This is a genomic window from Williamsia sterculiae (genome assembly GCF_900156495.1).
Classification (GTDB): domain Bacteria; phylum Actinomycetota; class Actinomycetes; order Mycobacteriales; family Mycobacteriaceae; genus Williamsia_B; species Williamsia_B sterculiae.
On sequence record NZ_FTNT01000012.1, the window covers coordinates 1 to 57671 of the forward strand.

Annotated in this window: 54 protein-coding genes, 1 tRNA gene and 1 pseudogene (1 of these 56 running past the window's edge); 17 read left to right on the forward strand and 39 right to left on the reverse strand. The window is 67.0% G+C overall.

Translation table 11 applies throughout. The annotated features are described in order from the left end of the window. Positions 1 to 420, reverse strand: a 420-nt coding sequence (locus BW971_RS17330; protein WP_159441880.1) for an MlaD family protein, incomplete at its 3' end; no start/stop codon positions are given. Between the two features lie 260 nt (positions 421 to 680). Then, entirely contained in the window at positions 681 to 2159 is a 1479-nt protein-coding gene (gene rpsA / locus BW971_RS17335; protein ID WP_076482214.1) for a 30S ribosomal protein S1, read from the reverse strand. A gap of 185 nt (positions 2160 to 2344) precedes the next feature. Here rpsA and BW971_RS17340 point away from each other — a divergent pair, with 185 nt between their 5' ends. Continuing rightward, complete coding sequence (locus tag BW971_RS17340; RefSeq protein ID WP_076482217.1) at positions 2345 to 3169, forward strand: class I SAM-dependent methyltransferase; 825 nt, start codon at positions 2345 to 2347, stop codon at positions 3167 to 3169. A 24-nt stretch (positions 3170 to 3193) separates the two neighbouring features. Here BW971_RS17340 and BW971_RS17345 read toward each other — a convergent pair whose 3' ends face one another. Genes BW971_RS17345 through BW971_RS17360 form a run of 4 tightly spaced genes read right to left on the reverse strand, consistent with a single transcriptional unit; the run spans position 3194 to position 6609 of the window. Beyond that, on the reverse strand, positions 3194 to 3904 hold the full coding sequence (locus tag BW971_RS17345) for a dienelactone hydrolase family protein (protein ID WP_076482220.1): 711 nt from the start codon (positions 3902 to 3904) through the stop codon (positions 3194 to 3196). A 40-nt stretch (positions 3905 to 3944) separates the two neighbouring features. After that, complete coding sequence (locus BW971_RS17350; protein ID WP_076482473.1) at positions 3945 to 4697, reverse strand: amino acid ABC transporter ATP-binding protein; 753 nt, start codon at positions 4695 to 4697, stop codon at positions 3945 to 3947. Positions 4698 to 4702: 5 nt separating this feature from the next. Further along, a complete protein-coding gene (locus tag BW971_RS17355) occupies positions 4703 to 5686 on the reverse strand; it encodes an amino acid ABC transporter permease (RefSeq protein ID WP_076482472.1) in 984 nt (327 codons plus the stop codon). Next, positions 5683 to 6609 (reverse strand): ABC transporter substrate-binding protein, encoded by a 927-nt coding sequence (locus BW971_RS17360; RefSeq protein ID WP_076482223.1) that lies wholly within the window; start codon positions 6607 to 6609, stop codon positions 5683 to 5685. The genes BW971_RS17355 and BW971_RS17360 overlap by 4 nt, the downstream gene beginning before the upstream one ends. A 223-nt stretch (positions 6610 to 6832) precedes the next feature. On the opposite strand from BW971_RS17360, the gene BW971_RS17365 reads away from it, so the two are divergent. After that, entirely contained in the window at positions 6833 to 7357 is a 525-nt protein-coding gene (locus BW971_RS17365; protein WP_076482226.1) for a 2'-5' RNA ligase family protein, read from the forward strand. A gap of 36 nt (positions 7358 to 7393) precedes the next feature. Here BW971_RS17365 and BW971_RS17370 read toward each other — a convergent pair whose 3' ends face one another. The 8 genes from BW971_RS17370 to BW971_RS17405 all read right to left on the reverse strand — a co-directional run bounded on the left by BW971_RS17370 (position 7394) and on the right by BW971_RS17405 (position 16848). Further along, the gene (locus BW971_RS17370) at positions 7394 to 7690 is read right to left on the reverse strand and encodes a hypothetical protein (RefSeq protein ID WP_076482229.1); all 297 of its coding nucleotides are present in this window, start codon (positions 7688 to 7690) and stop codon (positions 7394 to 7396) included. Between the two features lie 110 nt (positions 7691 to 7800). Then, entirely contained in the window at positions 7801 to 10464 is a 2664-nt protein-coding gene (gene polA / locus BW971_RS17375) for a DNA polymerase I (protein WP_083710256.1), read from the reverse strand. A gap of 144 nt (positions 10465 to 10608) precedes the next feature. Next, positions 10609 to 11304, reverse strand: a complete 696-nt coding sequence (locus BW971_RS17380; protein ID WP_076482474.1) for an ABC transporter ATP-binding protein — start codon at positions 11302 to 11304, stop codon at positions 10609 to 10611. A gap of 82 nt (positions 11305 to 11386) precedes the next feature. After that, on the reverse strand, positions 11387 to 12430 hold the full coding sequence (locus BW971_RS17385) for an ABC transporter ATP-binding protein (protein ID WP_083710260.1): 1044 nt from the start codon (positions 12428 to 12430) through the stop codon (positions 11387 to 11389). After that, the gene (locus BW971_RS17390; protein ID WP_076482234.1) at positions 12430 to 13668 is read right to left on the reverse strand and encodes a branched-chain amino acid ABC transporter permease; all 1239 of its coding nucleotides are present in this window, start codon (positions 13666 to 13668) and stop codon (positions 12430 to 12432) included. Before BW971_RS17390 ends, BW971_RS17385 begins: the two co-directional genes overlap by 1 nt. Further along, entirely contained in the window at positions 13665 to 14708 is a 1044-nt protein-coding gene (locus BW971_RS17395; protein WP_076482236.1) for a branched-chain amino acid ABC transporter permease, read from the reverse strand. Before BW971_RS17395 ends, BW971_RS17390 begins: the two co-directional genes overlap by 4 nt. Positions 14709 to 14795: 87 nt before the next feature. Then, the gene (locus BW971_RS17400) at positions 14796 to 16034 is read right to left on the reverse strand and encodes a branched-chain amino acid ABC transporter substrate-binding protein (RefSeq protein ID WP_076482238.1); all 1239 of its coding nucleotides are present in this window, start codon (positions 16032 to 16034) and stop codon (positions 14796 to 14798) included. A gap of 166 nt (positions 16035 to 16200) precedes the next feature. Further along, positions 16201 to 16848, reverse strand: a complete 648-nt coding sequence (locus BW971_RS17405) for an ANTAR domain-containing response regulator (protein WP_083710262.1) — start codon at positions 16846 to 16848, stop codon at positions 16201 to 16203. A gap of 117 nt (positions 16849 to 16965) precedes the next feature. Here BW971_RS17405 and BW971_RS17410 point away from each other — a divergent pair. The 3 genes from BW971_RS17410 to BW971_RS17420 all read left to right on the forward strand — a co-directional run bounded on the left by BW971_RS17410 (position 16966) and on the right by BW971_RS17420 (position 18761). Next, positions 16966 to 17042 (forward strand) — tRNA-Leu (locus BW971_RS17410). Between the two features lie 214 nt (positions 17043 to 17256). Then, positions 17257 to 18105 carry an SDR family NAD(P)-dependent oxidoreductase gene (locus tag BW971_RS17415; protein WP_076482241.1) on the forward strand — a complete coding sequence of 283 codons (849 nt, stop codon included), beginning with the start codon at positions 17257 to 17259 and terminating at the stop codon, positions 18103 to 18105. Between the two features lie 20 nt (positions 18106 to 18125). Further along, positions 18126 to 18761: a TetR/AcrR family transcriptional regulator gene (locus BW971_RS17420; protein ID WP_076482243.1), complete on the forward strand. Its 636-nt coding sequence runs from the start codon at positions 18126 to 18128 to the stop codon at positions 18759 to 18761. Between the two features lie 117 nt (positions 18762 to 18878). Here the strand turns inward: BW971_RS17420 and BW971_RS17425 are convergent, their stop codons facing one another. Beyond that, a complete protein-coding gene (locus BW971_RS17425; RefSeq protein WP_143690443.1) occupies positions 18879 to 19466 on the reverse strand; it encodes a TetR/AcrR family transcriptional regulator in 588 nt (195 codons plus the stop codon). Positions 19467 to 19679: 213 nt separating this feature from the next. Here BW971_RS17425 and BW971_RS17430 point away from each other — a divergent pair, with 213 nt between their 5' ends. From BW971_RS17430 to BW971_RS17455, 6 genes are all read left to right on the forward strand, one after another. After that, on the forward strand, positions 19680 to 20351 hold the full coding sequence (locus BW971_RS17430; protein ID WP_076482248.1) for an HAD family hydrolase: 672 nt from the start codon (positions 19680 to 19682) through the stop codon (positions 20349 to 20351). Between the two features lie 64 nt (positions 20352 to 20415). Beyond that, positions 20416 to 21648, forward strand: a complete 1233-nt coding sequence (locus BW971_RS17435) for a sedoheptulose 7-phosphate cyclase (protein WP_076482251.1) — start codon at positions 20416 to 20418, stop codon at positions 21646 to 21648. Then, positions 21645 to 22499 (forward strand): O-methyltransferase, encoded by an 855-nt coding sequence (locus BW971_RS17440; protein WP_076482253.1) that lies wholly within the window; start codon positions 21645 to 21647, stop codon positions 22497 to 22499. Before BW971_RS17435 ends, BW971_RS17440 begins: the two co-directional genes overlap by 4 nt. Continuing rightward, positions 22496 to 23815, forward strand: a complete 1320-nt coding sequence (locus BW971_RS17445) for an ATP-grasp domain-containing protein (protein ID WP_076482256.1) — start codon at positions 22496 to 22498, stop codon at positions 23813 to 23815. Before BW971_RS17440 ends, BW971_RS17445 begins: the two co-directional genes overlap by 4 nt. Before the next feature lie 7 nt (positions 23816 to 23822). Continuing rightward, positions 23823 to 24839, forward strand: coding sequence for a D-alanine--D-alanine ligase family protein (locus BW971_RS17450; RefSeq protein ID WP_076482258.1), 1017 nt, complete (start codon positions 23823 to 23825; stop codon positions 24837 to 24839). A gap of 26 nt (positions 24840 to 24865) precedes the next feature. Next, positions 24866 to 25639: a TauD/TfdA dioxygenase family protein gene (locus BW971_RS17455; protein ID WP_076482261.1), complete on the forward strand. Its 774-nt coding sequence runs from the start codon at positions 24866 to 24868 to the stop codon at positions 25637 to 25639. Positions 25640 to 25663: 24 nt separating this feature from the next. On the opposite strand, the gene BW971_RS17460 is transcribed toward BW971_RS17455, so the two are convergent. Together BW971_RS17460 and BW971_RS21545 are read right to left on the reverse strand one after the other, a co-directional pair. Beyond that, on the reverse strand, positions 25664 to 25957 hold the full coding sequence (locus tag BW971_RS17460) for a WhiB family transcriptional regulator (protein WP_076482264.1): 294 nt from the start codon (positions 25955 to 25957) through the stop codon (positions 25664 to 25666). Between the two features lie 93 nt (positions 25958 to 26050). After that, positions 26051 to 26221 carry a hypothetical protein gene (locus BW971_RS21545; RefSeq protein WP_159441881.1) on the reverse strand — a complete coding sequence of 57 codons (171 nt, stop codon included), beginning with the start codon at positions 26219 to 26221 and terminating at the stop codon, positions 26051 to 26053. Between the two features lie 259 nt (positions 26222 to 26480). Here BW971_RS21545 and BW971_RS17465 point away from each other — a divergent pair, with 259 nt between their 5' ends. The 3 genes from BW971_RS17465 to BW971_RS17475 all read left to right on the forward strand — a co-directional run bounded on the left by BW971_RS17465 (position 26481) and on the right by BW971_RS17475 (position 29800). Beyond that, the gene (locus BW971_RS17465) at positions 26481 to 27662 is read left to right on the forward strand and encodes a zinc-dependent alcohol dehydrogenase (RefSeq protein ID WP_076482266.1); all 1182 of its coding nucleotides are present in this window, start codon (positions 26481 to 26483) and stop codon (positions 27660 to 27662) included. A 70-nt stretch (positions 27663 to 27732) separates the two neighbouring features. Beyond that, positions 27733 to 29319: a phytoene desaturase family protein gene (locus BW971_RS17470; RefSeq protein ID WP_076482268.1), complete on the forward strand. Its 1587-nt coding sequence runs from the start codon at positions 27733 to 27735 to the stop codon at positions 29317 to 29319. A gap of 31 nt (positions 29320 to 29350) precedes the next feature. Then, positions 29351 to 29800, forward strand: a complete 450-nt coding sequence (locus BW971_RS17475; protein ID WP_076482270.1) for an SRPBCC family protein — start codon at positions 29351 to 29353, stop codon at positions 29798 to 29800. A gap of 14 nt (positions 29801 to 29814) precedes the next feature. Here the strand turns inward: BW971_RS17475 and BW971_RS17480 are convergent, their stop codons facing one another. The 3 genes from BW971_RS17480 to BW971_RS17490 all read right to left on the reverse strand — a co-directional run bounded on the left by BW971_RS17480 (position 29815) and on the right by BW971_RS17490 (position 33353). Then, a complete protein-coding gene (locus BW971_RS17480; RefSeq protein WP_076482273.1) occupies positions 29815 to 30984 on the reverse strand; it encodes a DUF8129 domain-containing protein in 1170 nt (389 codons plus the stop codon). 142 nt (positions 30985 to 31126) lie between these two features. Then, entirely contained in the window at positions 31127 to 32308 is a 1182-nt protein-coding gene (locus BW971_RS17485; RefSeq protein ID WP_076482275.1) for an NAD-dependent formate dehydrogenase, read from the reverse strand. A gap of 145 nt (positions 32309 to 32453) precedes the next feature. Further along, positions 32454 to 33353, reverse strand: coding sequence for a LysR family transcriptional regulator (locus BW971_RS17490; RefSeq protein ID WP_076482278.1), 900 nt, complete (start codon positions 33351 to 33353; stop codon positions 32454 to 32456). Positions 33354 to 33679: 326 nt separating this feature from the next. Here BW971_RS17490 and BW971_RS17495 point away from each other — a divergent pair, with 326 nt between their 5' ends. Next, the gene (locus BW971_RS17495; RefSeq protein ID WP_076482280.1) at positions 33680 to 34591 is read left to right on the forward strand and encodes a hypothetical protein; all 912 of its coding nucleotides are present in this window, start codon (positions 33680 to 33682) and stop codon (positions 34589 to 34591) included. Here BW971_RS17495 and BW971_RS17500 read toward each other — a convergent pair. Further along, the gene (locus BW971_RS17500) at positions 34578 to 35081 is read right to left on the reverse strand and encodes a YsnF/AvaK domain-containing protein (RefSeq protein WP_076482282.1); all 504 of its coding nucleotides are present in this window, start codon (positions 35079 to 35081) and stop codon (positions 34578 to 34580) included. The genes BW971_RS17495 and BW971_RS17500 overlap by 14 nt on opposite strands. A 203-nt stretch (positions 35082 to 35284) precedes the next feature. On the opposite strand from BW971_RS17500, the gene BW971_RS17505 reads away from it, so the two are divergent. Both BW971_RS17505 and BW971_RS17510 read left to right on the forward strand, forming a co-directional pair. Beyond that, positions 35285 to 35989: a hypothetical protein gene (locus BW971_RS17505; protein ID WP_076482284.1), complete on the forward strand. Its 705-nt coding sequence runs from the start codon at positions 35285 to 35287 to the stop codon at positions 35987 to 35989. A 90-nt stretch (positions 35990 to 36079) separates the two neighbouring features. Continuing rightward, the gene (locus BW971_RS17510; RefSeq protein WP_076482286.1) at positions 36080 to 37948 is read left to right on the forward strand and encodes a glycoside hydrolase family 15 protein; all 1869 of its coding nucleotides are present in this window, start codon (positions 36080 to 36082) and stop codon (positions 37946 to 37948) included. Positions 37949 to 37960: 12 nt separating this feature from the next. Here the strand turns inward: BW971_RS17510 and BW971_RS17515 are convergent, their stop codons facing one another. The 18 genes and pseudogenes from BW971_RS17515 to BW971_RS17600 all read right to left on the reverse strand — a co-directional run. Continuing rightward, positions 37961 to 38323 carry a VOC family protein gene (locus BW971_RS17515; RefSeq protein WP_076482288.1) on the reverse strand — a complete coding sequence of 121 codons (363 nt, stop codon included), beginning with the start codon at positions 38321 to 38323 and terminating at the stop codon, positions 37961 to 37963. 290 nt (positions 38324 to 38613) lie between these two features. Continuing rightward, positions 38614 to 39141 (reverse strand): hypothetical protein, encoded by a 528-nt coding sequence (locus BW971_RS17520; protein WP_076482477.1) that lies wholly within the window; start codon positions 39139 to 39141, stop codon positions 38614 to 38616. A 41-nt stretch (positions 39142 to 39182) separates the two neighbouring features. Further along, positions 39183 to 40055 carry an acyl-CoA thioesterase gene (locus BW971_RS17525; protein ID WP_076482290.1) on the reverse strand — a complete coding sequence of 291 codons (873 nt, stop codon included), beginning with the start codon at positions 40053 to 40055 and terminating at the stop codon, positions 39183 to 39185. Positions 40056 to 40078: 23 nt separating this feature from the next. After that, a complete protein-coding gene (gene pyk / locus BW971_RS17530; RefSeq protein WP_076482291.1) occupies positions 40079 to 41500 on the reverse strand; it encodes a pyruvate kinase in 1422 nt (473 codons plus the stop codon). A gap of 100 nt (positions 41501 to 41600) precedes the next feature. Further along, complete coding sequence (locus tag BW971_RS17535) at positions 41601 to 43103, reverse strand: glutamate synthase subunit beta (RefSeq protein WP_076482293.1); 1503 nt, start codon at positions 43101 to 43103, stop codon at positions 41601 to 41603. Further along, complete coding sequence (gene gltB / locus BW971_RS17540; protein WP_076482295.1) at positions 43096 to 47664, reverse strand: glutamate synthase large subunit; 4569 nt, start codon at positions 47662 to 47664, stop codon at positions 43096 to 43098. Before gltB ends, BW971_RS17535 begins: the two co-directional genes overlap by 8 nt. A gap of 406 nt (positions 47665 to 48070) precedes the next feature. Beyond that, a pseudogene (lgt, locus tag BW971_RS17545) lies at positions 48071 to 48965 on the reverse strand (prolipoprotein diacylglyceryl transferase); the annotation flags it as partial. A gap of 22 nt (positions 48966 to 48987) precedes the next feature. Further along, positions 48988 to 49791 (reverse strand): tryptophan synthase subunit alpha, encoded by an 804-nt coding sequence (trpA, locus tag BW971_RS17550; protein WP_143690450.1) that lies wholly within the window; start codon positions 49789 to 49791, stop codon positions 48988 to 48990. Further along, positions 49788 to 51116, reverse strand: coding sequence for a tryptophan synthase subunit beta (gene trpB, locus BW971_RS17555; protein ID WP_143690444.1), 1329 nt, complete (start codon positions 51114 to 51116; stop codon positions 49788 to 49790). Before trpB ends, trpA begins: the two co-directional genes overlap by 4 nt. Before the next feature lie 31 nt (positions 51117 to 51147). Continuing rightward, positions 51148 to 51966 (reverse strand): indole-3-glycerol phosphate synthase TrpC, encoded by an 819-nt coding sequence (gene trpC, locus BW971_RS17560; RefSeq protein ID WP_076482302.1) that lies wholly within the window; start codon positions 51964 to 51966, stop codon positions 51148 to 51150. A gap of 143 nt (positions 51967 to 52109) precedes the next feature. Then, positions 52110 to 52886 carry a TIGR02234 family membrane protein gene (locus BW971_RS17565; protein WP_076482305.1) on the reverse strand — a complete coding sequence of 259 codons (777 nt, stop codon included), beginning with the start codon at positions 52884 to 52886 and terminating at the stop codon, positions 52110 to 52112. Further along, complete coding sequence (locus tag BW971_RS17570) at positions 52883 to 54454, reverse strand: anthranilate synthase component I (protein ID WP_076482307.1); 1572 nt, start codon at positions 54452 to 54454, stop codon at positions 52883 to 52885. Before BW971_RS17570 ends, BW971_RS17565 begins: the two co-directional genes overlap by 4 nt. 5 nt (positions 54455 to 54459) lie before the next feature. Next, positions 54460 to 54642 (reverse strand): tautomerase family protein, encoded by a 183-nt coding sequence (locus tag BW971_RS17575; protein WP_076482309.1) that lies wholly within the window; start codon positions 54640 to 54642, stop codon positions 54460 to 54462. Next, positions 54633 to 55043, reverse strand: coding sequence for a phosphoribosyl-AMP cyclohydrolase (gene hisI, locus BW971_RS17580; RefSeq protein WP_076482311.1), 411 nt, complete (start codon positions 55041 to 55043; stop codon positions 54633 to 54635). Before hisI ends, BW971_RS17575 begins: the two co-directional genes overlap by 10 nt. A 40-nt stretch (positions 55044 to 55083) precedes the next feature. After that, positions 55084 to 55857: an imidazole glycerol phosphate synthase subunit HisF gene (gene hisF, locus BW971_RS17585; protein WP_076482313.1), complete on the reverse strand. Its 774-nt coding sequence runs from the start codon at positions 55855 to 55857 to the stop codon at positions 55084 to 55086. Continuing rightward, positions 55854 to 56693: an inositol monophosphatase family protein gene (locus BW971_RS17590; protein ID WP_076482315.1), complete on the reverse strand. Its 840-nt coding sequence runs from the start codon at positions 56691 to 56693 to the stop codon at positions 55854 to 55856. The genes hisF and BW971_RS17590 overlap by 4 nt, the downstream gene beginning before the upstream one ends. Next, complete coding sequence (gene priA, locus BW971_RS17595; RefSeq protein ID WP_076482317.1) at positions 56690 to 57433, reverse strand: bifunctional 1-(5-phosphoribosyl)-5-((5-phosphoribosylamino)methylideneamino)imidazole-4-carboxamide isomerase/phosphoribosylanthranilate isomerase PriA; 744 nt, start codon at positions 57431 to 57433, stop codon at positions 56690 to 56692. Before priA ends, BW971_RS17590 begins: the two co-directional genes overlap by 4 nt. Next, a protein-coding gene (locus tag BW971_RS17600) for a hypothetical protein (RefSeq protein ID WP_076482319.1) crosses the window boundary here: on the reverse strand, positions 57433 to 57671 show its 3' portion. The gene runs 43 nt beyond the window's last position; only the last 239 of its 282 coding nucleotides appear in the window; the start codon falls outside the window, past its right edge — the gene reads right to left on this strand; it ends in the stop codon at positions 57433 to 57435. Before BW971_RS17600 ends, priA begins: the two co-directional genes overlap by 1 nt.

Genomic DNA, 57671 nt, shown 5'->3' on the forward strand with positions numbered 1-57671 from the left:
GTCCAGGGGTGGCGGGATGGCGACGTCGGTGATGACCGAACCCTCGTGCAGGAAGGGGCCGGCCGCTGATGTCGGCCGCAGGTCGACGAACTGTTCACCGACCGCGGATCGGTCCGCGACCACGGCGGTGGATGCGGCGGGTACCCGCGCGGCCCCGGTTTTCAGACGCAGGTCGACATCCACGCCCGCGTTGGTCAGCCGCAACGCACTGACCCGGCCCACGGCCACGCCCTGGTAGGTCACCTCGGCGTCGGTGAAGATGCCACCGGAGTCCGGGAACACCGCCCGCACCGTGTATTCGCCGATACCGACAGCCGATCCCAGGCGCGCATAGTGGATCCCGGTGTAGGTGAGGGTGACCAGCGCGAGGACGGCCAGCACGATCAACTGACGGATCTGCAGTCGGCTGATCATGTTCATCCGGGTGCATACCTCGTCTCGTCGCCCCGACCCCTCGCGCCTCCGCGAGGCGCTCATCCGTGAAAGCCGGTTCTGCTACGACATTTTCACGATCCGCGGCAATCACCAAAGCAGCGAGACGTATCCGCCATCGCGCGGCGTATGGTCTTGACCACGTCGATCGCGCGGAATGATGCAGATCACTTCGGCACGACCATCGGTCGATACGACAACGGGCCCCTCCTCGGTGAGGAAGGGCCCGTTGTGGGTCGTCGGGAGAATCAGGCGTTGCCCGAGAGCTTCTCCCGCAGGGCGGCGAGCTGCTCGTCGCTGGCCAGCGAACCACCGCTCGACGCGGGTGCGCCGCCGCCGGACGAAGCGGGCTGGCGACCTGCCTCGGCCGATTCGGACGAGTAGTCGCTCGGCGCGTTGGCGGCCTCGACGGCTGCCGCGGCGAACTTCTCCATCTGGGCACCGTGCATCTTGTGGCGACGCTCGGCCTCGGCGTACCGGGCCTCCCACGCCTCACGCTGCTTCTCGAAACCCTCGAGCCATTCGTTGGTGTCGGGATCGAAGCCCTCGGGGAAGATGTAGTTCCCCGCCTCGTCGTAACTGTCGGCCATGCCGTACTTGGAGGGGTCGAACTCCTCGGTGTAGTCCTCGTTGGCCTGCTTGAGGCTCAACGAGATACGCCGGCGCTCGAGGTCGATGTCGATGACCTTGACCAGCGCGTCGTCGTTGACGGCGACGACCTGATCCGGCACCTCGACGTGACGCTCGGCCAGCTCCGAGATGTGCACCAGGCCCTCGATACCCTCCTCGACGCGGACGAACGCGCCGAACGGGACGAGCTTGGTGACCTTGCCCGGGACGATCTGACCGATCGCGTGTGTCCGGGCGAACTGACGCCACGGGTCTTCCTGGGTCGCCTTCAGCGACAGCGAGACGCGCTCACGGTCCAGGTCGACGTCGAGCACCTCGACGGTGACCTCGTCACCCACGGCGACGACCTCGGACGGGTGGTCGATGTGCTTCCAGGACAGTTCGGACACGTGCACCAGACCGTCGACGCCGCCGAGATCGACGAACGCACCGAAGTTGACGATCGAGGAGACGACGCCCTTGCGGACCTGCCCCTTCTGTAACTGGTGGAGGAATTCGCTACGGACCTCGGACTGGGTCTGCTCGAGCCAGGCGCGACGCGACAGCACCACGTTGTTGCGGTTCTTGTCGAGCTCGATGATCTTGGCCTCGATCTCCTTGCCGATGTACGGCTGCAGATCGCGGACACGGCGCATCTCCACCAGCGACGCCGGGAGGAAGCCACGCAGACCGATGTCCAGGATAAGCCCGCCCTTGACGACCTCGATGACGGTGCCCTTGACGGCCTCGTCCTTCTCCTTGAGCTCCTCGATGGTGCCCCAGGCGCGCTCGTACTGGGCGCGCTTCTTCGACAGGATCAGTCGACCCTCTTTGTCCTCCTTGGTGAGGACGAGTGCTTCCACCTCATCGCCGACGTTGACGACCTCGTTGGGGTCGACATCGTGCTTGATGGACAGTTCACGGGAGGGGATGACGCCCTCCGTCTTGTAACCGATGTCGAGAAGGACCTCGTCACGATCGACCTTGACGATGGTTCCCTCGACGATGTCACCATCGTTGAAGTATTTGATCGTGGAGTCGATGGCGGCGAGAAAATCCTCAGCCGTGCCGATATCGTTGACGGCAACTTGCGGCGAGGTGATGGTCGTGGACGGCATATGGTGAGTGGCTCCGGACAGGTGTGTAGTAGGTACAGGATCGAACTGGGTGGCATCAGGATGTATCGGTCGTTCGCGATGCGGGCGTCGATACAGACATGCACGGTTCGCACGCGCCTGAGCACGCGCGCTGTCGACGTTACGCCAGGCGCCCAGTGCTGGGCAAATGACCCCGCGGGTCCCCCATGAGCCGACCGGTCAGCGGGTTCCGACCCGATTCTCCCACCAGCGAGACGGCCAATCGCCGGTGGTGGGATGCCGAGACCTCGCAGTATCACCGCGAGCACGGTGCGTTCCTGGGCACCGACACCGTCGGCGGCGAGTTCGTCTGGTGTCCGGAGGGGCTACACGAGGGTGACGCCCACCTGCTCGGTGACGTCTCGGGCCGTGACGTGCTGGAGGTCGGGTGCGGATCCGCTCCGTGCAGTCGGTGGCTGGTGTCGGCCGGGGCGCGGGCGGTGGGGCTCGACCTGTCCCGGCAGATGCTCGGTCGCGGACTCGCGGCGATGACCTCCGACCTCACCCGCACGCCACTGGTGCAGGCGGGCGCCGAACACCTCCCGTTCGCCGACCACAGTTTCGACGTGGTGTGTTCGGCGTTCGGCGCGATCCCGTTCGTCGCGGACTCGGCACGCGTGATGCGTGAGGTCGCCCGGGTGTTGCGGCCCGGGGGCCGCTGGGTCTTCGCGGTCAACCATCCGATGCGCTGGGCGTTCCCGGACGACCCCGGTCCGCCGGGGCTCACCGTCTCCATCCCCTACTTCGATCGCAGCCCGTACGTCGAGGTCGACGACACCGGCGAGGTCACCTACGTGGAGCACCACCGCACCATCGGCGATCGGGTCCGCGAGATCCGTGCCGCAGGGTTGTTGCTCGACGACATCGTGGAGCCGGAGTGGCCGGAGTGGCTGGAACAGGAGTGGGGCCAGTGGAGCCCACTGCGCGGTCAGTACTTCCCCGGAACGGCGATCTTCTGCTGCTCCCTCCCCGGCGATGACCGGGTCCGGTGATCCTCACCGCGTGACATGGGTCGGTCAGTCGGTCGGCGCGTGTTCCCGCAGGAAGCGGACCGCGGTACTCCACGCACGCGGGGCCACCTCCGCGTCGTAACGCCCCGGCTCCGCGTCGTTCATGAAGGCATGCCCGGCGTCCCAATCGATCCGGTCGACCTCCGCATCGGATTCGTCGGTGATGCGGCCCCACTCGGCGTCGACAGCGGCCGGCGGGTACGCGCGATCCTCGGAGGCGAACATGCCGAGGACGGCTGCGGTCAAGTCCGAGTACGAGACCTTCTCCGGTGGCAACCCGTAGAACGGGACGGCCGCGAACACCCGCTCACCCTCCTGTGCGGCCAGCGCAAGCACGAAGCCGCCGCCCATGCAGAACCCGACCACGCCGACCCGGTCACCGATCACCCGGTCGTCGACCAGCAACCGATCGACCGCGCCCGCCAGGGTGCGGACCGCGTCGGCGAACGGCAGTGCCGACATCATCCGCTTGGCCTCCGCCGGGTCGTGCGCCACCTCGCCCCCGTAGAGATCCGGTGCCAGGGCGACGAATCCGTCGTCGGCGAACCGTCGCGTGATGTCGGCGATGTGCGGGGTCAGTCCCCACCACTCCTGGATGACGAGGAGGCCCGGCCCCCGCGCGTCGGGTCGGTCACCGTCGGGTCCCACCAGATAACCGTGTGCGGTGGCACCGTTGTCGAGGTCGAAGGTGATGTTCTGCTCTCCCGGTGTGCTCACCGGGTCGACGGTACCGACCCGCGGTCGTGACCCGTCCGGGTCACAGCAGCTTGGACAGGAACGATTGGGTCCGCTCGTGCTGTGGTGAGTTCAGCACCTCGCGGGGATCACCCTTCTCCACCACCTTGCCCGCGTCCATGAAGACGAGTTGGTCGGCGACCTCCCTGGCGAAACCCATCTCGTGGGTGACCACCACCATGGTCATCCCGTCCTTGGCCAGGTTGCGCATCACCGCGAGCACGTCGCCGACGAGCTCCGGGTCGAGTGCCGAGGTGGGCTCGTCGAACAGCATCAGCTTGGGGTCCATGGCCAGTGCCCGGGCGATGGCCACCCGCTGCTGCTGTCCCCCGGAGAGCTGCGCCGGGTAGGCCGAGGCCTTGTCCGCCAGCCCCACCTGGTCCAGCAGATCCTTCCCCCGTTCGACCGCCCGTGCGCGCACAACACCTTTGACCTGGATCGGCGCCTCGATGATGTTGTCCAGCGCGGTGCGATGCGGGAACAGGTTGAAGTGTTGGAACACCATCCCGATGTCGCGACGCTGAGCCGCGGCGTCCTTGGCGCTGAGTTCGTAGAGCTTGCCGCCCTTCTCGCGATACCCGATCAGGTCGTCGTCGACGTAGAGCCGACCCGCGGTCACCGACTCGAGATGGTTGACACAGCGCAGGAAGGTCGATTTCCCGGATCCCGACGGCCCGATCAGACACGTCACCTCCCCCCGTTCGACCTCGAGGCTGATGCCCTTGAGCACCTGCAGCGCACCGAAGCTCTTGCAGACCCGGTCGGCGAGCACCATCGGGCTCATCGTCCGTCCTCCCCTGGCAACGCCGTCCCCGGTGCGACGTCTCCGGCCGCACCTGCCTTCTCGGCGTCGGCCAACGCCTGTAGTTGTTTACCGGTCAGCGTGCGGGAACTGCCCCGCGCGTAATACCTCTCGAGGTAGAACTGGCCCACCATCAGCACACTGGTGACCGCGAGATACCAGGTGGATGCGACCATCAGCAGGGGGATGGGTTGGAAATTGACCCCGGCGATATCTCGGGCACGGCCGTAGACCTCCAGGCTGAACGGCACCGCGGTCACCAGGGTGGTGGTCTTGAGCATGGAGATCAGCTCGTTGCCGGTCGGCGGGATGATCACCCGCATGGCCTGCGGCAACACCGTCCGTCGCATGGTCTGACCCCACGACATGCCCAACGCCACCGAGGCCTCGGTCTGCCCTTCGCCCACCGAGGTGAAGCCGGCACGCACGATCTCGGCCATGTATGCCGATTCGTTGAGGGCCAGACCGATCGCGGCGAAGGCGAAGGCCGCGTCCAGGGTCTGGATGTCGAAGTGGGCGAACTGCACGGTGAACGGGATACCCAGGTCGATCTTCTTGTAGATCGAGGGGAACAACCCCCAGAACACCAGCTGGACGTAGACCGGGGTACCGCGGAAGACCCACAGGTAGACCCAGGAGACCGAGCGCAACACCGGGTTCGGCGACATGCGCATCACGGCCAACGCAACGCCCAGGATCACCCCGACGACCATGGCGATGACGGTCAGGGCCAGCGTGTACCCCACACCGGTGAGGATGCGCGTGTCGAACAGGTAGCGGCCGTATGTGTCCCAGCCGTAGGCCTTGTTGGTGGCCGCTCCGTAGAGGAACAGGACCACGAGGACCGCCACGATGATCGCGGCGACGATCTGCCCGGGCCGCCGGACCGGAACCGCCTTGATCGGTTCCGGGTCGGCGGCGGGGTCGTGCGGAGTGGAGGTGACGGCGTTCGGCACCGTCAGCTCGTGGCGCCGTTGATCTGCGACGTCTTGATGAGTCCGTCCTGGACCCCCCACGTCTGGGCGATCGATTGCAGCGCACCGTTGTCGATGAGTTTCTGCACGGCCTTCTGCAACACCGGGCCGAGTGCCGACCCCTTGGTCACCGGGTAACCGTAGGGAGCGGAGTCGAAGACCGCACCGGCCTTCTCGATCTTGCCGCCCGCCTGCTTGATCGCGTACGCGGTGACCGGGGAGTCCGCCGACATGGCGTCCACCTGGCCGAGGACCAACGCGTTGGTCGCCGCGTCCTGGTCGTCGTATTTGCGGATGTCGATCGCCGGCTTACCGGCATCGGTGCAGGCCTTGCTCTTGGCGGGCAGTTCGTCGGTGTCCTGGACGGTGGTGGTCTGCACGGCCACCTTCTTGCCGCAGGCGTTGTTCGGATCGACGGTCTTCCCGGCGGGCTCGGCCCACTGCGAACCGGCGTTGAAGTAAGTGACCATGTCCACCTGCTTCTCGCGTTCCTTGTTGTCGGTGAACGACGACATGCCCATGTCGTAGGTGTTGGCCTGTACGGCCGGGATGATCTTGGCGAAATCCGCTTCCTTGTACTGCGGGGTGACCCCCAGCAGCTGCCCGATCTTGTTCACCACGTCGACGTCGAAGCCGATGATCTTGCCACTGGGGTCCTTGAACTCGTTGGGCGAGTAAGGAACATTGACGCCCACCACGAGCTGGCCGGACGACTTGACCTTGTCTGGCAGCTGCGCTGCCAATGCGTTGTCCTTCGTCACCGCGACACTGCTCGCGGCGGTCGACGGCGCCCCGCTGCTGCCCTCACTGTTGGTGCAACCGGAGACGGTCGCCGTCAGTACACCCAGTACCGCGACGGCACCCACACCGCTGAAACATCGCGCCAGAATCCTCAACCCACTGCCCCACATCTCTCGTCGGAAGATCGCGCCGATGACCCTTGCCGGTCACGGTGCGCTGCAACGAACCTAGGCCAGAAGCCGACGACACGTTCGCTACGTAACGGGAGATTAACCCCGGCGCGCGGTGGGCGCGGCGGGAAAACGACAAACCACAGCGTCGTGTCGTCGCCATCATCGCCCGCTCGTCCAGCCCGAACCCGCGCCGCAACCCGGTCTCTGAGACAGTGGACCGGTGGCGCATTCGGTGGAGTTCCTACTCGACGCGGACACCGATGCCGCCGTCCGCGAGCTGTGGGATACGTTGAGCGCACACGGTCTCCCGAGCCAGAACCGGGTGCGGTCGGCGAGCAACCGGCCGCACATCACCGCAGTGGCCGCACCGCGCATCCCCGCGTCGGTGGACGCAGACCTGGGCGCGGTGGCAGCGGAGCTGCCGGTGGCGGTCCTTCTCGGAGCGCCGCTGGTGTTCGGCGGGCGCACATCGACCCTCGCCCTCGGGGTGGTGGTGAACGCCGATCTGTTGGGACTACACCGACATGTGGTCGACGTGGTCGATCGACATCACGAAGACTCAGCCGTCTTCGATCATTGCCGACCGGGCCAATGGACGCCTCACGTGACAGTGGCGCGCCGAGTCCACGACGACGACGTCGGCGCGGCCATCGCCGTCATCAACCGCGCCCGGCCACAACCACGGGCTGCCGTGGCGACCCTGCGGCGATGGGATCCGGACACCCGCACCGAGCACTCGCTCTGAGTCCCCCTGGGCCTCCGTGACGGGCGCGGGCGTTGATCACATGGTCCGGCTACGAGAGTGGAAGCCCAGACCCTCGTCCTGCGCTCCGAGCCAGGCCTGTTCATCGGACTTGCTGTCGGGTACATAGACCACGTCGGGCCGTGCGGGGGGCGGGCGGAGCTGCTCCGGCGGCGACGTCTCGAGATCATGGACGTCGATCTCCAGACGCTCGAGGTCGTTGGTCAGTCGTCGGACCGCGGGCGCCTCGCCGTACTGCACCCGCAGCGCGGTGATGCAGACCCGAAGCTGGTTGATCGACTGATGTAGATCCTTGGATCCCGTGGTTGCAGCCATCGGCGCATACCTCCTTCGTGTGACCTGAGCCACACTACTGTCCGATACCGCACCCGGCACGTATTCGGGTCGGCGCGTGTCGACCACCCGTCCGCGACGCGGCGGCGGCCTCAGTGCGCAGCGTCGTCCCAGGACCGACCGAATCCGACGGATACGTCGAGTGGGACCGACAACGTGATCGCGTTACCCATCTCGGTACGCACCAGATCCTCGAGAACGTCATGCTCCCCCGGCGCCACCTCGAGCACGAGTTCGTCGTGGACCTGCAGCAGGATCCTCGACGCGAGACCCTGCTCGGTGATACGCCGATCGACGTTGATCATCGCGACCTTGATGATGTCGGCCGCGGTGCCCTGAATCGGGGCGTTGAGCGCCATCCGCTCTGCCGATTGTCGGCGTTGCCAGTTGTCGCTGTTGAGGTCCGGAAGGTATCGACGCCTGCCGAACAGGGTCGCGGTGTATTCGTCGCGCCGGGCCTGCACCACCACGTCGTGCAGGTAGTCGCGCACCCCACCGAAGCGCGCGAAGTACGCCTCCATCTGTTCCACCGCCTCGTCGCGTCCGATACCGAGCTGCGCGGCCAGGCCGAACGCGCTCAACCCATACGCCAAGCCGTACGACATCGCCTTGACCCGGTGTCGCATCTCGGTGGTGACCGCGTCGATGGGTACGCCGAAGGCACGCGACCCGACGAAGTTGTGCAGGTCCTCGCCGGTGTTGAACGCCTCGATCAGACCCGCGTCCTCGGACAGATGGGCCATGATCCGCATCTCGATCTGGCTGTAGTCGGCTGTCATCAGCGACTCGAACCCGTCGCCGACGACGAATTCGGTGCGGATCTGTCGCCCGGCTTCGGTGCGAACCGGGATGTTCTGCAGGTTGGGTTCGGTGGACGACAACCGTCCGGTGGCGGCGATGGTCTGGTTGAAGGTGGTGTGCACCCGGCCGTCGTCGGCGACCGACTTCAGCAATCCGTCGACGGTCACCTTCAGGCGGGTCGCGTCTCGGTGTTCGAGGAGGTGGGCCAGGAAAGGATGTTGGGTCTTCTCGAACAGACCCTGCAGGGCGTCGGCGTCGGTGGTGTACCCGGTCTTGGTCCGTTTGGTCTTCGGCATCTCCAGCTTGTCGAACAGCACCGTCTGCAGCTGTTTGGGTGAACCGAGATTGATCTGTTCGCCGATCACCTCATACGCGGCATCGGCGGCGGTGCGGATCCGGTCGGCGAAGGTCGCACCGAGCTCGTCCAGATGCGCGGTGTCGACGGCGATACCCGCGGCCTCGAGATCCGCCAGTACCACCAGCAGCGGGACCTCGATCTCGGTCAGCAGCGGCAGCGAGTCGATCCGGGTGAGTTCCTCGTCGAGGGCGGTCGCGAGCTCCTCGACGGCGGTGGCCGCGACCATCGCGGTGTCGGCGCGTCGCTGCTCGCCCGCGTCGTCGTCGAGCAACGAGAGTTGAGCGTCGGCGGGTTCGTCGTCGGCCTTGAGCTCGCGTCGCAGATAACGCAGGGCGAGGTCATCGAGTGCGAACGATCGCTGCCCGGGGCGGACCAGGTATGCGGCCAGCGACGTGTCGCTGGTGAGCCCGGCCAGCGTCCACCCTCGTCCGCGCAGGGCGTGGATCGCCCACTTGGCCTCGTGCATCGCCTTGGGCGACGCGGGGTCGGCCAACCACTCACCGACGGCCCATTCGTCATCGGGCTCGAGCAGCGCGGTGTCGAGGTAGGCCACGGCACCGTCCGCGGCGGCGACCGCAATGCCGTCGGTGTCGGACCCGAACACCTGCTGGGGACCGCACACCGCGACCCCGGCACGGGGCTGACCGATCACGTGATCGGTCAGCCACTGACGCACCGTGCCGGCGGCGAGGATCTCCCCTTGCACGTCGAAACCCGACTCGGCCTCCGGTTCGGCGGACGAGAGGGTGGTGAACAGGCGGTCGCGGAGGACGCGGAACTCCAGATCGTCGAACAGTGTGTGGATCTGCTCGCGATCCCAGGCTTTGAGTTTGAGGTCGTCGGGGACCGCGGGCAGCGTCATGTCACGGACCAGCTCGGTGAGCCGACGGTTCATCTGGACATGTGCGAGGTTCTCCCGCAGCGCCGCCCCGACCTTTCCCTTGACCTCGTCGACGTGATCGACCAGTCCGGACAGCGACCCGTATTCGCGGATCCACTTGGCCGCGGTCTTCTCGCCGACTCCCGGGATGCCGGGCAGGTTGTCGCTGGGGTCTCCGCGAAGCGCCGCGTAGTCGGGGTACTGCGCGGGTGTGAGCCCGTACTTCTTCTCCACCTCGTCGGGGGTGAAGCGGGTCAGGTCGGACACGCCCTTGCGCGGGTAGAGCACGGTGACGTCCGGACCGACGAGTTGCAACGAGTCCCGGTCACCGGTGACCACCAGCACCCTGTACCCCTCCGCCTCGGCCTGGGTGGTGAGGGTGGCGATGATGTCGTCGGCCTCATATCCCTCGATGGCCATCACCGGAATCCCCAGGGCGCCGAGCACCTCGCGGGTCAGTTCCACCTGACCGTTGAACTCGTCCGGCGACTTGGACCGCTGCGCCTTGTACTCCGGGTACATGTCCGCGCGGAAGGTCTTGCGTGACACGTCGAACGCCGCGGCCACGTGGGTGGGTTGCTCGTCGCGCAGCAGGTTGATGAGCATGGAGGTGAACCCGTAGACCGCGTTGGTGGTCTGGCCGGTCGCGGTCTTGAAGTTCTCGGCGGGCAACGCGAAGAACGCGCGGTAGGCCAACGAGTGCCCGTCGAGCAACATCAGGGTGGGCTGGGTCGACTTCTGCTGAGTTGACTTTTTCCGCGCATCTGCCACGTGTCGCAGTGTAGTTGTCGGTCCCGACAGCCCCGCCCGACCCGGGTCAGACCGAACCGGGTCGGCACGGGCGCCGAACCGGCCACCCGATCACGCCACCCCGAGGTAGGCCTCCCGGACGGCGTCGTCGGCCAGCAGTTCCTTGCCGGGCCCCTCGCGCGTGATGGTCCCGGTCTCCAGAACGTATCCGCGATCGGAGCGACTGAGGGCCTGCTGCGCGTTCTGCTCGACCAGCAGGATGGTGGTGCCCTGTTCGTTGATGGTCGCGATGATCCGGAAGATCTGCTGGATGACCATGGGCGCCAACCCCATCGACGGTTCGTCCAACAACAGCAGTTTGGGTCGGGCCATCAACGCGCGGCCGATGGCGAGCATCTGCTGTTCCCCACCGGACATGGTGCCGCCGAGCTGGGATCGTCGCTCGGCGAGGCGCGGGAACAGCTCGTAGACGTAGTCGACGGTCGTCTTCTGTTCCGCTCGGCTGCCGAACTTACGGCCGTAGCAGCCCATGTCCAGGTTCTCGGCGACGGTCATCCCCGGGAACACCCGGCGCCCCTCGGGCACCTGCACGATGCCCTCGATCACGCGTTTCGCGGCGGGCATGCGGGTGATGTCCTGACCGAGGAACTCGATGGACCCACTCGTCAGTTGTTTGAGTCCGGAGATACCGCGCATCGTGGTCGACTTTCCCGCGCCGTTGGCGCCCAGCAGCGTGACCAGTTCGCCCGCGTCGACGGTCAGCGAGATGCCGTGTAGGGCCTCGATCCTGCCGTAATGGATCACCATGTCGCGGATCTGCAACACCGGCGTACCCGACGCCGGGGTGGCGTCCGCACTCCCGGTTCTCACGTCGCGTCTCTTGCCGAAACTAGGCGATCTCATCGTCGGGCACCCCCAGGTAGGCGTTGATCACGGCCGGGTTCTCGCGAACCTCGGAAGGGGTCCCCTCGGCGATCTTGCGGCCGAATTCCAACACCACGATGCGCTCGGTCACCCCCATCACCAGTCGCATGTCGTGTTCGATGAGCAGCACCGTGTACCCGTCGTCGCGGATCTTCTGGATCAGGCCCATCAGCGCGGTCTTCTCGCTGGGGTTGAAGCCCGCGGCGGGCTCGTCGAGACACAGCAGCTTCGGTTCGGTGGCCAGCGCTCGGGCGATCTCCAGTCGCCGCTGGTCGCCGTAGGCGAGATTCTTGGCCTGCTCGGCCGCCCGTGCCCCGATCCCGACGAACTCGAGCAGCGCCATACCCCGGTCGACGGCGTCGCGTTCCTCGCGGTAGTGCCGACGCGAGCGCAGGGCAGCGCCGAACACCGATGTCTTGTGCCGCGCGTCGGTGCCGACCACCACGTTCTCCAGTGCGGTCATCTCTCCGAACAACCGGACGTTCTGGAACGTTCTGGCGATGCCGCGTCGGGTGATCTCGTGCCGCTTCACCCGGCCCAGCGGCTTGTTGTCGAAGGTGACCGATCCCGCACTGGGGCTGTACACCCCGGTGATGGCGTTGAAGCAGGTGGTCTTGCCGGCACCGTTGGGTCCGATCAGACCGAAGATCTCGCCACGCTTGATGTCGAACGTGACGTCGTCGAGGGCTTTGAGCCCACCGAACTGAACGGTCAGTCCCCGCACCTCGAGCAGCGCGCCGCCCACCTGGGTGTTGATGTCGCGTTGCGGTGCGACCGCCTCGGCGACCACCTCGGGATCGGCCAGTCTCGGGTCCACGTCGGTCACGTCGACCACCGCGGTCACCTTGGCGTTCTCGGCTCCGGCACCGTCCAGCGCGGACAGGTCGGCGTCTGGTCCGGTCGCGGCCGGAGCGGTCGGCGACGAGGTCTCGGCGCTGGATTCGCCCGCGGTCGACTCACTGACCGCACCATCGGAACCGGTGTCGTCGGGTGTCCCGTGCTTGCCCATCACGCCTCCCTCGACCCCAGTGTGCCCCCTGCCGCCGCGGGGCGTTTGACCGCGGAATAGACCTGCCTGCCATAGGTCAACAGCTTCTGTCGCGCCGGGAACAGTCCCTGTGGGCGGAAGACCATCAAGGCCACCAACGCGATGCCGAAGAACAGGTACTTGAAGTCGCCGAGCGACTGGCCACCGACCTGGATGCCCTGCACGCGCGCCGGTAGGTAGACCACGATGAACGCCCCGACGATGACCCCGAGCTTGTTGCCCTGACCGCCGAGGACCACCGCGCAGAGGAAGAGCATCGAATTGATGACGGTGAAACCCTTGGGGTCCACGTACTGCACCTGCCCCGCGTACAGCGCACCGGACAGCCCGCCGATCCCCGCGCCGATGACGAATGCCCAGAGTTTGAACTTGAACGTGGGCACACCCATGATCTCCGCGACATCCTCGTCCTCGCGGATCGCGATCCAGGACCGGCCGACGCGGGATCGTTCCAGGTTGCCGACGAACAGCAGGGCCAGGATGACCAGCACCATGCCCAACCAGAACCACCAGACGCCGTAGTTGAAGGTGCCTCGGTTGTTCCCGTTGGAGAACACACCTTCGGGATGGGTCGTGGACTTCAACAACTCCGGGAACGCGATGTTGGACAAGCCGGCGGCGCCCCCGGTGACGTCGGTGAGGTTGTCGGCCAGCAGCCGGACGATCTCACCGAAACCCAACGTCACGATGGCCAGGTAGTCACCGCGCAACCGCAGGGTCGGGGTGCCGAGGATGACACCGGTGAACCCCGTCAGCACGATGGCCAGCGGCACGCAGGCCACCCAGGCCCAGCTGCTGGAGAAGAACCCGTGGTCCTCCGATCCCCAGATCGGACTCGACGGGCTGGTGAGCATGGCGACCACATACGCCCCGACGGCGTAGAAACCGACGTACCCGAGGTCGAGCAGACCCGCCTGACCGACCACCACGTTCAGGCCGATCGCGATCAGCGCGATCATCGAGAACTGGGCCATCATGGCGCCGAAATCGACTGCGGTGGTGGTGATGAACGGCGGCTTGACCACGGGCAACAGGGCGATGATGACTATCGCGGGGATCCCCACCGCCCACTGCGCCGGGCGACTCAGACCGGCCCACCACCCGCGGACCCGGTCGCCGAGCCCGCGGCGCTCCCGGCCCCCAGGCCTCGTGTCGGGACCGGTGTCGCCGGCCGGAACGGCCTTCTCGGCGGCGCTCATACTCTTGCCCTTCCCAGACTCTCGCCGAGTATGCCGGTGGGGCGGAACATCAGCACCAGCACCAGCAACGCGAAGGCGACGACGTCCTTCCACTGGTTGCCCAGCACGATCGACCCGTAGTTCTCCATGACCCCGAGCAGGAGCCCACCGAGAAGCGCACCGCGGACGTTGCCGATGCCACCCAGAACGGCCGCCGAGAATGCCTTGATCCCGAGGATGAAGCCGCCGTTGTAGACGATCCCGTTGGGCACCCGCAAGGTGTAGAGGATGGCCGCGGCACCGGCGAGCAGACCACCCAGGAGGAACGTCAGCAGGATGACCCGTTCACGCGATACACCCATCAGTGTCGCCGCATCGGGGTCCTGCGCGACGGCGCGGATACCGCGGCCGAACTTGGTGCGGTTGATGAGGATCTCGGTGGCGGCGGCGAGCACCAGCGCCGACACCACGATGGTGACGGTGACATTGGTGACCGTCGCACTGAAGATGTCGAACTCGGGTTTCGGCTCCACCAGCTTGATGGCCGGTTGTGCCGTCGAGCCACCGAGCGTCGGATCCCCGCCGAACTTGGGCAACACGTAATGCACGAATTCCTGTAGTACAAAGGACATCCCGATGGCGGTGATCAGGAAGGCGAGGGGTTTGGCCTTGCGGCGCCGCAGCGGCCGGTACGCCACTCGTTCCAGTCCGATGGCCGCTGCTCCCGCCACCACCATGCCGATCAGACCGGCGATCAGCAGGTAGACGATGGTCAGCAGGGTGCCCTGGTCGTACGCGTCGGCCTGCGGCGAGAAACCGAGGAACAGCAGCCCGATGTACTGGCCGAACATGCCGAACATGAAGACCTCGGAGTGGGCGAAGTTGATCAGCTTCAGCACCCCGTAGACCAGGGTGTAGCCGACGGCGACGAGCGCATAGATGGCCCCGTAGGTCAGGCCTTCCACGGTCAGAGTCCAGAAGTTGTCGACGAGCGATCCGACGTCGAAGTTGATGGTGGCCGCCAGATCGGTGGTGCTCTGGGCCAGCAGATGGACGGTCATTCGAGAGCCTCTCGGGCGTTCAGGGTGCTCCACGCACAAACGATGCGCCCGGGGCATCGCTGCTCGCCGGGCGCATCGTCGGGGGGGTTACTTGACGTCGTACATCCAGATCAGTGAGGTGGTGAGCTCACCGGTGCCGGTCCACTTGTAGGTACGGGCAAGACCCTGACCGTCGTAGGTCTTGATGTAGTCGAGCAGCGCCGGACGCGTGGTCTTGCCGCTGTCGATGCCCTTGACCATGATCGTCGCGAGGTCGTAGGCCTCCACCGAGTAGACACCGGGCGCCTGCTTGAACTGGGCCTCGTAGTCCTTGGTGAACTGCTCGGGCGCGGGACCACACGGGCAGGAGAGGTACGCACCCTTGGCCGCGCTACCGGCCTGCGACACGAATTGCGGGTCGTTCACACCGTCACCGGAGACGAATTTGGCGGTGACCCCACCGTCTTTCAGTTGCTGTGCCAGCGGTGCGGCCTCGGCGTAGTACCCGGCGTAGAAGACCGCATCGGGCTTGGCGCTGTTCACCTTCGCGACGACGGCGGAGAAGTCGCGCTCCTTGGTCTTGACGTCACCCGCGCAACTCGAGTCGTTGGCCGACCCGAGCCCGGTGGTGATGGCCTTGGCCAATCCGGCCGCGTACTCGGAGTCGTCCTTGATGACACAGATTTTCTTGTAACCGAGCTTGCCGGTCATGTACTTGGCGACGGCCGGACCCTGCACGTCGTCGTTGGCCAGACCGCGGAAGAAGGTCTTCCATCCGTTCGTGGTCAACGCGGGGTTGGTGGCCGAGGCGGTGGTGGAGACCAGGCCCGCCTGGTTGAACACCGCGCCGGTCGCCTTGGTCTCGCCGGAGAACGCGGGACCGATCAGGCCGATGATCGACGGGTCGTTGGCGATCTGCGGTGCGACCTGGGTCGCCTTCTGCGGATCACCCTCGGTGTCGAAGGTCTTCAGTGTCACCTGGCAACCGGGGTTGGCCTTGTTGTGTTGGTTCACCGCGAGCTCGGCGCCGTAGCGGATGTTCAGGCCGAGGGCGGCGTTGTCACCGGTCAGCGCACCGGCCATGGCGATCGACGTCGGCTTGCAGGTCGCCTTGCCGTCACCCGCAGGGTTTGCGGCGTCGCTCGTCGATCCCTTGGGGACCTCGTTACCCGAGGTGTCGATCTGGGCCAGCGCATCGATCTTCAGACTCGACGACCCGCCGCCACCGCTCGACCCCGATGACTCGGCCGATCCCCCTCCGGAGGACGACTTGTCCGAACAGGCGGACACCGCCAGCACGGATGCCATCGCCACTGCGAGAGCTCCCGTCGCGACACGACGCTGCATTTCAACCTCCGATACGGCCCAACGCCTATTCGACGTCGCCCCAACTGAACAGATGCTGAGAAAAGATAGCCCGGTTCAGCCGGGTACGCGTTGCCAATCGGAAGATTCGCCCACGTGGGCGGACGCAACGTAGCGAGAATTTAACTTTCGCACGAGCTGTGGGTGCTCAGGCAGGCGTGTCCAGGGTCTCGATGATGACCTCGGCCACCGCTTTCATGGTGGTACGGCGGTCCATGGCCGCCCGTTGGATCCACTTGAACGCCTCCGGCTCGGAGAGCGATTGGCTCGCCATCAGAAGCCCTTTGGCCCGCTCGACCAGCTTGCGCGTCTCCAACCGATCGGTGAGTCCCGCGATGTCGCGCTCGAGGACGGCGATCTCGTTGTATCGACTCACCGCGACCTCGATGGCGGGAACCAGATCCGCCTTGGTGAACGGTTTGACCAGATAAGCCATCGCACCCGCGTCACGCGCCTTCTCCACGAAGTCGCGCTGGCTGAACGCGGTCAGCATCACCACCGCCGCGAGGCGGCGTTCGGCGATCTCGCCCGCCGCGTCGATCCCGTCACGAACCGGCATCTTGATGTCCATGATCACCAGATCCGGCTTCAACTCCTCGGTGAGCGACACCGCGACCTCACCGTTGGGCGCCTCCCCGACGACGTCGTAACCCTCCTCCCGGAGCATCTCGATGAGATCCATCCGGATCAGGGAGTCGTCCTCGGCGACCAGTACGCGGTGCGGGATCAGCTCTTCGTCCGTGGTCGTAGCTTGTGCAGACACCAGATCACCTCCGCGTCGAGTGGACGGGGCCATCAGGCTCGCGGCCCCGGTGGGGTGCAGAGTACCGGTTGGCCCGGCGGGTCGCCGATCTACTAGAGTGGTCCCCTGCACTACCCGGGCCGCCCGTTCGCGGAGGTCAGGAGTGGAATTGCCCTCGTAGCCCAATTGGCAGAGGCAACGGATTCAAAACCCGTCCAGTGTGAGTTCGAGTCTCACCGAGGGCACCACACAACCGCATGATCGACCGCGGTCCCGTGCACGGCGGCGCAGCTCGTCAGATCACCACCTCGTCGTCGCTATAGCTCAGGACGATTGCGCGTCACATCGGCCTCGGGTTGCTTGTCCGACAACATTGACTGATTATCAATCAAGTCCTACCGTGGGCACCGATCAGGTGCCGGTGTCACGCGGCGCGGATGCACCCTTCGGGAGGTCACGAGTATGGGATCCACGCATCAACTAGATGGTCGGCGTGTTCTGATCACCGGAGCGTCGAGTGGCATCGGGCGCTCTCTCGCGAAGCGCCTTGCCGCAGAAGGCGCCCAGCTCGCCATCGCAGCTCGCCGCACCGAGTTGCTCGACGATGTGGCGCGAGAGATCGCCCGTCGTGGTCATCCGAGACCGGTCGTGCTCACAGCCGACCTCTCCCGACCCGGAGTTGCGGCAACCCTCGCCACACGGACGCTCGCTGAGCTGTCGGGTGTGGACATCCTCATCAACAATGCGGGCGTCAGCGTGACCGGCACAGTGAGCACCCTCGGCGACGGCTCAGCGGCCCGCGCGGTCATCGAGACCAATCTGTGGTCGCCGATGGCACTCGGAGCCGCTCTGTCGCCGACGATGGTGGAGCAAGGGCACGGAACGATCGTCAACGTCACCTCGACGATCCAGTCGATCCCGCTGCCGCTGTTGGCGTATTACGCGGCGTCGAAATCGGCACTGGCACAAGCAACCACATCACTGCGGGGTGAGCTCGCGGGAACCGGAGTCCAGGTACTGGAAGTCATCCCGGGAGGCACCGACACCGCGCTGCGCGACATCGATGAATTGCCGTGGAAGGGCAAACCGCCCGCCACCATCCCGCCCGTCTCCGCCGACAGGGTCGCCGCGGCGATCGTGCGTGCGATCAAGCGCGCGAAAACCCGACTCGCTTACCCCTCATACGTCCTCTTGCCGACCGAGCTACCCGCGATCGGACGTCTGATGGCCGGCATCGGTGGCCGACGAGTCGATCTGGCGTCGACTACCCGGCAGCTGCCAGAAGACCGCGCAGGTGACGGTACTGACTGATCGTCAACTACCGTGCCGGCATGGCTTCCACTTCCTCCGACACGGAGCGTCGTCGCATGCTCATCGAGACTGCTCGCGCGCTGTTCGGCACTCGGAGCTACGAATCGGTCACCACCACCGAGATCGCACGGGAGGCCGGGGTCGCATACGGCCTGATCGCCCACCACTTCGGCAACAAGCGGGGTCTCTATCTGGCCGTCATGAGCCAGATCCGCGAAGAACTCGCGTACGAACAGAACACACCGCCAACCGGTGGAGGCCTGGAAGACGAGTTACTGGGCGCTCTGCGCCGACACGTCAGGTACATCGAGGCCCACGAGACAGGGTTCCGTGCGCTCATGAGGGGTGACCTGGGTTCGGACCGGGACATGCAGCTCCTGTTCGACGAGCTCCGTTGGAGCGGCGCACGACGGATCCTCGACCGCATCGGGAGCACCGGCGAGCCATCTCCGCTTCTTCGCGCCGCGATGCGGTCCTGGGTTGCCCAGTTCGACGAGCTCATTCTGGACCGTATCCAGACCGGCGCCGTCTCAGTCGACCACGTGGCAACACTCGCTGCCGCATCGCTGATCGCGCAGCTGCGGACGGTCATCGACATCGACCCCGCCACGGACTTCGATCCAGGAGTCACGGTCATCCTGCGTTCTGCCCGTTGACAGCATCCGCCGGCACGGTCTCCAAGTCCTGGCGTGACCCGCTCTCGCGGTTCAGACCTCACCGCAGTACGACGAGCACGACACGATGAGACCCGGTTCTCGCCGACTCCGTCTGCCTCAGACACCGTCCAGCACGATGTCCACCGCGGCCGCGATCACCTCGTCGCTGGGCAGCTCGTCCCACATGAGCGTTGCGCAGACCACAACTCCCGACAGCATCGATACCGCAGCGTCGAACGATGGTCCCTGCGCCACCGTGGCCAACATGCTGCGCAATGGTCGTTCGCCCTCGGTCACGAGGCGTTCACGGATCCGACGGATCTCGTCGACGGTCACCCCCCACTGCGCGAGCACGATGAGGATGCGGTCGAGCTTGTAGTCCGACACCGCTCTGCGGAACGCCGTCAGTTCGGCTATGAGATCGGTACGCAGTTCCCCGGTCGGCTCGAGGTGTGGCATCTCCCCCACTGCATCCAACGCGATCGTCACCAGATCCAGCCGCGACGGCCAGTGGGTGTACAGCGTCGTCTTGGAGTATCCGGCGACGTCGGCCACATGGGCGTGGGTGATGGCGTCCCAGCTCTCTTCGGTCAACACCTGTAGAGCGGCGCGGCCCACGTCGGCGCGGGTCCGGGCGACCCTGGCGTCCTCGGTCGAATCGGCCGACCTGCGACCCGGAACGGGCGGTGCCATCTCTTCACTCACCCCCCTCGTCGCGTGTCCGGATAGTGCTGCTCAGTCGCGGTGACGGGTTGAAAATACATCTTGAACTCTGTGACCAGTACTGTACTCTGAATCCTGTATCGACCTCGGTTCTCGTCAAAACAACACGGCGTCAACCACTCTCGTTCACATGTGAAGCCGCTCGACCCGCCGCTTCGCGATCTTCGGCGTGTCCGCCGCTAGGAAAGGACCTTCATGTCCGCCATCTTGTTCGGTTCCATCAGCACTCTCGCCGACACCTCCGAGCTCCAGCGGCAGGCGTTCAACGACGCCTTCTCCGCCCACGAGCTGGGATGGAACTGGAGTCGTGACGACTATGTCGCGATGTTGGGCTCCAACGGCGGCGCCAAGCGCATCGCCGAGTTCGCGGCCTCCACCGGCGACGACGTCGACGCCGATGCTGTCCATGCGACGAAATCGGAGATCTTCCAGCGCCTCCTCGCGTCGTCCGGGGTGTCCCCGCGACCAGGTGTGGTGCCGACGATCGAAGCGGCCAAGGCTGCCGGGGTCCGGGTGGGATTCGTGACCACCACCTCGCGGGACAACATCAATGCCCTCCTCACGGCCCTCGCACCGGAGATCGACACCGATACCTTCGACATCGTCGTCGACTCCGGTTCCGTCGACCATCCCAAGCCAGAGGCCGACGCGTACACCTTCGCTCTCAGCGAACTCTCCACCACCTCAGACGAGATCGTGGCCATCGAAGACAACGTGGGCGGTGTCGCGGCCGCCGATGCCGCCGGGATCCGCACGATCGCCTTCCCCAACGACAACACCTCCGGCGGCGACTTCTCCGCTGCGGCAGTCACGGTCGCCTCCCTCGACCCGCAGCACGTCCTCGACCTCGTCCGAGACCACGCGTGAACGTCGACCCGACAACAACTTTCGTCCTTCAACTGGCCCTTCCGGCCATGAACCAGGAGACTCCGTGAGCAACCTACAAGCTGCGGTCACCGCCGACAGCAGGTCTTTCCACGTCGAGGGTTACGAGAAGATCGAGTACGACCTCGTCTACGTCGACGGCGTGTTCGACATCGACAATGCCGAACTCGCCGACCGGTACCGGCCCTATGGGCGGTGCTTGATGGTTGCGGACGAGACGGTCGAACGACTCTACGGCGCGCAGATCGAGGCCTACTTCGAACACCACCGGATCGCACTGACCGTGGTGGGAGTGCAGATTCGCGAGACGGCCAAGTCGCTGGAGACATTCGAACAGATCGTGGCGGCGTTCGACGCCTTCGGGCTGGTGCGTACCGAACCCGTGCTGGTGGTCGGCGGGGGGCTGACCACCGACGTCGCCGGTTACGCCTGTGCCAGCTATCGACGCAACACCCCGTACATCCGTATTCCCACCACCTTGATCGGACTGATCGACGCCAGTGTGTCGATCAAGGTCGCGGTGAATTACGGCAAGCACAAGAACCGACTGGGCGCATACCACGCCTCGGAGCTGGTGATCCTGGACTTCTCGTTCTTGGCCACGCTGCCGGAGGATCAGGTGCGCAACGGGATGGCTGAGCTGATCAAGATCTCGGTGGTCGGGAACCTGGAGATCTTCGAGCTCCTGGAGAAGCACGGACCCGACCTGTTGCGCACCCGGTTCGGACACCTCGACGGAACTCCTGAGTTGCGTGCCATCGGCGGCCGGGTGACCTATGAGGCCATCGCCACGATGTTGGAGCTCGAGGCGCCGAACCTCCACGAGATCGACCTCGACCGCGTCATCGCGTTCGGTCACACCTGGAGTCCGACTCTGGAATTGACGCCGCCGGTGCCGTTCTTCCACGGACACGCCATCGCCATCGACATGGCCCTGTCGACCACGCTGGCCGAACTGCGCGGGCACCTCACCATCGCCGACCGCGACCGGGTGCTGACGGTGATGAGCGATCTGGGTCTGGCCCTGGACAGCGAACATCTCACCCCGGAACTGCTGACCGCCGCAACGGCATCAATCCTGCGGACCCGCGACGGCCTGCTGCGGGCGGCCATCCCCGATCCCATCGGATCGTGCCGGTTCCTCAACGACGTGACCACCGAAGAGCTCACGGATGCACTGCGTCTACACAAGAAGATCTGCTTCGACCACGCCCGGGAGGGTGACGGGGTCGACATGTTCACACTCGCCGACACGGCGTCGCCCACCGTCTCGTCGTGACCGGACCGCGAGTGGCCGCGCGACCGGTCACCCCGACCACCATCGTCGCCGCAGAACTCGATCGGATCTGCGCCGACCTGGACCGCTTCGAGGGCATCGAGCCGGCGACGACGGCCCGGTTACGACGGGTCCGTGACATCGCCGCCGGACTCGATCCCTACCTCGACGGGTGTACGTCACCGGAGTCACCCGCGTTGGCCGACCTGGCCCGGTCGACTCGTGAGATCGACTGGGACGCCGACGATGCGGCGGACGGGTTCGTGGAGAAAGAGATGCTGTCGGGACATGTCGAGGGCCGGTTGCTCCGATTTCTCGTCACCATGACACGCGCGACGCGTGTCCTGGAGATCGGCGTGTTCACCGGTTACTCGGCGCTGGCGATGGCCGAGGCACTACCCCGAGAAGGATCGGTGGTGGCCTGCGAGCTCGACCGCAAGGTGGCCGGACGGGCGCGCGAACTGCTGAACGCGTCCGTCGCCGGCAAGCGGGTGACCATCGAGGTCGGTCCGGCCACCGACACGCTGCGACGGCTCGCCTCGCAGTCCCGCTCCGGACCGGATTCCCGTTTCGACCTGGTGTTCATCGACGCCGACAAGGCCGGCTACATCGACTACCTGAACACGCTTCTCGACAGCGATCTGCTGACCGACCATGCCGTGATCGCCGTGGACAACACCCTTCTCCAGGGTGAGCCGTATCTGGTAGCCGAGAGCCGCTCGACCAACGGGGCGGCCATCGCCGAGTTCAACGAGGTGGTGGCCGCGGATCCCCGCGTCGAGCAGGTGCTGATACCCGTGCGTGACGGCCTCACCCTCATTCGCCGTCTCGCCCCGGCCACGGGGGAACGGTGACCGTCGTCTCCCGGGACTCCCTCAGGACCGTGGGAGCGCTGGTGGGTCTGACGGCCACGTTGCCCGTCGATCTGGTGCTGGTCGGCGCAGCGTTGGCCACCCGCAGGTTCCGTCACCCACCCGTCGTGGAAAGGGTCTCGGCCACCGACCGCAAGACGGTGCTGATCAGCGGGGGCAAGATGACCAAAGCGTTGCAACTGGCCCGATCGTTCCACGCTGCCGGACATCGCGTCGTACTGGTGGAATCCGGCAAGTACCGCTGGACCGGCCACCGGTTCTCGCGGGCCGTCGATGCGTTCCATTGTGTGCCCGAGGCGACCGCTCCGGGTTACGCGGACGCGGTGGCCGCGGTGGCCCGCCTCGAGGACGCCGACGTCTTCGTGCCGGTGTCGAGTCCCGCGGGCAGTGCCGCCGACGCCGACGCCGGGGCGGTGCTCGCGGGGGTCTGCGACACCGTGCACGCCGACCCCGCGACGGTGCGCACCCTCGACGACAAGGCCGCGTTCTCCCGGACCGCGGAGTCGTTCGGACTGCGCGTTCCCGACTTCGTGCTCATCACCGACGCCGCACAGGTCGAGACGTTCGATTTCCCACCCGACCGGACGTACATCCTCAAGCGCATCGCCTACAACCCCGTGGGCCGGATGGATCTCACCCCGCTGCGTGCGACCACGCCCGAGCACAACAGGGCGGTCGCCCGCGCCCGCGACATCTCGCCCGACGATCCCTGGATCCTGCAGGAGTTCATCGACGGCACCGAGTTCTGCACCCACGGCACCGTCCGCGACGGACGGCTCCAGGTCTACGGCTGCTGCGAGTCCTCGGCGTTCCAGATCAACTACGCGATGATCGACAAACCCGAGATCCGGTCATGGGTGGAGCACTTCGTGTCCGGGCTGCAGGTCACCGGACAGTTGTCATTCGACTTCATCGAGAGCGCAGACGGTACGGTGTACGCCATCGAGTGCAACCCACGCACCCACTCGGCGATCACGATGTTCTACGACCACCCCGACGTTGCCGCCGCATATCTGCAGACCGGCCACCCCGTCATCGAACCCCGCCCCACGGCGCGCGCCACCTACTGGATCTATCACGAGCTGTGGCGATTGCTGACCCAACACAATCGTCGCGCTCGGTTGAGCACCATCGTGCGGGGCACCGACGCGATCTTCACCTGGGACGACCCATTGCCCTATCTCATGGTGCACCATCTGCAGATCCCGTCGTTGCTCATCCGCAGCCTGCGTTCGGGACGCGGATGGAGTCGGATCGACTTCAACATCGGCAAACTCGTCGAGACCGGCGGGGACTGAGCCCACCGTGCGAACCATCCTGCATCTCGCCGGGTCACCCACCGACGACTTCCACGCCGAGTTGTCGCGCTTGTACGCCGCCGACTGCGTGTCCACACTCACCGATTCCGCGCGCTACCGATTCCTACTCGCCTACGTCGGTCCCGACGGACTGTGGCGGTTCCCCGCTGCGTTCGACCCGGACTCCATCGCCGCCGCATCAGCGTTGCCGCTGCGAGCCGCCCTGGACCACATCGCCGCCAGCGGCGTCGACGCGGCACTGCCACAAATGTTCTGCCGAACCGGGATGACGTCGTACCGGGCGCTGCTCGACGTCCTCGGGATTCCGTATGTCGGCAACACCCCGACCGCCATGGCCATCACCGCGGACAAGTCGATCGCGCGCAGCATCGTCGCAGGAGCCGGGGTGGACGTGCCGGATGCCGAGGTCGTGCGGGGTGTCGGCGCCACCACCCTGCATCCACCGATGGTCGTCAAACCCGTGGATGCCGACAACTCGGTCGGGGTCACCCTGGTGCGAGACCCCGCGGATCTCGCCGCGGCGGTGGCCGTCGCAACGCAGCACTCGAACGCCGCACTGGTGGAACGCTATGTCGAACTCGGCCGCGAGGTGCGCTGCGGCGTCGTCGTCGACGCCGGGTCGCTGCGGTGTCTGCCGTTGGAGGAATACGCCGTCGACCCGGACGTCTCACCGGTTCGCACCGCCCGAGACAAACTGGCCCGCAACGAGTCCGGTGAGCTGTTCCTGGTCGCCAAGGACGTGTCCCGGGCCTGGGTCGTCCCGCCGGACGACCCGATCACCTCGGCGGTGTGGGAGGCGGCGCGGCGCTGTCACGTCGCTCTGGGGTGCCGGCACTACAGCCTGTTCGATTTCCGGATCGATCCGGTCGGCAGACCATGGTTTCTCGAGGCGGGTCTCTACAACTCGTTCGCCCGGGGCAGTGTGCTCACCACGATGGCTGCTGCCGCCGGCATCGACCCCGCCCGGCTCTTCGACATCGCGCTCGGAGAACTGTTCGCCTGACCCGTCCGACGACATGAGGAGGACTCGTGGACGCAGCACTGACACGACCGCTCGGAGCTCGCGTGTCCGACCTCCGGGTCGATGCGTTGAACGACGCCGATCGGGACGAACTGGTCGGCCTGCTGGCCCGCGTCGGGGTCGTCGTCGTGCCGGGTCAGCACCACACGGATGACAGCGCGTTCACCCGGTTCCTGCACAGTCTGGGGCCGATGATGTTCACCGTCGGCGAGACGCCAGTGCCCGACCATCCGGATCTCAACGTCATCAGCAACATCGGACGCGCGACACCACCACGCTCGAGCTTCCACGTCGATACCAGCTATGTGGCCCGCCCCCCGGTGTACACCGCACTGCGCGCCGTCGACGTACCCCGATGTGGTGGTCAGACGCTGTTCAGCGACCAGTACGCCGCCTACGACACACTGCCGACCGAACTACGGCGATCCCTCACCGGGTGTCAGGTGACTCACGTGGTGACCGGTCTCGACCTCGGCGACGACGCCGAGACCACGGCCCGGCATCCCCTCTTCCTCCGTCACCCGATCTCCGCCAGAACGGCCCTGTATCTCTCGACGCCGCAACGATGTGTCGCGGTGGACGGTATGACTCCCGACGAGTCGGCCGCGATCGTCACCCACCTGTATGAGCACTCGACTCGCGAAACCAACCTTCTCCGACACCAATGGGCAGCAGGCGACGTGGTCATCTGGGACAACCGATGCGTGATGCATCGCGCCGACCATTCCGGGGTGGTCGGTGACCGGGTGATGCATCGCGGGATGGTCGCGGGCCCGTGGTGACCGCGCCAGGGTCCCCGTTATCCGTCAGGCGGACCGGGCAACGGTCCGGGTGAGCTCGGCGGCGGACGACCCACCCCAGACACCCCACCGCTCACCGGCGCGCACCGCGTGCTCGCGGCATTGGCGCAACACCGGGCAGTCACGGCAGACCGAGGTGGCCTGCTCCTCGCGACGGCGGCGGGCGGCCGACGACTCGCGACCGATGGGTTCGAAGAAGAGCTCCGGATCCACGTCGGCGCCGCAGCACCGCCCGCGGACCTGCCAATTCCACTCCGAGATGTCGTCCACATGCGCCTGGTCGGGGCGGTATCCGTCCATACCCGCATCGTCGGTCAGGCACCCCGGTCCACAACAGCTTTGGCGCCCGCAGAATTCAAACGCTTGACATCCGCCACCGTCGAACCGGTGACGTCAGTCCGGTGGTTCGACGGTCGGCCGCCCCTCATCCGCATCCGCGTCGGAGGCACCATCGCCGGCATCTGCCACGTGGCGATCTGCGGCGTCGCCACCCCGTTCGGAGTTGACGTTCTCCTCGAGTTCGTCGACGGTCTCGGCGAGGTCGTCATCACGGTTTCCGGTCATCACAGCCTCCTGCCCTCTGCCGTTACCCTACGCGGATGCGGTGACCACCGAGAGCGGGGTGGGTGCGGGCGCCGTCATCATTACCAATCACGCTCGACCACAGCGGTTCTCGGTATGTCAACCACTCTTCGTCGACTCGCTCGGTCGACACTCGGCGTAGGGTCGGGTTCGGCAGTCGAAACATGCGCGCTGTACCGATGTCGATTAACGACGGCGATGCTCAGGTAGCCGATCGCACGTCGGGACGAGGAGTGTGCACATGAAAGCTGTCACCTGGCAGGGACGTCGGGACATCAGGGTAGAGCAGGTCCCCGATCCACAGATCACGGATTCGACGGACGCCATCGTCAAGATGACCACCACCAACATCTGCGGTTCCGACCTGCATCTCTACGAGGTCCTCGGGGCCTTCATGAGACCCGGTGACATCGTCGGTCACGAACCCATGGGCGAGGTGGTGGAGGTCGGTTCGGCGGTCACCACACTGACGGTCGGTGACCGTGTGGTGATTCCTTTCCAGATCGCATGCGGACATTGTCTGATGTGTGACACCGGGTTGCCCACCCAGTGCGAAACCACCCAGGTCCGCTCCCAGGGGACCGGCGCCGCACTGTTCGGCTACTCCGAGCTCTACGGTTCGGTGCCGGGTGCCCAGGCCGAGTATCTGCGCGTCCCGCACGCCGATTTCACGCACATCCCGGTGCCACCCGGCCCGCCCGACAGTCGTTTCACCTATCTCTCCGACGTGCTGCCGACCGCTTGGCAGGCTGTCCGTTACGCGAACATCCCCGACGGCGGTACCGTCGTGGTGTTGGGGCTCGGCCCCATCGGTGACATGGCGGCTCGCGTCGCGAGTCATCTCGGCGCTCGAGTCATCGCGGTCGACCTGGTACCCGAACGCCTTGCGCGGGCACGGGATCGGGGTATCGAGACCGTCGATCTGGCCACCGAGGGCGGTGACACCGCCGATGTCATCCGCGAGCTGACCGACGGCATCGGACCCGAGTCGGTGATCGACGCGGTCGGCATGGAAGCGCACGGATCACCCGGAGCGAGCCTCCTGCAGAAGATGACGGCACACCTGCCCGATGCCGTCGCCGCCCCGATGATGAAGACCGCCGGGGTCGACCGGTTGGCGGCCGTCAACACCGCGGTCGACACGGTCCGTCGAGGGGGCACCATCTCGCTGGTCGGCGTCTACGGCGGCGCCGCAGACCCGTTGCCGCTGTTCACCATGTTCGACAAGCAGGTCACCCTCCGAATGGGGCAGGCCAACGTGAAACGGTGGGTACCCGAGATCATGCCGCTGCTCACCGACGACGACCCGTTGGGCGTCGACAGCTTTGCCACCCACGAATTGCCTCTCGACGAGGCACCCCGCGCCTATGAGATCTTCCAGAAGAAGCAGGACGGCGCGGTCAAGGTGCTCCTGAAACCGTGACCGCGAACGACACCTAAGCTGGCAGGACGGACCCACGAGGCCCGCCCCACGTAACGCGAGGAGAGATGCGATGAGCACCTCGGACGCGGTCGTCATCGGAGCCGGCCACAACGGTCTGATCTCCGCCATCCGATTGGCCGACGCCGGCTGGGATGTCACCGTGCTCGAGTCCCGTGCGGTGGCAGGCGGTGCGGTTGCCAGTGCCGAGCTCGTGCCCGGGTACCGAGCCGATCTGTTCAGTGCGTTCTACCCGCTCGCCGTCGCGTCGCCGGGCTTCGAGGGACTGGAGCTCGAGGCGCACGGGCTGCGCTGGAGTCGGGCGCCGATCCCGTTCGGTCACCCCGCAGCTCCGGACGACGACCAAGCCGCGGTGGTCCACCCGGACCCATCGGACACCGCGGCGGAATTGAGCCGTCACGATGCGCGCGACGGTGACGCGTGGATGGAGCTGGTGACGCAATGGCGCGCAATCCGACCGGCGTTGCTCAACACCCTGTTCCGACCGTTCCCACCCACCCGCGGACCCCTGCAGTTGCTGCGAGCCGTCGGCACCGGTGACGCGCTCCGGCTGGCCCGATTCTTCGTGTTGCCCGCCAACCGGATGGTGACCGAGCTGTTCCGGTCCGAACACGCACGATTGCTGTTGCTGGGCAACGCGATGCACGCCGACATCCCGCTCGACGCACCGGGCAGCGGGATGATGGGATATCTGCTGACCATGCTCGCCCAGGACTCCGGATTCCCGGTCCCGGTGGGTGGTGCCGGTGAACTGGCTGCCGCGTTGGTGCGACGTGCCGAGTCGGCGGGTGTGAGGGTTCTGTTGGGCCACCGTGTCGATCACATCGACGTGTCCGGCGGTCGTGCCACAGGCGTACTTACCGCAGACGGTCACCACTGGAGTGCGCGGCGCGCAGTGCTCGCCGACGTCTCCGCGCCGATGTTGTACAACCAGTTGCTCGCACCTTCGGACGTTCCGTCCCGGTTGACGCGCGACATCGGCAGATTCGACTGGGACACTCCGGTGGTCAAGGTGGATTATGCGCTGCGTGAACGCATTCCGTGGAACAGCCCCAACCTCGGCGGAGCCGGCACGGTGCACCTCGGCGCGGACACACGTGGCCTGGTGCGGTGGATGGCCGACCTCAACACGGGAGTGGTACCCCGTCGACCGTTCCTGCTGTTCGGCCAGATGACCACGGCCGACCCGACCCGCTCACCGGCAGGTACCGAGAGTGCGTGGGCGTACACACATCTGCCGCGAGACATCAGCGACGACGACTCGGCGCTGCGGCTTGCCGCCCACACCGATGCCGTGCTCGAGGAATATGCACCCGGCTTCGGAGAGCTCATCGTCGGGCGACACGTCCACACTCCCTCCGAACTACACGGGGAGGATCAGAATCTGCACGCGGGCGCCGTGAACGGTGGTACGGCACAACTGTTCCAGCAGTTGATATTCCGTCCGACTCCGGGGCTCGGTGGCGCGGAGACAGCCATCCGTGGGCTCTACCTGGCCAGCGCCGCCGCACATCCCGGTGGGGGCGTACACGGCGCCTGCGGGAACAACGCAGCCCTCGCCGCACTGGCCTGCGATGGCCTCCGAGGTCTTCCGCGACGGCGCGGTACCCATTGGTTGATCGGGCACCTGTCGCGATGACGCAGATGCATCCCACGACGAGGCGGAGCCGATGAGACGGATCACACACACCACCCCTGCCACCCCGGAGCAGGTGTGGTCGGTACTCGCCGACGGGTGGTTGTACGCCTCCTGGGTCGTGGGAGCGTCGCGCATTCGGGATGTCGACGCGCACTGGCCGGCACCCGGGTCACGGATACACCACTCAGTGGGACTGTGGCCCTTGGTGATCGACGACATCACCGAGTCGTTGCCGGCTCCGGACAACGCGCTGGTCCTCTCGGCACGGGCCTGGCCCGCCGGGAAGGCCAGGGTGTCGGTCACGGTGGAACCCGCCGCCGAGGGATCGCGGCTGGCCATGGATGAGTACGCCGAAACCGCACCGGTGTCGTGGATCCCGTATCCGGTGCAGTTCACGGCTGTGGCCCCGCGGTTGCGCGAGTGTCTGGTGCGCTTGGCGCTGTTGGCGCAGCGCCGTCCCGACCGAGGTGGCCCGGCCTGAGCCGGGCCACCGGATCAGTTGAGTCCCACCACTTCCTGCGCGATCGCCGCCAGTCGCGTCTGGGCGGCCGAGATGACGCCTTGCCGATCCTTGTGCGCCTCCTCGTAGGCGACGACGACCCGGATGTCTCGGGCGTCCTCGATGTCGCGGATCGCGGCGACCACCTCGCCGACGTTGAGCGAGTCGTAATCACCGATGGGGAGTTGCTCGGCGGTGACCGTTCCTGTCGACTCGCGCAGAGAACGCACCGCCTCGGCCAGACCGGTGGCACCGCTGTCGCGGGCAGTCGACTCCGCGGCGTCCAGCGCGGCTTCGCGGCCGGCGGTCACACTGTTCTCCAGTGTCGCGACCGCATCATCGACCGTGGAGCCCACCGCGTCGGTCACCGCCGCGACCCGCTCCTTACCCGTCTCCACAGCCGTGTCGACCGTGGAGCCCACCGCGTCGGTCACCGCCGCGACCCGCTCCTTGCCCGTCTCGACGGCCGAGTCGACCGTCGCGGCGATGGTGTCCACCGCGTTCTCGGCCTGCGTGCGCGTACTGTCCACCACCCCCGTGCCGACTTCCTGGGCACGACCGCGGACCGCGGCCACCGTGGACGGCACCCGCCGAACGGTGTCCACGAGCTGGTCGACTCCGCGCGCAGCAATCCACGCGGGGAGCGTCGCCGCACGAACCGCGACACCCGCACCCCACTGGGTGGGACTCCGACGCAGCGCAACGGGTCCGCCCAAGGCTTCCTCGGCGAGCACGGTGGTCAGCCATTCCACGGTCGCCGCGTGGGCGGTGATCAGCCGGTCTGCCAGATCGACCACCCCCGTGTGTTCCTCCGCGACGGCGAGAGCCTTGAGGTAACGGGACCGGTCGAGCAGCTGATGCTCGAGGGCCAGGTCACCCAGGATGGCTTCGTCGAGCGGCTGAGCCTGCTCGGCGACGAGCTTTCCGACACCGACGAGTCGGCCGACCGCGGGGCGGATCACCTCGCGCAGCACTCCCTGATCGCGCAGGGCCTCGTTGATGGCTTCGGCGCGGGCGCGGGCGTTGGCGGCGTTCTGCACCAGCTCGCGTCGCACCGCCTCGGTGCGAGCTTGTGCGGTCCGGGTCTCCGCGACCTGGATCTCGCTGTTGGTCAAGGCCAGCAGTGCGCGCAACTGGCCGGGAATCGCTGTGGTCGAGACGGTCATGTGTGATCGCTCCTCAATACGCATACCGGTCGTCGATCGTTGACGACCGTCGTGACCACGACGTTACCGAAGCGGAAGTATCCGGCGACATGAACTGTGGCCGAATACTCCCGTGCCGGATCTCACACCGGGTGCACCGAGCTCACTTCGCGCCGGGACTGGCCTTGTCGTCGGTGGTGTACGACCGGGCGCCGGTACCGGCGAGTTTGCCGCCCTCGACGATCAGGTACTCGTCGCGGATCGGCTTCTCGGCGAAGAAATCCTCCAGGATCTCGCGGGTGCCCGCCGCGTACCGTGCCTGCGCTGACAACGTGGTCCCGGACACATGCGGCGTCATCGCCTCGTGCGGCATGGTGCGCCACGGGTGGTCCGGCGCAGGCGGCTGCGGGAACCACACATCACCGGCATATCCGGCCAGCTGACCGGTACGCAACGCCTCGACGATGTCGTCACGCACGGCGATCTCCGCGCGCGCGGTGTTGACGATGTACGAGCCCCGGCGCATCGAATTCAGCAGGTTCTTGTCGAACAGATGGTAGGTCTTCGGGTGCAGCGGAGCATGGATGTCGACGATGTCGACCGAACTGACCAGCGACTGCACATCCGGGTGATACGTGAGATTCAGTTCCTTCTCCAGCTCCTCCGGCAGCCGGCGGGTGTCGAAGTAGTGCAGATTCACGTCGAACGGCGCCAGGCGGCGTAGGACCGCCTGACCGATACGACCCGCAGCGATCACACCGACGTCGAAGCCTTCGAGGTCGTAGGCGCGCTCGACACAATCGGCGATGTTCCAACCACCGTTGACCACCCACTCGTGGGACGGCAGATAGTTGCGCACCAACGCGAGGACCTGCATGACCGCGTGTTCGGCCACGCTGATGCTGTTGCAGTAGGTCACCTCGGCGACCGTGATGTTCCGCTTGATCGCGGCATCCAGATCCACGTGATCCGAACCGATGCCTGCGGTCAACGCCAACGTGAGACTTTTCGCCTTGGCGATCCGATCCGCATCCAGATAGGCGGGCCAGAACGGCTGGGAGATGACCACGTCGGCATCGACGAGTTCACGCTCGAACTCCGAATCCGGACCATCCTTGTCGGATGTCACCACCAACTCGTGTCCCTGCGACTCGAGGTACTCGCGGAGCCCGAGTTCACCGGATACGCACCCGAGCAACTGGCCGGGAGTGAAATCGACCGCCGACGGCGTCGGTTGGGTCTGGCCGTCCGGGTACGGCCCGACAGCAGGGATCGAATCACGCGCGTACACCGGCGGGTACCCCGTCACCGGATCCGGGTAGAGCACACACAAGACCTTTGCCATGTTCGCTGATCACTCCTGTTGCCTCGGGGCGGCGCGCCTGCCGCCGTGGTTTGCCCCGCTCTCGCGGTACCCCCAGCGTGTTACTCGGGAGACGGCGCGTCCAAGACTTGTCGCCGACCACCCGATAGGCGCGACCTATCACACCTCAGTCGGTGAGGCCGACGCGCGGGACCGCGACGGCTTCCAGTGCGGCGGCCAGGATCGGCGCGGGCCGTACATCGTTTCGCACCAGCGCGACGGGTCCGCCCAGAGTCAGACCGTCGAGCTCGATCACGCACATGTGCGGGTCGGTTCTCAGCAACGGGAGCCACGCTCTGGGCACGATGCTCGCCCACCGGCCGGTGCTGACCATGGCGACGAGTGTGGCGACCGAATCGCTCTCCAGTCGCGCCTCCAACACCACGCCGTGCTGCGAGGCCACCTCATCGATGCGCATACGTTGACGCATCCGGCCGTGCAACAGACACAGCGGCAGGTCCTTCACCGTGTCCCAGGTGGTGGTGTCGGGGCCGACGGGATGCAACAGCTCCGACGACACCACCAGCACGTGATGTTCCTGGTACAGCAGTGTCGAGGTGAGCCCTTCCATGTCGACCCCGTTCAGGTACACGACACCCACGTCGAGCTCGAACCGGCGAACACCGTCGACGATCCGGTCGGAGTGCATCGTGGATTCCAACCGGACCCGCACCAACGGATGGGCGGCGCAGAAACGGTCGGCGAGCTCCGCGGCACGTGTCGCGGCCGCCGGGACGACACCCATCCGCAGTTCCCCGGTCAGGCCGGTGCGCAGGGCAGTCACCTCCAGCTGCATCGCCTGCCGGTCGGCGAGGATGCGGCGAGCCCAGAGCACCAGCCGCTCCCCTTCCGGCGTCAGGCCCTCGAAGCTGCTGCCTCGGCGGACCAACAGGACCCCCAACTCGTGTTCGAGTTTGCGAATGGCCTCCGACAGTGCGGGTTGAGAGACGAAACACGCCGTCGCCGCGCGGGCGAAATGCTGTTCGCGGGCGAGTGCGACGAAGTACTCCAACTGACGGAACAGCACGGCATGTTCATATCACGAACGATCGGTGTGACCGATCGTGTCGGTCGACGACCCTCTTCGGGAACGTACGATCAGGCTGCCCGCTCCGGATCGTCTCGCACGACCCGGAGACGACACCCATCGAGTGAGGAGCGGACGTGACCGACAAGAAGCCGCACGAAGAAGAGATCGAGCACGAGGAGAAGCGCCGTCAGGAGGAGCGCGAGCGGCTCGAACGCGAGGAAGAAGAACGCCTGCGCTGACACGCGCTCCGGTGCGTGACCACCCGGCCACCGGTGTGATGAAGTACGCCTGTGGACGGGTGGCGCGCGTGGCGACGAAGCACGATGGGTTCGGTGGTCGTGGGATGCGCGTCAGTGCTTTTGCTCGGCGGATGTTCCACCCCGGCGCCGACCTCGCCGACTCCGGATTCGCCGCTGCCTGCCGTCGCGACCAGCGCGGCCACCCCCGCCGAGCCGACCCTGCCACTCGGGGGACGAGAGATCTTCCCCGAGCACCGCGTGGTCGCTCTCTACGGCGCAGCGGGATCGGGAGCGTTGGGAGATCTCGGGGTGGGGACACCCGACGACGCCGCCGCCCGCCTGGCCCGGGTGGCCAAGCCCTACGAGACCCCGACCAAACCAGTGCTCGGAGTCATGGAACTGATCGTGCACGTGGCCGATCCTCAGCCCGGCCCAGCCGGTTGCTACTCGCACGGCACCGACATGCGCCAGGCGCGCGCCTACCTCGACGCCGCCCGCAGGCACCGACAGATGCTGGTGCTCGACATCCAACCCGGTCAGTGCGACTTCATGTCGCAGACCCGCGAGTGGGCTCCCCTGCTCGCCGAGCCGGACGTGGGCCTCGCCCTCGACGCCGAGTGGCGGATGCCGCAGGGGGCCATCCCGGGCCAGCAGGTCGGAACCGTGGACGCGGCCGAGGTCAACGACGTCAGTGGTTGGCTCGCGGGCATCGTTCGCGACAAGCGGTTACCGCAGAAGCTCTTCGTCCTGCACCAGTTCACCCCCGACATGATCTCCCGTCCGGAGACACTCGCCAACCGACCGGAGCTGGCCGGGGTGACGCATATCGATGGATTCGGCAGCATTCCGGACAAGTTGACGAAATATCGAGAACTGCTGACCAGCAGCAGATTTCACCCCGGTTTCAAACTGTTCTTCACCGAGGACCGGCCGATGATGACGCCGAGGGCGGTCTTGGGATTGATCCCACCGCCGGAGTACATCAGCTATCAGTGACCGCGGTCCCACCCGGCTGCTCGTCGACCTCGATGCGCTCCGATCGCACCGGTGCACTGACGGTCTCGGTGTCGGCGACCTGCACCACCCGCAACCGGGCGCGTTCCACCGGCACCCACTCGGTGGTCACGCGCACCTGCTCGGCATGCAGCACAACCGAGTCGGCCTGGTCCGGATGGTTGCCGCGGCCAGGGGGCGCGGTTGTCGAGACGGCGGCATCTGCCGCCGCCGGTTGGTCCCACACCACCCGTACCTCCTCACGACGGACGGAGACGGTGACGGTCTGTTCCTCGGTCACCAGGTACTTCTCCAACCGCGCGGTGGCGCTCGGGTGCCGCTGTACCCCGACCGTGAGTCGCTCCTCCGACCGGACCAGCGTGGCATCGCCAGGGGCGGTCGACGTGGGCGGTCGTGACCGGGCCGCATGCCGTCCGTAGGTCTCGGAACCGCCGTAGGTCTCACCGTCGTCGGGCAACTCTTCGTCGACCATCTGCGCGCCCCATCTCTTGTATCGACAACCGTCAGCCGGCTGACCTCACCGTAGCGCCCGGCGTGTGATGGCCCGACTCTGCCGCGCCCGGTCCACCGAGTGGACTCTTCCCGAGCATTGCACCCATCCACCTCCGCGGCTGCTCCGAAGTTCCTGTGACAGACGGTCAGACAAGCCGGGATCACCAACGAGGAGACACTCACATGGGACACACTGTTCGAAAGATGTTCGCCGGGTCGGCAATTGCTGCGATCGCGGTTCTGGGCGTGGCTGCCTGTTCAGACGACAGCTCGTCGTCGGGAAGTTCGTCCGGATCGTCGGCGGCGCAGTCGACGGCGGCCGGTGCCTCGACCTCGGCACAACAAGGCAAGTTGGTCGCCGAGGTGCCCAACCTGACGGGCAAGTCCAGCGCGGTCAAGCTCGACCCGGGTTTCACCGATGCGTTGACCACCCTGAAGTTGACCCCGGGCACGGTCGGGTCCGCCACACTGGAGGACGGTTCGCTGATCTTCCCGATCACCGGCGGCAACGTGAAGTACTACCAGCCCGGTTCGATCCAGCCGTACGTGCAGGGCATCATCAACCACGAGGGCAGCGGTTTCTCACTGAGCAGCGCCGACACCAAGGTCGAGTTGAAGAACTTCACCATCGACCCCGGCACCTCGAAGCTGATGGGTGACGTGTTCGCCAACGGCCAGGAAGCCGCCAAGCAGGCCGTGATCTTCGATCTCGACGGCAGCACCCTGAAGCCGCTGCAGACCAATCCGGACGGTACCGCCGTGCTGGAGGGCACCAAGGTCAACATCTCCGAGACCGCCGCCGGTCTGCTGAACAAGACCTTCAAGACCGACGCTGTGAAGCCGGGACTGCTGGTCGGTATCGCGAAGATCACCATCAACACCAAGTAGATCGCCCGCGGTGAACGAAGCCGCGACGACCGCGCCCTGCATCGAGCCGATCGGCTCGGTGCAGGGCGTCAGTGTCCGTACGGTGGTGTCATGACGTCGCGCCGGGATGCAGATCACGTGGACACGGATTCGGGTGCCGCCGAGACGAACTCCGAGCCGCGATATCTCCCGATTGCCGATCACGGGGTGATCGGCGATCTCCGCACCGCAGCGCTGGTGGGTACCGACGGACGCATCGACTGGTTCTGTTGCCCACGGTTCGATTCGCCCAGTGTGTTCGGCTCTGTCCTCGATGCCGATGACGGTGGCGCATGGACGGTACGTCAGCTCGACGGTCACATCACCAATCGGCAGTTCTACCTACCCGATTCGAATGTCCTGGTCACCCGTTTCATGAGCGAGGACGGCGTCGCCGAGGTCCAGGATCTGATGCCGTTGACCAAGAGCAACGATCCCGATCACCACAGCCGGATCGTCCGTCGCATCGAATGTGTCCGTGGTCACGTGCGGTTCCGCACCGAATTGACACCCCGGTTCGACTACGGGCGCGCACAGACGACCATCGAGGACCGCGACGAGAGACGCGTCGATCTCGTCTCCGACGATCTGACCCTGCATCTCAGGGCGTCGGTACCCCTGGAACAGGATTCGGGAGTGGTCTGGGCCGAGTTCACCCTCGATGCCGGTGAGAGTGCGACGTTCGTGTTGTCCCTCGATGACCTCCCCGACAGCGAATTCGAGAAGGATTGCGCCGCCGACGGGGTTCACGCCACCGTTGCGTTCTGGCAGAACTGGATATCCCAGTCGAATTACACGGGACGATGGCGCGAGACCGTGCATCGGTCGGCACTGGCGTTGAAGTTGCTGACCCACGAGCCCTCGGGTGCGGTGGTCGCCGCGGTGACGTGCGGCCTGCCCGAAGAGGTCGGCGGCGAACGCAACTGGGACTACCGGTATGTGTGGATCCGGGACGCTGCGTTCTCGTTGTACGCCCTGTTGCGACTGGGGTTCACCGCGGAGGCCTCGTCGTTCATGGACTGGCTGACCTGCCGGTTCAGTGGTGACGGTGACGAGCAGGCCGGAGGACCTCTGCGACTCATGTACACGATCGACGGTGGCGCACCACCCGGCGAGCAGGTCCTGGATTCGTGGGAGGGATATCGCGGCTCTGCCCCGGTACGCGTCGGCAACGACGCGGGTCATCAACTGCAACTGGACATCTACGGCGAGCTGATCGATTCGGTCTATCTGTTCAATAAGTACGGCCCGGGGATCTCGCAACATTCGTGGCAACAATTGTGTGAGGTGGCCCGTTGGCTACTGGACAACTGGGACACACCCGATCAGAGCATCTGGGAACCACGATCATCACCGCAGCGGTATGTGTACTCCCGGTTGATGTCGTGGGTCGCGCTGGAACGGATGATCCGGATCAGCCGGCAGCGGGGGCTACCCGGCGACGTCGCCGACTGGATGCGGGTCCGCGACGAGATCTTCACCCAGATCATGGACCACGGCTGGAATGCCGAGCTCCAGTCGTTCGTCCAGGTTCTCGATGGCGACCAACTCGACGCTGCACTGCTGCTGATCCCCGCGGTGAAGTTGTTGTCCCCGTCGGACGAGTTGTTCACCGCGACGCTGCACGCGATCGAGCAGAACCTGGTCAGCGACTCACTGGTGTTCCGCTACAACACCGGCGACGGCGACGACGGGCTCAACGGATCCGAGGGCACCTTCTCACTGTGCTCGTTCTGGTACGTCGAGGCATTGACCCGCGTCGGTCGGTTGGCCGACGCCCGGCTGGCGCTGGAGAAGATGTTCACCTACGCCAACCATCTGGGTCTCTACGCCGAGCAGATCGCGCTCACCGGCGAGCAGTTGGGCAACATGCCGCAGGCATTCACCCACCTGTCGTTGATCAGTGCGGCCATCAATCTCGACCGGCGCCTGGGTGGTTGAGCTCTACCCCGATCAGTGATGGACGATGCAGAACGGGTGACCGACCGGGTCGAGGAAGACCCGGAAGCCGTCGAACGCCTGGCCCTCGATCGGGCGGGCACCGGCTTCGATCAACTGTGCCTGCGCGGCGTCGAAGTCGGTGACCTGCACGTCGAGGTGGTACTGCTGACTACCGTGCGGGTCCGGGAACTCCGGTGGGGCGTAATCGGTGGATGGCTGGAACGCCAGATGCGCCCTACCCAGCCCACAGTCGAGCGTCACCCAGTCCGGGTCGTCGGTCTTCAACTCACCCCCGAGCACCCGTTGATAGAACTCCCCCAACGCCACCGTGTCGGGACAATCGAGCACCACTGCGTTCACGAATCCGATAGCCACCCCGTCAGCGTAGGCGCCGACACGACGATCGTGCCCGCCTTTTCGGCCGGGATCGTCGTGTGGTCGGGTCAGCCCTCGAGGATCTCCGCGAACTCGGCACCCACCGGCTCTGCACGTGACGGCAGCGGCTGGTTGATCATCCCGAAAACTGCGGGAAATCCGATCTCCCGCTGAATTGGCGTTTTCCTGCTGCTGTATCACCAGGAACTGACCGAAACTGCGGGAGATCGGATTTCCCGCAGTTTTCGGCCAGCAGTCGACCACCGGCCACCGTTCGGAGGGTCGCGGAGCTACGGTGCGATCCGGATGCCGCCGCGCAGTTCGTTCTCGGTCACCGTCTGCGCAGTCGAGACGCCCACCACCACCAGGTAGTTGTGATCGCTCGTCGGGACGTCGCCGATCTCGAAGTCGAGACGGCAGGTGTCCTGGGTGACCGTCGAGTCCGTCAATCGGCCGTCGGCCAGCACCTTCTCGGTGTCTGCGTCCGCGATTCGTACCTTCGTCCCGGACCGCAGATCGGCCACATCGCCGGTGCCGCGACAGGAGTCGCCGCTGTTGGTGAACTGATCCGTCGTCAGGATCACCGCGCCTCGGGCGGTGAAGGTGTCATCGGTGAGACCACCGGCACCGAACACCACCGCGACGACGGCGATGGCCGCGAGCAGGACCGCACCGATCGTCGAGATCACGATCACCGGTCGGCGGCTGCGGCGTTGCCACGTCCGCTTCGGCAGGTCGGCACCCGGCGGTAACCACAGTTCGGGCGGCTGAAAGCCGTACTGGTCGCCACCGTGCGTGGGCGGCTGGGGATGCGACATGGTTGCCAGTGTGCCCGATCGGCCGTGTCCGTCGCCTCCGGTCACCGGGGCGGGAAGTACTTGATCAACGCCTCCTGCACCACCGTGGTCACCTGCACCCCGTCGCGCCGGAAGAACCGGCCGGTTCCCATCCCCCGCGATCCGGCGGCAACCGGTGACTCGGTCGCGTAGAGCATCCACTCGTCGAAACGGAATTCACGGTGGAACCACATCGAATGGTTCACGGTGGCCGCGAACAGTCGGTCGACACCCCACGACAGTCCGTGGGTCGTGATCACCGAGTCGAGGACGGTGGTGTCGGAGGCGTAACACATGGCCGCCACATGCAACAACGGGTCGTCGGGCATGTGTCCGTCGGTCCGCATCCACACCCGGTTGTTCTCCAACCGCTCACCCGTCTCCTTCGCCTTCCAGGCGGGGTCGTTCGCGAAGCGGATGTCGATCGGGTGCAGGGCGTCGATGAACATCGCGATCCGATCCTCGTAACCGCGGAAGTGCTCACCCAACGGTGGCAGTTCCTCCGGATACGGGACCTCCGGGCTCGGCACCGCGTGCTCGAGACCCGCAGCGTTGTCCTGGAACGCGACCAGCATCACGAACACCACCTCACCCTCCTGGGTGACCGTGATCTGCCGGTTCGCGAACGACCTGCCGTCGCGCAGGCGGCTCACCCGGTACTCCAAGGGTTTGCTCACGTCACCACCACGGATGAAGTGCGCATGCAACGCGTGCACCGGAGGGTTACCGCGCGCCAGGGACCGTCCGGCCGCGACCACCCCCTGAGCGAGCAGTTGACCGCCGAACGTCCGCGGCCCGACCTGCCGTGGATGCACTCCGACGTACAGGTCCGGCTCCGGGTTCTCCAGGTCGAAGAGTGCGAGCAACTGCGCCAGATCGTCGCCGGCGGGGGCCACGGCCGCCGGGACGTCGTCGTTGCTCAGTGATCCTCCTCGCCGATGCGGTGCACGTGTATCAGGTTGGTCGAACCGACGGTTCCGGGCGGAGCGCCCGCGACGATGACCACCTGATCACCGGCCTTCAACCGACTGATCTGCAACAACGACGTGTCGACCTGCCGAATCATCGCATCGGTGCTCTCCACCCTGGGCACGATGAACGTCTCGGTTCCCCAACTCAACGCCAACTGACTGCGGATCTCCGGCAACGGGGTGAAAGCCAGCAGCGGGAGGCGGGTGTGCAGGCGCGCGAGGCGGTGCACGGTGTCCCCGGATTGGGTGAACGCGACCAAAGCCTTGACGTCCAGCCGTTCCCCGATGTCGCGGGCCGCGTAGGAGATGACACCGCGTTTGGTGCGCGGCACGTGGCTCAGGGGCGGGACCACACGGGTCCCGTTCTCGACCGAGGTGACGATACGGGCCATGGTCCGCACGGTCTCCATCACGTACTTGCCCACCGAGGTCTCACCCGACAACATCACCGCGTCGGCGCCGTCGAGTACGGCGTTGGCCACGTCGGAGGCCTCGGCGCGCGTCGGCCGGGAGTTCTCGATCATCGATTCCAACATCTGGGTCGCCACGATCACCGGTTTGGCGTTCTCGCGGGCGATCTGGATCGCCCGCTTCTGCACCAGCGGAACCTCTTCGAGTGGCAACTCCACGCCGAGATCACCTCGGGCGACCATCACCGCGTCGAAGGCCAGCACGATGGCCTCGAGATTGTCGATTGCTTCCGGCTTCTCCAGCTTCGCGATCACCGGTACCCGTCGACCCACGCTGTCCATCACCTCGTGGACGAGTTCGATGTCGGACGGCGACCGCACGAACGACAGCGCGATGAAGTCGACGCCGAGTTCGAGGGCGAATCGCAGGTCGGCGATGTCCTTCTCGGACAGCGCGGGTACCGAGACGTTCATCCCGGGCAAGGACAGACCCTTGTTGTTGCTGACGGGGCCACCTTCGGTCACCCGGCAGACCACGTCGTCACCGTCGACGTCGGTGACGACCAATCCGACCTTGCCGTCGTCGACGAGCAGGCGGTCGTTCGCGGAGGCGTCGGCAGCGAGTTCCTTGTAGGTGGTCGACACCCGGTCGTGGGTACCCTCGACGTCGTCGACGGTGATCCGCACCTCCTCGCCGGTCGCCCACGTGGTGCGGCCGTTCTCGAAGGTGCCCAGACGGATCTTGGGGCCCTGCAGGTCGGCGAGGATACCCACCGCCCTACCGGTGATGTCGGACGCCCGGCGAACGCGTTTGTACATCTCCTGATGATCGGCGTGGGCGCCGTGGCTGAAGTTCAGCCGGGCGACATCCATCCCGCTCTCCACGAGGTCGAGCACCCTCTCGTCGGATGCGGTGGCGGGACCCAGGGTGCAGACTATTTTTGTTCGACGCTGGTTCACGCCTAGAGCGTAGTCCGCCCGGTCGGGTGAGGACGTGGGATGACCGACGTCGTCATCCGATGTGCACGTTCACCTCACCCGACCGACGGGCAGACCACCGTCACCGCGCCGACAGCGGCAGCGCATTGGGGTGCACCGGAGACGGCAGATCCGAAGCGCCCATGAGGAATTCGTCGACACCGCGCGCGGCGGCACGGCCCTCGGCGATGGCCCACACCACCAGGGACGCACCACGATGGGCATCACCGCAGACGAACACACCCGGGGCGTCGGTCTGCCAATCGCTGCCGCACGGGACCGCCCCCCGGGGACTGCGCCGAACGTTCAGGTCGTCGAGCAACCGCGAGTCCTCGACACCCTCGAATCCGATCGCGAACAACGCGAGTTCGCAGGGGATCTCGAACTCCTCCCCGACCGGCACGATACTGCGGTTACCCGCGTCGTCGCGTTCCACGGTCACCTCGGCCAGGATCATCGCGCGCACGCTGCCGTGTTCGTCGCCGAGGAAGCGTTGCACGGCCACCTCGTAGCGCCGCTCACCGCCCTCGACATGCGAGGACGACGACCGCATGACCAGTGGCCAGGTGGGCCACGGTGAACGCGCGTCGTCGCGGTCGGCGGGCAGTTCCGCGTTGTAGTCGAGCTGGGTGATCGACGACGCACCCTGACGGTGTGCGGTGCCCAGACAGTCGGCACCGGTGTCACCACCGCCGATGATCACCACGTGTTTGCCCTCGGCGCTGATCGGACTCGGGCCGTCACCCTCACACTCGCGATTCGCGGGCACCAGGTGCTCCATGGCCAGGTGCACACCCTTCAGGTCGCGTCCCGGCACCGGGTTGTCGCGCGCCTTCAGTGCGCCGACGGCCAGCACCACCGCGTCGAACCGTTCCCGCAGCTGCTCGACGCTGAGGTCGTCGCCGACCTCCACGCCGGTGACGAACTCGGTGCCCTCGGCCCGCATCTGCGCGAGCCTGCGGTCGATGTCGGTCTTCTGCAGCTTGTACTCGGGGATGCCGTACCGGAGCAGACCGCCGAGGCGGTCGTCGCGTTCGAAGACCGTCACGTCGTGGCCCGCCCGGGTCAGCTGCTGAGCGGCGGCCAGTCCGGCCGGACCCGAGCCGACCACCGCGACCGACCGCCCGGTGCGGACCGCCGGCGGATTGGGCTCGATGTAACCGTCCTGCCAGGCCGTCTCGGCGATCTCCTTCTCGACCCGTTTGATGGTCACCGCCCCGCCCGTGGTCGCCTCGGAGATCGACAGCACACAGGCCGCCTCACACGGCGCCGGACAGATCTTGCCGGTGAACTCGGGGAAGTTGTTGGTCGCATGCAGCCGACTGCTGGCCGCATCCCACCGGTTCCGGCGGACGAGATCGTTCCACTCGGGGATCAGGTTGCCCAACGGGCAGCCCGCCGAACCCGAGTGGCAGAACGGGATCCCGCAATCCATGCAGCGTCGCGCCTGCTTCGAGACCTCGGCCCGCTCCTTTCGGGGGTCGTCCACCGCGTAGACGTCGCGCCAGTCGTGCACCCGCTCGCGTGCAGGGCGGGCGGCAGCGTCCTTGCGCTCGACCTCCAGGAATCCGCGCGGATCAGCCACGTGCTGCCTCCATGATCGCCGAATCGACGTCCCGGCCCTCTGCCTCGGCCATCCGGGCCGCGTCGAGTACTCGTTGGTAGTCGGTGGGCATCACCTTGGTGAAGGCAAGGCACCGCCGCGGCCAGTCGGCCAGGATCGAGGCACCGATGGCCGACCCCGTGTGCCGGGTGTGGGTCTCGATGCGCTCGCGCAACCACGTCAGGTCGTCCGGGTCGGGTGCCTGCAACGACACCATCGCCTTGTTCACCTTGTCCGGGTCGAGGTCGTGGACGAAGGCGATACCGCCGGACATACCCGCGGCCATGTTGCGGCCGGTGGGTCCGAGAATCACCACCCGACCACCGGTCATGTATTCACAGGCGTGGTCACCCACCCCTTCGACCACCGCCAAGGCTCCGGAGTTGCGCACCGAGAAGCGCTCGCCCACCCGGCCGCGCAAATACACCTCACCCGACGTCGCGCCGTACAGGATGGTGTTGCCCGCGATCACCTGGTCCTCGGCGATGAACCACGAGCCGGATGGTGGGGTGACGATGACCTTGCCGCCACACAACCCCTTGCCCACGTAGTCGTTGGTGTCGCCCTCGAGTCGCAGGGTGACGCCCGGTGGCAGGAAGGCGCCCAGCGACTGCCCGGCCGACCCGGTGAGGTTGACCGTGATGGTGTCGTCGGCGAGGCCGCGCGCGCCGTAGCGGCGGGTCACCTCGGCACCGAGCAGGGTGCCGACGGTGCGGTTGACGTTGCGCACCGGCAGGTGCAGCGTCACCGGGTGGGCGTCCTCCAGCGACCCCTCGGCCAGCTGGATCAGCGTCTGGTCGAGGGCCTTGTCGAGGTTGTGGTTCTGTTCACGGATCCGACGACGGGGTCCGTCGCCCTCGGCAACCGAGAAGATCGCGGACAGGTCCACACCACGGCTCTTCCAGTGCGCCACCGCGGTCTCGGTCCGCAACACGTCGGCGTGACCGATGGCCTCGTCGAGGCTGCGGAACCCCAGCATGGCCAGATGGCGTCGCACGTCCTCGGCGATGAACCGGAAGAAGTTGACCACGTGTTCGGCCTTGCCGGTGAAGCGTGACCGCAGTGTCGGATTCTGCGTCGCCACCCCCACCGGGCAGGTGTCGAGATGGCAGACCCGCATCATGATGCAACCCGACACGATCAGCGGAGCGGTGGAGAAGCCGTACTCCTCCGCGCCGAGCAGCGCGGCGACCATCACGTCGCGGCCGGTGCGCAACGCACCGTCGCACTGCACCGTGATGCGATCGCGCAGGTTGTTCATCATCAGCGTCTGCTGGGCGTCGGCCAGGCCGATCTCCCACGGGGTGCCCGCATGTTTGAGCGAGGTCAGCGGGGATGCGCCGGTGCCGCCGTCGTATCCGGAGATCAGCACCACGTCGGCGTGTGCCTTGGACACCCCGGTGGCGACGGTGCCGACGCCGACCGCGCTGACCAGCTTGACGTGTATCCGCGCCTGCGAGTTGGCGTTCTTCAGGTCGTAGATCAGCTGGGCAAGGTCCTCGATCGAGTAGATGTCGTGGTGCGGCGGTGGCGAGATCAACGCGACACCCGGTGTGGAGTGCCGGGTCTCGGCGATCCACGGATACACCTTGTAGGCCGGGAGTTGCCCACCCTCGCCGGGTTTCGCGCCCTGCGCCATCTTGATCTGGATGTCGGTTGCGTTGATGAGGTAGTCGCTGGTGACCCCGAACCGCCCGCTGGCGACCTGCTTGACCGCGCTGCGCCGAGTCGGGTCGTAGAGCCGGTCGGTGTTCTCCCCGCCCTCACCGGAGTTGGACCGTCCGCCGATCTGGTTCATCGCGATGGCGATCGTCTCGTGTGCCTCGGCGGAGATGGACCCGTAGCTCATGGCGCCGGTGTTGAACCGGGTCATGATCGACTCCACCGACTCGACCTCCTCCAGCGGCACCGGTGTACGGGTCTCGGTGTCGAATTCGAAGAGTCCGCGCAGGGTTCCGCCCTCTCGTGAGAGGCGGTTCACCTCGTCGGAGTACCTCTGGAAGATCTCCTGTTTGCCGGTCTTGGTGGCGTGTTGCAGCAGGAAGACGTTCTCCGGGGTGAACATGTGCAGTTCACCCTCGCGGCGGTACTGATATTCACCGCCCACCTCGAGGCGCCGGTACACCTGCTCGGTGGGATTCTCCGGGAACGCGCGGTGATGCCGGATCCGCACCTCCTCGGACAGTTCGTCGAGGCCGACACCCTCGATCCGCGACACGGTCCGGGTGAAGTACTCGGTGATGAGCTCCGACGAGAGACCCACGGCCTCGAAACACTGTGACCCCGTGTACGAGCTGACCGTGGAGATGCCCATCTTGCTCATCACCTTGAGCACGCCCTTGCCCAACGCGAGCAGGTAGTTGCGCACCGCCTTGGTGGGAGGGACACCGGTCAGCTCGCCCTCGGCGATGAGGTCCTCGATGGACTCCATGGCCAGGTACGGGTTGACCGCTGCCGCACCGAAACTGATCAGCAGGGCGATGTGGTGGACCTCGCGGGCATCACCGGTCTCCACCACCAGCGCGACGCGGGTGCGTTCCTTGGTACGAACGAGGTGGTGGTGCACCGCCGACACCGCGAGCAACGACGGGATGGGGGCGTGCTCGCGGTCGGGACCGCGATCGCTGATGACCAGGGTGGAATGACCGTCGGCGATGGCGTGGCTCGCCCGCTCACGTAGATCCTCGAGTGCATCACCCAGCGCTTGGCCGCCGCCGTTGGGATCGAAGTGTGCGCGCAGGACTTTCGCCGACAAACCACCGTTGTCACCGTCGTCGTTGATGTGCACGATCTTGGCGAGTTCGTCGTTGTCGAGCACCGGCCACGGGAGGTTGATCTGCCTGCACGACGCCGCGGTGGGGCCGAGCAGGTTGTGTTCGGGACCCATCACCCGTGACATCGACGTGACGATCTCTTCGCGGATGGCATCCAGTGGCGGGTTGGTCACCTGGGCGAACAGCTCGACGAAATAGTCGTAGAGCAACCGGGACCGCTGTGACAGCACCGCGATGGGGGTGTCGGTACCCATCGACCCGATCGGCTCGGTACCGGAGGCGGCCATCGGTGTGAGCAGGACCCGTAGATCCTCCTCTGTGTAGCCGAACGCCTCCTGCCGCTGCACCACCGAGTCGTGGTCGGGTTGGAACCGCGGCCGGTCGGGCAGGGTGGCCAGATCCAGCAGGCCGGCGTGCAACCACTCGTCGTAGGGGTCCGCGTCGATGAGCTCGCCCTTGATCTCGTCGTCGGGGATGATCCGACCCTGCTCGGTGTCGACCAGGAACATCTTGCCCGGCTCCAGCCGGCCCTTACGGACCACGTCGTCGACGGCGACATCGAGCACCCCGGCCTCCGACGCCAGGATGATCCGACCGTCGCGGGTCTGCCACCAACGGCCGGGGCGCAACCCGTTGCGGTCGAGGACCGCGCCGATCACCGAACCGTCGGTGAAGGTGACACAGGCCGGACCGTCCCAGGCCTCCATCAGCGAGGCGTTGAACTCGCAGAACGCGCGACGCCCGGGATCCATGTCGGGGACGTTCTCCCAGGCCTCCGGGACCATCATCATCACGCTGTGCGCCACGCTCCGGCCCCCGAGGTGCAACAGCTCCAGCACCTCGTCGAGCGACGCCGAGTCCGACGCCCCGGGAGTACAGATCGGGAACACGCGGCGCAGGTCGCCGGGGATCAGATCGGTGGCGAGCATCGCCTCGCGAGCACGCATGCGGTTGCGATTGCCCTTGACGGTGTTGATCTCACCGTTGTGGGCGATGTACCGGAACGGATGGGCCAACGGCCAGGCCGGGAAGGTGTTGGTGGAGAACCGCGAATGCACGATGGCCAGCGCGCTGCTGGTGCGCTCGTCGCGCAGGTCCGCGTAGAACGCCGGCAGCTGCCGCTCGGTGAGCATCCCCTTGTAGACGATGGTGCGTGCGGACAGCGATGGGAAGTAGACACCCGAACCCTCGGCCTCGATCTCGGGGGTCACCCTCTCGGCGCGTTTGCGTAGCGGGTAGACGAGACGGTCGAGGGCGAGCCCGGCCGGGCGCTCGCCGTCGGGGGCCTCGACGGTCACGAACAGTTGGCCCATGTATGGCATGCAGGCCAGGGCGTTGGGACCGAGGTCGGCACCCTTGGGATCGGTGGGCAGATCACGCCAGCCCAGCACGGTGATGCCCTCGTCGGCGGCGATGTCGGCGATCCGCGCGACGGCCTGCGCACGAGCGGCCGGGTCTGCGGGCAGGAAGCATATCCCCGCCGCGAAGGTGTTCTCGCCGGTCAGGGTCGGTTCAGGCAACGAGAAGTCGACCACTGCGCGAAACAGGTCGGCGGGGAGCTGGATCAGGATGCCGTTGCCGTCGCCGTCCTTGGGGTCGGCGCCCAGGGCACCCCGATGTTCGAGGTTCTCCAGCGCCAACAGGCCGTCGGCGACGATGGAGTGTGAGCGACGGCCGTGGATGTCGGCGACGACCGCCACACCACAGGAATCGATCTCCGTGTCGGGATCGTAGAGACCCTGCGCCGCAGGGAGCCTCGAGAACAGCATGGGGTGCGACCTCCACGGATCAGCCCGACACAGGGGCAACCAGTTCAGTCCTCAGGACAACACTGGCCCGTGGCGCCTATCGCGCACAGACTTTCATCCGCGCGTCGGCCGATACTAGCAAAAGCCCGATCATCGGGATCCATCTCGCACCCCGACCGGGGTCGGGGTCAGTCGCTGCGCCGATGCTCGTCGGCGACGGTGGCCTCGGCCTGATGATCATCCGTCGCGGTCTCTGTGGGTCGCGTTGCAGCGGCCGTCGGATTCCCGGATTCGTCGGCCGCCTCGGCTGCGGTTGCCGACGACTCGTCGGCTGTCGCCTCCTCCGGAGGCTGGTCCACGGTCGCGTCGGTCGTCTGCGACTCGTCCGCCTCCGGCTCGGCGATTCGGGTCGCCTGCTCGCGTTGGTGTTCGATCTCCGTGGCACGGTGCGGCCAGTAGATCTCGAGGCCCTGTTCGCGACCGCGTTTCGCGACCAACACGTACACGGCCGCACAGATGAACACCAGGGCCGCGGTGAACAGGTTGATCCGGATCCCCCAGATCTCGGTGGCGTGGTCGGTGCGCAGGGTCTCCACCGCGAACCGCCCGACACAGTAACCGGCGACGTAGAGGGCGAACAGTCGGCCGTGTCCGATCCGCAGCCGACGGTCGATCAACACCAGGGCGATCACCACGATGACGTTCCACAGCAGTTCGTAGAGAAAGGTGGGCTGCACGATGGCGACCACCTGACCGTTGGAGGTGCCGTCGATGGCGCCGGGGTTGACGTTGCCCGCGCGGTCCACCCGCTCGTAGATCTTCAGCCCCCACGGCAGCGTGGTCGGGCCACCGTAGAGCTCCTGGTTGAAATAGTTGCCGAGGCGACCGATGGCCTGTGCGAGGAGGATCGCCGGCGCGATGGCGTCGCCGAACGGAGGCAGCCTGATCCCTGCGCGCCGGGCCCCTATCCAGGCGCCGAGCGCGCCGAGCGCGACCGCACCCCAGATACCCAGGCCGCCGTCCCAGATCTTCAGGGCGTCGATGGGTTGTTTGCCGCCGTCGCCGAAGTAGGTCTGCCAATCGGTGGCCAGGTGGTAGAGCCTGCCACCGATGAGCCCGAACGGCACCGCCCAGATGGCGACGTCGAGGACCTCACCGTCCTGACCGCCGCGAGCCCTCCAGCGTCGATTTCCCCACCAGACCGCGACGATGATGCCGGCGATGATGCAGAGCGCGTACGCCCGCAGCGGGAACGGACCGAGGTACCAGACCCCCTGCGGAGGGCTGGGGATGTAGGCCAGGACGGTCGTCGGCGTGGTCACGTTGCCACCCTAACGAGCGTCGTCAGCGCGGTGCGGCGGCGGTCGTGCGCACACCGTCGGCCAGCTCGCTGACCAGCGACTCCAGCGCGGCTGTGCCCTCGTCGACGGCGGAGACCAACGCGGAACCGACGATCACACCGTCGGCATATGCGGCCATCTCCGCGGCCTGTGCGCGGTTGCGGACACCGAGTCCCACCCCTATCGGGATGTCGGAGTGTTCGCGCACCCGAGCACACAGTTCGGGCGCCGCGCTGGACACCGCGTCCCGGGCACCGGTGACCCCCATCGTCGAGGCGGCGTACACGAACCCGCGGCTGGCGTCGGCGGTCATCGCGAGCCGTTCCTCGGTGGACGACGGCGCGACCAGGAAGATGCGGTCGAGACCGTGCTCGTCGGAGGCGGCGAACCAGTCCTGGGCCTCGTCGGGGATGAGGTTGGGCGTGATCAGTCCCGCGCCACCCGCGGCGTCGAGGTCCCGGGCGAACGCGTCGACGCCGTAGCGCAAGACGGGGTTCCAGTAGGTCATCACCACCGCCGACGCGCCCGCGTCGGCGACCGCGGAGACGGCGGTGAAGACGTCGCGCACCCGTACCCCGGCGGTGAGTGCGATGTCGGCGGCACGCTGGATGGTCGGGCCGTCCATGACGGGGTCGGAGTAGGGCACGCCGACCTCGACGATGTCGCATCCGGCCGCGACGATGGCGCGCATCAGGCTCAACGACGTCTCGACGTCGGGGTAGCCGACGGGCAGGTAGCCGATCAGCGCCGCACGATTCTCGGCGCGGGCCCGGGCGAAGACCGGCCCCAATCGTGACTCGACCATCAGTGCCCTCCCTCGTTGCTGGTGTCCGGACCCTGCTGCGCGGCTTCGGCGTGCGCCTCCTGGTCGTCGTCGAACAACCCGAACCACTTGGCCGCGGTGTCGACATCCTTGTCCCCACGCCCCGACAGGCTCACCACGATGATCGAACCCGGACCGAGCTCCCTGCCGAGCCGCAGGGTGCCCGCGACCGCGTGCGCTGATTCGATGGCCGGGATGATGCCCTCGGTGTGGCTGAGCAGGGCCAGCGCGTTCATCGCCTCGGTGTCGGTGACCGGCAGGTATTCCGCTCGACCGGAGTCCTTGAGGTTCGCGTGTTCCGGTCCGACGCCCGGGTAGTCCAGGCCGGCGGAGATCGAATGCGACTCGATGGTCTGACCGTCGTCGTCCTGCAACAGGTACGAGTACGCGCCCTGGAAAGCGCCGGGGCTACCCCCGGTGAAGGTGGCGGCATGCCTGCCCGTGTCCACCCCGTCGCCTGCCGCCTCGTAACCGACGAGCCGTACCCCGGTGTCGTCGATGAACGGGTGGAAGATGCCGATGGCGTTGGACCCGCCACCGACACAGGCGGTGACGGCGTCGGGTAGCCGACCGGCCTGGTCGATGATCTGCGCCCGCGCCTCGAGACCGACGATTCGCTGCAGGTCGCGCACCATCACCGGGAACGGATGTGGTCCTGCCGCGGTACCGAAACAGTAGTAGGTGGTGTCGGCGTTGGTGACCCAGTCCCGCATGGCCTCGTTGATGGCGTCCTTGAGGGTTGCCGACCCGCTGTCGACGGCGATGACCCGCGCGCCGAGCAGCCGCATCCTGGCCACGTTCAGGGCCTGACGACGGGTGTCCACCCGACCCATGTAGACGATGCATTCCAGGCCCAGCAGCGCACAGCCGGTCGCGGTGGCCACCCCGTGCTGACCGGCACCGGTCTCGGCGATGATGCGGCTCTTGCCCATCTGCTGGGCCAGCAACACCTGACCGAGCACGTTGTTGATCTTGTGCGAACCGGTGTGGTTGAGGTCCTCGCGTTTGAGGAAGATCCGGGCGCCGCCCGCGTGTTCGGAGAGTCTGGTGGCCTCGAAGAGGGGCGAGGGCCTCCCGACGTAGTCACGTTGCAGCCGATCCAACTCGTTGAGGAACGCGTCGTCGCTGCGCACCTTCTCGTACGCCGCGGTGACCTCCTCGATCACCGCCATCAGCGCCTCGGGCAGATGCCTGCCGCCGTACACGCCGAAGTGACCCCCGGCGTCGGGCTCGGAGGAGGTGCGGGCGGTCAGCCCCGCGCTGGCCTGCGGGAGCGTGGTGATGATGCCGCCGGAATGGTCGTCACTCATGGCGTCCATGATGCCCGGCGACCCGGTCGGGTCAGCGCGCGGGTTTGGGGCAGGACGGGTGGGTGCCCGCGGTCACCAACTCGGAGACCGCCGCACGGGGGTCACCGCTGGTGACCAGGCCCTCACCGACCAATACGGCGTCGGCACCGGCCCCGGCGTAGGCGAGCAGGTCGGCGGTACCGCGTACCCCCGACTCGGCCACCCGGACCGTCTCGGTGGGCAACCCGGGGGCTATCCGGGCGAAGGTGTCGGTGTCCACCGCGAGGGTCTTGAGGTTGCGCGCGTTGACGCCGACCACACCGGCCCCGGCCTGCAACGCCCGGTCGGCCTCCTCCTCGGTGTGGACCTCCACGAGGGCGGTCATCCCGAGCGACTCGGTGCGGTCGAGCAGAGCCGCGAGCACGTTCTGCTCCAGGGCCGCGACGATCAGCAGGATCATGTCCGCGCCGTGCGCCCGCGCCTCGTGGATCTGATACGGGCCGACGATGAAATCCTTGCGGAGAACGGGGATGTCGACCGCGGCACGGACCTCGTCGAGGTCGGCCAGCGATCCGCGGAACCGGCGTTCCTCGGTGAGGACACTGATGATGCGCGCTCCACCGGCCTCGTAGGCGCGGGCCAGGTCGGCCGGGTCGCCGATGTCGGCCAGGTCGCCGCGAGACGGGCTGGCCCGCTTCACCTCGGCGATCACCCCGATCCCGGTCTCCAACAGGGCGGCCTTGGCGTCACGCGGGGCAGGGGCGGCCGTCGATGCCGCCTTCATCGACGCGAAGTCGACGACCGCCTCCCGGGCGGCGACGTCGGCCTTCACTCCCTCGATGATCGTGTCGAGGACGGTCGGCGTGCTCACGGCTGCTCCTCCCCTTCCCCATGAGATCTCGGTCCTGACTCCGTCGCGGCAGGTCGTTCGATGCGCGACGGCTGTTCGGTGTCTCACAGATTAGCCGTCGACCGAAGTCGGCCCGATCCGGGGTACCCGCGACCGTCGGGCGGTCAGGTGTGATCTTGCTCGCCCTCGGGACGAGACCGGGGCGTACCGGAGGTGGGGTCGGCACCGGTGTCCTGAGCGTCCCAGAGCATCCGCTCGGTGGGCTCGTGGTCGCGCGCCGAGTCGTCGTCGGCGGGGCGCTGGGCGTCGGTGGTTGTGGCACGTTCCCGCTCGGCGAACACCCGCTCCTCGAGTTCGGCGCGCCGCGCCGCGGGCGAGGAGTATCTGCTCGACATCCCGGTGGCGGTGCGCGTGGCCCGCAGCAGCAGGACTCCGGCGATCACCGCTATGACCCCGCCGACGATGACCACGACCGCCGCGAACGGTTTGTGGTCGATGGAGACCACCGTGTACCGACCCGGTAGATCGATGGCCTTGGCGGCGTAGGCGGTGTTCGCACCGCCGGTCAGCATCGAGATGGCCGGAACGATCGACACCACCCCGATGACCGCGACCAGGACGGCGACCACCCGCAGCAGCCACCCCCGCACCGCGACCGCGGCGGCGATCGCCGCGACGACGACGATGGCCAGCGGGGTGAGCCACGGGCTCCAGTCGGAACCGTGCACGGTGTAGCCACGGGGAGGCGCGAGACCGTCGGCGGCGGTGAGAGATGCCCAGGTCATCCGGGACGACGCCCACAGCACCGCCGCGGCCACGGCCAGCAACAGCGCGATGACCCCCAGTCGCCGGCGCCGTTCGCGGTCGGCGGTGGCGACGCGGTCGGTCCCGCCGTTCTGCCCGGTGTCGTCCTGCTCGGCGTCACTGTCGTGTTGCGTCATGGGTTCCCATTGTCCCGTGCGGGAGCCTCGGGGGCGCCGGTGGTACCGACCCGGCGCATCGTGCCCGCGGCGGCGATGGCCCGCAGCACCGCACTGGCCTTGTTGCGGGCCTCGTTGAACTCGTATTCCGGGTCGCTGTCGGCGACCACCCCACCACCGGCCTGTACGTAGGCCACGCCATCGGACATGACCGCGGTGCGGATCGCGATGGCGGTGTCGGCGTCGCCCGCGAAATCGAGGTAGCCGACGATACCGCCGTACAGACCACGGCTGGTGATCTCGTGTTCGTCGATCAATTCCATCGCCCGCACCTTGGGAGCACCGGTCAGGGTGCCTGCCGGGAAGCAGGCACTGACGGCATCGAGTGCGGACCGGTCGTCGCGCAGCTGACCCGACACCGTCGACACCAGGTGCATCACGTGGCTGTACCGCTCGATGTGGCGGTAGTCGCTGACCTTGACCGTTCCCGGCTTGCAGACCCGACCGAGATCGTTGCGGCCGAGGTCCACCAGCATCAGGTGTTCGGCGTTCTCCTTGGTGTCGGCCAACAGCTCCTTGCCGAGACTGGTGTCCTCCTCGTCGGTGGCGCCGCGCCAACGGGTGCCGGCGATCGGGTGCGTGGTGGCCACGCCATCGGCCACGGTGACCAGCGCCTCGGGGCTGGACCCGACGATGGTGAACGCCTCGCGTCCGTCCACGGCCGGGACGTTGAACAGGTACATGTACGGGCTGGGGTTCGACGCCCGCAGCACCCGATACACGTCCACCGGGTCGGCGTCGGTGTCCATCTCGAAACGCATCGACGGCACCACCTGGAAGGCCTCCCCGGCCTCGATGTCGGCGACGAGGCTGGTGACCACGGTGCGGTACTGCGCGAGATCCCGTTGCGACCGGTAGTCGGGGGCCGGGGTGTCGTACACCGACACCGTGGAGGGGGCGGGCGCCGACAGGGCCGCGGTCATCCGGTCCAGGCGGGTGACGGCGTCGCGGTACGCCTCCTCGGCGCGGTCGTCGGTGCCGTCCCAGTTGACCGCGTTCGCGATGAGGGTGATGGCGCCCTCGTGGTGATCGACGGCGGCTATGTCGGTGGCCAACAGCATGACCATGGTCGGTAGTCGCAGATCGTCGACGGTGGTCTCCGGCAGTCGCTCCAGCCAGCGCACCGCGTCGTAGGACAGGTAGCCGACGAACCCGCCGGTCAGCGGAGGCAGGTCGGGCAGTCGGTCGGTGGCCAACAATTCCAGCGACCGGGCCAGCACCCGCAGCGGATCACCCTCGGCGGGGGCCCCCGCGGGGACGGCACCCCACCAGTGGGCCCGGCCGTCGACGACGGTCAGCGCCGACGGGGCACCGGCGCCGATGAACGACCACCGCGACCAGGAACGACCGTTCTCTGCGGATTCGAGCAGGAACGTGCCCGGTCGACCGCCGGTGAGTTTGCGGTACGCCGACAGCGGGGTCTCGGAGTCGGCGAGCACCTTGCGGGTCACCGGCACCACGCGGTGATCGCGGGCGAGGTCGAGGAAGTCGGCCAGGCTCGTGGTGGCGTCCGTGCGGGTGGCGGCCATCGGGGTCACAGTCCCAGCGGCTCGCCGCCGACTCCCCAGTGGCTGCGCGGGACCTCGGTGATGGTCACCCAGACCGAGTCGGGGTTCTTGCCGGTCGCCTTGGCGTAGGCCTCGGTGACCGCGGCGATGGTCTCCCGCTTCACCCGGTCGGACAGGCCGGGGGTCTGGGAGATCTGGATCAGCGGCATTGCGGAACCTCTCGCTCGGGGGCGGCACGGTCGGAATGGGGATCGGTCGGCGCGGTGTGGCCGTCCGACATCAGCACCTCGGTGTCGAAACAGCTGTGGGTGCCGTTGTGGCAGGCGGCGCCGACCTGGTCGACGATGAGCAGCACGGTGTCACCGTCGCAGTCGATTCGCACCTCGTGCACGGTCTGGACGTGGCCGCTGGTCTCCCCCTTGACCCACTGCCGGGCGCGGGATCGGGAGAAGTACGTGGCCCGCCCGGTGCGCAGGGTCGCGTCCAGGGCGTCGTCGTCCATCCACGCCATCATCAGTACGTCGCCGGTGGACCGCTCCTGGACCACGGCGGCGATCAGACCGTCCGCGGTGCGGCTCAGTTTCGCGGCGATGGTGGGATCGAGGGTCATCGCGGGTCCCTCCTCTCGGGGCGGTGTGTGCTCGGACCGGTCATCGGACGACGATGCCCTGCGCGCGCATCGCATCCTTCACCTCGGCGATGGTCAGTTCACCGAAGTGGAACACCGACGCGGCCAGGACCGCGTCGGCACCGGCCTGCACCGCGGGCGGGAAGTCATCGACGGCGCCTGCCCCACCGCTGGCGATCACCGGTACCCCCACGGCGGCGCGTACCGCTTCCAGCATGGCGAGGTCGAATCCCCGCTTGGTGCCGTCGGCGTCCATCGAGTTCAACAGGATCTCCCCCACGCCGAGTTCCTGACCCCGTCGCGCCCATTCCACCGCATCGATACCGGTGCCCCGACGGCCACCGTGCGTGGTGACCTCCCATCCCGACGGGGTGGCGGCCTCACCGTCCGGGACGGTCCGCGCGTCCACCGACAGCACGATGCACTGGGACCCGAACCGCCTGCTCATCTCGGCGAGGACCTCCGGGCGGGCGATGGCCGCGGTGTTCACGCTGACCTTGTCGGCTCCGGCCCGCAGCAGCATGTCCACGTCGGCGACGGTGCGGATGCCGCCACCCACCGTGAGCGGGATGAACACCTGGTCGGCGGTGCGTTTGACCACTTCGAGCATCGTCGACCGACCCGAGCTGGACGCGGTGACGTCGAGGAAGGTGAGCTCGTCGGCTCCTTGGTCGTCGTAGCGGGCGGCCAGTTCCACCGGGTCACCGGCGTCGCGCAGGTTCTGGAAGTTGACCCCTTTGACCACCCGGCCGTCGTCGACGTCCAGGCACGGGATGACCCGCACGGCGAGGCTCATGCGCCGGCCTCCTGCCGTAGGTGCTCGGCCGGGTCGCCGGCTTCGGCGATCAACTCGACGAGTTCGGCGTGCACCCCTGGGTCGCCGGTGAGGACCGACGGCGAGTCGACCCGCCACGGGTTGCCCGCGAGATCGGTCGCCACCCCACCCGCGGCGCGCACCAGGAACACCCCGGCGGCGTTGTCCCAGGCGTGGTGGCCGAATCCGACGGTCCCCCCGACCAGGCCGGCTGCACTGAATGCGAGGTCGACCCCGGTGCTGCCGAACAGCCGGATCCGCGACACCCGACGGCTGAGCCGACCGAGCACGTCGAGGCGCCACCGGCCGGGATAGCGGCCGCGGCTGTCGATGTTGAACGCACCGAAGGTGACCACGCTGTCGGGCAGCGACGTCGGGCTCAGCGCGGGCAGTGCCTCGTCGTTGCAGAACAGCGGGCTGTCACCGTGCGCGGCGTAGTTGCGACCCAGCAGCGGTAGCCAGGTCAGCCCGATCACCGGCTGGCCGTCGTGCATCAGCGCGAGCAGGATGCCGGTCAGCGGCACCCCGGCGGAGTAGTTGAACGTGCCGTCGACGGGGTCCAGGACCCACACGGTCTCGCTGTCGACGGCGGGTCCGCCGAACTCCTCCCCGTGCACGGCGATGCCGGTACGGTCGGCGATCTCGGCGCTGATGATCCGCTCGAGATCCAGGTCTACCTGGGTGGCGAAGTCGTTGCCGCCCTTGTCGACGGCGCTCGGGGCACCCACACCGTCGATGAAGCGGTCGGCGACGGAGTCGAGCACCGCCGACGCCGTCGCGCACAACCCCGACAAGTCGAGGGAATCCAGCGCAGTCATCCCCCGGCTACCGCCCGCAGCGCCTCGGGCAGGGTGAAACGTCCCGCGTAGAGCGCCTTGCCGACGATGGCACCCTCCACACCGCAGTCGGTCAAGCCCGAGATCGCGACGAGGTCGTCGATGGTGGACACCCCACCCGACGCGACAACCGGCACCGAACTGCGGCGGGCGACCTCCGCCAGCAGTTCCAGGTTGGGCCCGGTCAAGGTGCCGTCCTTGCTCACGTCGGTCACCACGTAACGGGCACAACCATCGCCTTCGAGCCGGTCCAGGACCTCCCAGAGGTCACCGCCGTCGGAGACCCAGCCGCGGCCGCGCAGCCGCCACTCGTCGCCGTCGCGGACGGCGTCGAGGCCCACCGCGATCCGGTCGCCGTACCGTTCGATCACCGACGCACACCACTGCGGGTTCTCCAGTGCGGCGGTGCCGAGGTTCACGCGGGTGCAGCCGGTGGCCAGCGCCGCGGCCAGCGAGTCGTCGTCCCGGATTCCGCCGGACAGTTCGACCTTCACGTCGAGGGTGCCCACCACGTCGGCGAGCAGCGCCCGGTTGTCACCGCGACCGAAGGCGGCGTCGAGGTCGACGAGATGGATCCACTCGGCGCCGTCGGCCTGCCAGGCCAGCGCGGCGTCGCGGGGTGACCCGTAGGAGGTCTCGGTGCCCGCGGCGCCCTGGACCAGGCGTACGGCCTGCCCGTCGGCGACGTCAACGGCGGGTAGCAGTTCCAGCGTCGAGCCCATCAGTTCTCGTCTGTTCCTCTCGGTGTCGGATCGTTCGCGTTCGGTGGTCGGTCGGCCGCCTCGGCCTCGGCCAGGGCCTTGTTGATCTGGTGGTTGGAGGTCAGGCCGATCGCGGCGATCGCGCCCACCACCGCGAGCAGTGCGACCACCAGCGCCGCCACCGGTGACACCTGGGACAGACCGACCACGATGGGCACCGAGATGGCCAGAACCAGTACGCCGGCACCGAGTGAGGTCA

Bases quoted from the DNA above. Each gene is read 5' to 3' on its own strand.
- rpsA (WP_076482214.1), bottom strand. From the start codon at position 2,159: ATGCCGTCCACGACCATCACCTCGCCGCAAGTTGCCGTCAACGATATC.
- BW971_RS17340 (WP_076482217.1), top strand. From the start codon at position 2,345: ATGAGCCGACCGGTCAGCGGGTTCCGACCCGATTCTCCCACCAGCGAG.
- BW971_RS17350 (WP_076482473.1), bottom strand. From the start codon at position 4,697: ATGGTGCTCGCCGACCGGGTCTGCAAGAGCTTCGGTGCGCTGCAGGTG.
- BW971_RS17360 (WP_076482223.1), bottom strand. From the start codon at position 6,609: ATGTGGGGCAGTGGGTTGAGGATTCTGGCGCGATGTTTCAGCGGTGTG.
- BW971_RS17370 (WP_076482229.1), bottom strand. From the start codon at position 7,690: ATGGCTGCAACCACGGGATCCAAGGATCTACATCAGTCGATCAACCAG.
- polA (WP_083710256.1), bottom strand. From the start codon at position 10,464: ATGTTGCTCGACGGGCACTCGTTGGCCTACCGCGCGTTCTTCGCGTTG.
- BW971_RS17380 (WP_076482474.1), bottom strand. From the start codon at position 11,304: ATGGTGATCCATTACGGCAGGATCGAGGCCCTACACGGCATCTCGCTG.
- BW971_RS17385 (WP_083710260.1), bottom strand. From the start codon at position 12,430: ATGGGCAAGCACGGGACACCCGACGACACCGGTTCCGATGGTGCGGTC.
- BW971_RS17390 (WP_076482234.1), bottom strand. From the start codon at position 13,668: ATGAGCGCCGCCGAGAAGGCCGTTCCGGCCGGCGACACCGGTCCCGAC.
- BW971_RS17395 (WP_076482236.1), bottom strand. From the start codon at position 14,708: ATGACCGTCCATCTGCTGGCCCAGAGCACCACCGATCTGGCGGCCACC.
- BW971_RS17400 (WP_076482238.1), bottom strand. From the start codon at position 16,034: ATGCAGCGTCGTGTCGCGACGGGAGCTCTCGCAGTGGCGATGGCATCC.
- BW971_RS17405 (WP_083710262.1), bottom strand. From the start codon at position 16,848: ATGGCCCCGTCCACTCGACGCGGAGGTGATCTGGTGTCTGCACAAGCT.
- BW971_RS17415 (WP_076482241.1), top strand. From the start codon at position 17,257: ATGGGATCCACGCATCAACTAGATGGTCGGCGTGTTCTGATCACCGGA.
- BW971_RS17420 (WP_076482243.1), top strand. From the start codon at position 18,126: ATGGCTTCCACTTCCTCCGACACGGAGCGTCGTCGCATGCTCATCGAG.
- BW971_RS17430 (WP_076482248.1), top strand. From the start codon at position 19,680: ATGTCCGCCATCTTGTTCGGTTCCATCAGCACTCTCGCCGACACCTCC.
- BW971_RS17460 (WP_076482264.1), bottom strand. From the start codon at position 25,957: ATGGACGGATACCGCCCCGACCAGGCGCATGTGGACGACATCTCGGAG.
- BW971_RS21545 (WP_159441881.1), bottom strand. From the start codon at position 26,221: ATGACCGGAAACCGTGATGACGACCTCGCCGAGACCGTCGACGAACTC.
- BW971_RS17465 (WP_076482266.1), top strand. From the start codon at position 26,481: ATGAAAGCTGTCACCTGGCAGGGACGTCGGGACATCAGGGTAGAGCAG.
- BW971_RS17470 (WP_076482268.1), top strand. From the start codon at position 27,733: ATGAGCACCTCGGACGCGGTCGTCATCGGAGCCGGCCACAACGGTCTG.
- BW971_RS17475 (WP_076482270.1), top strand. From the start codon at position 29,351: ATGAGACGGATCACACACACCACCCCTGCCACCCCGGAGCAGGTGTGG.
- BW971_RS17480 (WP_076482273.1), bottom strand. From the start codon at position 30,984: ATGACCGTCTCGACCACAGCGATTCCCGGCCAGTTGCGCGCACTGCTG.
- BW971_RS17485 (WP_076482275.1), bottom strand. From the start codon at position 32,308: ATGGCAAAGGTCTTGTGTGTGCTCTACCCGGATCCGGTGACGGGGTAC.
- BW971_RS17495 (WP_076482280.1), top strand. From the start codon at position 33,680: ATGGGTTCGGTGGTCGTGGGATGCGCGTCAGTGCTTTTGCTCGGCGGA.
- BW971_RS17500 (WP_076482282.1), bottom strand. From the start codon at position 35,081: ATGGTCGACGAAGAGTTGCCCGACGACGGTGAGACCTACGGCGGTTCC.
- BW971_RS17505 (WP_076482284.1), top strand. From the start codon at position 35,285: ATGGGACACACTGTTCGAAAGATGTTCGCCGGGTCGGCAATTGCTGCG.
- BW971_RS17510 (WP_076482286.1), top strand. From the start codon at position 36,080: ATGACGTCGCGCCGGGATGCAGATCACGTGGACACGGATTCGGGTGCC.
- BW971_RS17520 (WP_076482477.1), bottom strand. From the start codon at position 39,141: ATGTCGCATCCCCAGCCGCCCACGCACGGTGGCGACCAGTACGGCTTT.
- gltB (WP_076482295.1), bottom strand. From the start codon at position 47,664: ATGCTGTTCTCGAGGCTCCCTGCGGCGCAGGGTCTCTACGATCCCGAC.
- trpB (WP_143690444.1), bottom strand. From the start codon at position 51,116: ATGAGTGACGACCATTCCGGCGGCATCATCACCACGCTCCCGCAGGCC.
- BW971_RS17565 (WP_076482305.1), bottom strand. From the start codon at position 52,886: ATGACGCAACACGACAGTGACGCCGAGCAGGACGACACCGGGCAGAAC.
- BW971_RS17570 (WP_076482307.1), bottom strand. From the start codon at position 54,454: ATGGCCGCCACCCGCACGGACGCCACCACGAGCCTGGCCGACTTCCTC.
- BW971_RS17575 (WP_076482309.1), bottom strand. From the start codon at position 54,642: ATGCCGCTGATCCAGATCTCCCAGACCCCCGGCCTGTCCGACCGGGTG.
- hisI (WP_076482311.1), bottom strand. From the start codon at position 55,043: ATGACCCTCGATCCCACCATCGCCGCGAAACTGAGCCGCACCGCGGAC.
- hisF (WP_076482313.1), bottom strand. From the start codon at position 55,857: ATGAGCCTCGCCGTGCGGGTCATCCCGTGCCTGGACGTCGACGACGGC.
- BW971_RS17590 (WP_076482315.1), bottom strand. From the start codon at position 56,693: ATGACTGCGCTGGATTCCCTCGACTTGTCGGGGTTGTGCGCGACGGCG.
- priA (WP_076482317.1), bottom strand. From the start codon at position 57,433: ATGGGCTCGACGCTGGAACTGCTACCCGCCGTTGACGTCGCCGACGGG.